The sequence below is a fragment of the Rhizobium sullae genome (genome assembly GCF_900169785.1).
Lineage (GTDB): Bacteria > Pseudomonadota > Alphaproteobacteria > Rhizobiales > Rhizobiaceae > Rhizobium > Rhizobium sullae.
Genome location: NZ_FWER01000027.1, coordinates 1 through 55,179, shown reverse-complemented (window position 1 = coordinate 55,179; position 55,179 = coordinate 1). Strand labels below are relative to the sequence as shown.

Sequence of the window (55,179 nt, the reverse complement as noted above, 5' to 3'; positions counted from 1 at the left end):
CAGCGGCGTCGCCACATTCCTGCTGCTTAAGGATGGTCCCGTAGCCGAGTTGCCGATGGCCGGCGAGCGGCTGAACCTCAACGACAAGGACAAGGCCGATCCCGTCATGGCAAAGATCGGCGAAGCCTTGAAGGGCAAGACGGTCGGCGTCGTGCAATCGACCAGTCAGGAACAATTAATCAACGCCTATTACGGCAGTGACGTCACCGTGCGTGCTTACAAGAATTCCGGCGAACGCGATCTGGATCTGAAGGCCGGGCGCATCGACGCAGGATTCGACAGCGGCGTCTATGCGACATCCGTCCTCGCCAAACCCGGCAATGACGATCTGATGATGTCCGGCCCGCTCGTCAAAGGCGCCATGCTGGCGACCGAAGTGGCACTCGGCATGCGCAAGGGCGAAACGGATCTGAAGGCAAAGTTCGACGATGCGATCAAGGCCGCTGCCAAGGACGGCGTGATCAAGTCGCTCTCCGAGAAGTGGAGCAAGCTCGACCTCACGCCGAACTTCGAAACGAACTGATCGCGCCTGCCTTCCCGGATGCTGCACCCGACCGCAACGCCCGCTCCGAATGAGCTGGCTGGTCGGAACGCTTCACCGGCAGGCACCTTCCTGAAGACAGGATGACGGATATGCCATTCGATTTTCTAGACACCCAGCAGAGCGCGGCCCGGCCATGAACCAACCCGGAATCCTGGAGCTCGTCAGCTTTGGTCCCGGCGGATGGGGCCACGCGCTCCTTGCCGGTGCATGGATGACGATCCTGATCGCGCTGGCAGGCTACGCGATCGGGGCAGTGATCGGCACCTTCGGCGCTTGGGCAAAGATCTCCGGCGGCACTGCCGTCAGAACGGCGGCGGATGCTTATACGACGATATTGCGCGGCATTCCCGATCTTCTCGTCATCTATCTCCTCTATTTTGGCGGCAGCGCCATGGTGACGACGGTCGGCAGGCTGTTCGGCGCGGAAGGTTTCATCGGCTTTCCGGGCTTTCTCGCCGGCGCGCTGGCCGTCGGGATCACCTCCGGCGCGCAGCACACCGAAGTCTTTCGTGGCGCCTTCAAAGCCGTGCATCCCGGCGAGATCGAAGCGGCGATTGCCTGCGGAATGCCGCGCCTCATGCGCTTCAGGCGGATTGTCGCGCCACTCACCCTGCGGCACGCCCTGCCCGGCCTCGGCAATGTCTGGCAGGTCGTTCTGAAGGAATCGGCGTTGGTCTCGATCACGGGCGTCGCCGAACTGCTGCGTCAGGCGCAGGTGGGTGCCGGATCGACCGGCCTTCCCTTCGATTTCTACCTGATCGCCGCGGCGATCTACCTGCTGATTTCGACGATCTCCGGCGTCTTCATGCGCCAGGCCGAGCGGCATTTCTCCCGCGGCGTCAGGAGGGGCTGATGGATTGGGCTTTCACCACCGAGACTTTCCTCAGCCTCGTCTCCGCAATCCCGCTGACGCTGCAGCTTGCCGCCACATCGATCGCGCTCGGCGCGATCCTGGCGCTCGGGCTGGCCCTCGCCCGCCTTTCCGGCATTCTCGTCCTCGACTGGTTTGCTCGTTTCTACGTCTTCGTCTTCCGCGGTACGCCTCTCCTGGTGCAGATCTTCCTGATCTATTACGGCCTCGGCCAGTTTCCGGCCGTCCGCCACAGTCTGCTCTGGCCACTGCTGCGCGAGCCGTATTGGTGCGCCGTCCTGGCGTTGACCTTGAACACGGCCGCCTATGCCAGCGAAATCATCCGCGGCGGACTGCTCTCCGTGCCGCACGGGCAGGTCGAAGCGGCCAAAGCCTGCGGCATGCCGCAGCTGATGCTCTTTCGGCGCATCGTCATGCCGCTTGCAATCCGCCAGGCGTTACCCGCCTACGGCAACGAGATGATCTCCATGGTCAAGGCGACGTCGCTCGCCTCGATCATCACTTTGATGGAAGTCACCGGTGTCGCCGCGAAGATCATCTCGGAGACCTACCGGGCAATCGAAGTCTTCATCGTCGCGGGCACCATCTATCTCGCCATCAATTTCCTGCTGACGCGCCTCATCCAGCTCTTGGAATACCGGCTGAGCCCGCATCTGCGCGCGCCTCCGCCATCTGTCCCGGCCGCCTCCGCAGCGACGGCTATCGAAGGAGATGCCTCATGATCGTCACCGTGTCCAAAACCGCGCCGCTGGCATTGAGCGTCAGGAACCTGCACAAGAGCTTTGGGCCGGTCGAAGTGCTGAAGGGCATCTCGCTCGATGCTCGCGAAGGCGAAGTCGTCTCCATTCTCGGCTCTTCCGGCTCGGGCAAGTCGACGCTTCTGCGCTGCATCAACCTTCTGGAAACGCCGGGCTCCGGCGAAATCACCGTTGCCGGAGAAACGATCCGCATGCGGACCAATGCCAGGGGCCATGCCCATCCCGAGGATCGGAAGCAGGTCGACCGGATCCGCTCGCGCCTGGGCATGGTCTTCCAGAGCTTCAATCTCTGGTCCCACAAGACGGTGCTCGAAAACATCATCGAGGCTCCGGTTCACGTGCAGCGCCGGTCCCGCGCCGAATGCATCGCGGAGGCGGAGATGTTGCTTGCCAAGGTCGGCATATCAGACAAGCGCAACCACTATCCCGTCCATCTCTCCGGCGGCCAGCAGCAGCGCGCCGCGATCGCCCGCGCGCTCGCCATGCAGCCGAAGGTCATGCTCTTCGACGAGCCGACTTCGGCGCTTGATCCGGAGTTGGTCGGCGAGGTGCTGCGCGTGATGCGGGCGCTGGCCGAGGAAGGACGAACCATGCTCGTCGTCACCCACGAGATGGGCTTTGCCCGAGATGTCTCCAGTCGGGTCGTCTTCCTGCACAAGGGCGTCGTCGAAGAAGACGGCCATCCGCAGGAGGTGTTTGCCAACTCGAAATCCGAACGTTTCCGCCAGTTCATCAGCAAATGACAGCGGTCCGAAACCCAAACAACGAAAAAGGGGAACTGCAATGAAATATCTGACTGGAATTCTGAAGGCGCTTTGCGTCCTGCCGCTCATGTTCGCCTCGCCGGCCGCCCATGCAGAAGGCAAGACATGGACGCATATGACGATCGCCACCGAAGGCGAGTTCCGCCCGTGGAACTTCACCAATGCCGACGGCACTCTGGACGGCTATGAAATCGAGCTCAGCAAATATCTGTGCGCCCACATGAAGGTGGAATGCACGACTGTCATTCAATCCTTCGACGGCATGATCCCGGCGCTCAATGCCGGCAAGTTCGATGCCATCATCTCCGGCATGTCGGCAACGGCAAAACGCGAGGAAGTGATCGATTTCAGCGACTCTTACGGCACGACGGGCCAGACATTCGCGACCCTCAAGTCGAGCCCGCTCGCCACGCTTCCGCTGAAGGGAGAGGTATTTTCGCTCGCCACCAACGAAGCCGGTGCAGCCGATGCTGTAAAACAGCTGACGCCTCTCCTTCAGGGCAAGACGATCGGTGTCCAGGGTTCCTCCATTGGCGCGGCCTTTCTTGACAAATACCTCAGGGACGTCGTCGAGATCAGGGAATATAAGACTACCGAACAGCACGATCTCGACCTGAAGGCCGGGCGCGTCGATCTCATCATCGCGTCCATGGCCTACCTTTCGACTGCGGCGGCAAAGCCCGGAAACGAGGACATGGTCGTGACCGGCCCGCGCTTCCAGGGCGGACTTCTCGGACGCGGCAGCTCGGTGGGCCTGCGCAAGACCGATCCGGAACTGAAGGCGCTGTTCAACGATGCCATCGCCGCGGCAAAAGCCGACGGCACGGTCACCAGACTGTCTCAGAAGTGGTTCGGCTTCGACGTCACGCCGCGATAGCCAGAACGGTGGTTATCCGAATTGGCCCGGCCGGCTTTGGACGCGATCGGCGGCCGGGCCACCGGGCGACTGCCGGATGGGCTGGATTCCGCGCCGCGAATGAAGGCGGCGTGCGCGCGAAGCGCATGCACACCATTAGAATTAAGATGGCGACAAGTTCATCACCCGCCGCTATCGGAAACGCCACTCCCCGAGCCGCCGGAAGAGAAAATGACTCCTAAAGGGCGGAGGCTGCGGAGGATTGTGACTTCGAGTGGCTGATCTTTCTCGGCAGTATCATTCGCGAATGATAGACCCCAAATGCGACCGGAACATCGAACGTCAACCGGCGTTAAGTCTCTCGAATATTTTTCAACGCCCAAGATCGGAGACAACGCCATGGGTCGCGGCATTCTTCTCTGGCTTCTCGGCATTCCACTGCCGATCGTCATTCTCCTTGTTCTTTTCATGCGATAGGAGGCGTCTGCCATGTCCATGACAGACACGGGCGTCGTGGCCACTCCGGTTGAATCGTCCAAATCCGCGATGTCGTGGGGACCGATCTTCGGCGGCGCTTTTGCCGCCACCGGCGTTACACTGATCCTTCTGCTTCTTGGCTCGGGCGTCGGGCTGACGGCTGTTTCCCCGTGGACGGGACAGAGCGCTTCGGCAGGGTCAATTGGCGTCACCGCTGCAATTTGGCTTGTGGTCGTGCAGTGGCTGTCAGCGGCGCTGGGCGGCTACCTCACGGGCCGGCTCCGCACGAAATGGACCGCTGTCCACAGCGACGAGGTCTTCTTCCGCGACACCGCTCACGGTCTGATTAGCTGGGCAGTCGCCACGGTTTTTGTCGCCGGTTTCCTAGCGTCGTCTTTGACCGCGCTGGCGGGCGCCGGAGCTCAGGGTGTCAGCCAGGCCGTGACAACCGCAAGCCTTGCCGGCACTCTTGCAGCAGCAGAATCGCGCACGACCGATCTCTCGACGTCCTATTTCACCGATGCCTTGCTTCGACCCGATCGAAGCGGCGCGCAGGCCACGACCGACGACGGGGCGGCCGCAGCGGAGGTGTCGAGAATTCTTCTTCAAGGTGCTGCTCAAGGCGGGATCCCAGACGAGGACAAAAACTACCTCGCAACGATTGTGGCATCGCGCACCGCCCTGCCGGAGGCCGACGCCAAGGCCCGAGTCGACGCAATCTTAAAGCGTGTGGAAGACGCGAAGGTCGCTGCGCAAAAAACAGCAGACGAGGCACGTAAGGCAGCGGCAACAACGGCGATGCTCGGTGCCCTGTCTCTCATTGTTGGTGCTTTTATCTCCTCTGCTGCCGCAGCACTCGGAGGTCGGCAAAGGGATGAGGAAGAGGACCTTTTTCTTACTCGCACGTAAACACCGATCGCAGAACTGCGGCCGGCCAAGATGATGGCTTCGTCAAGCATGCCGCAGCGATCACAAGGAAGCGCATGACGATGCCGTCGACCGTCATCATCCATCATTCCGGTAGTAACCCTGCCAGGTCCCCGGCATCTCAGCTGCGTTTTCCGGTCGAGTGAACCGCCTAACGGGCCAGCGCTCCTCGTGGTCTCGGAATTGTCTAATGAGTCTTTCGCGCCCAACGGACTTGTTGGGCCGCTAATCGGAACAACCCGCGATGCCCCACGTTCAGAGTCCACAAATCATCCCACCACAGGAGGATAGAATGGCAGAGAAGACTTTGAACGACCTGTTCGTAGAGACCCTCAAGGACATTTACTTCGCAGAGAGGCAAATCCTGAAAGCATTGCCGAAGATGGCTCGCGCCACGCAATCGGAGGAAGGTAAAACGGGCTTTCTGCAGCATCGTGACGAGACCGAAAGCCAAGTCGAGCGTCTCATGCAAGTGTTCGAGATCGTAGGCAAGCCCGCTCGCGGCAAGACCTGCGAGGCCATCCAAGGCATTATCGCCGAAGGGGAGGAGATCATGGAAGAATTCAAGGGGTCTCCCGCGCTTGACGCAGGATTGATCTCCGCAGCCCAGGCCGTCGAACATTATGAGATCGCCCGCTACGGCACACTTATCGCTTGGGCCAAGCAGCTTGGCTTGAAGGACGCGGTCCCACTCCTTCAGGCGAGCCTCGCGGAAGAGGAAGCCACCGATAAGAAGCTGACGAAGCTTGCACAGGCGTCGGCGAATTTGAAGGCAACGAAAGCCGCCTGAGCCATTTCCGATAGCGAGGAGGCCGTGTTCGCGGCCTTCTCGCATGCTTCGATGGGGGCATCCAAGCAATGCGAAGAGCTCTGCACCGGAAGGACCCTTAGCGTTTACTGGCTTGGCGGAGGTAGAGCGGATCCGGCTGCAGGCTTCCCAATACGCGCACCAGAGTGTCGCCAACGCGACAGCAGAATCCGGCGACCGGGAAGAGCCGATCGCCGATCACACTCGAAACATCACTCATCAACTGCCGTGCGGGAGGTTCAATGCCAAGTCTGGCGCGCATACCAGTCATCGATATCGCGACGCACGCGATCCTTTTCGAGGCCGTAGCGTTCCTGGATCTTGCCTTCAAGCTGCTCGCGTTTACCGGCGATCTGATCAAGGTCGTCGTCAGTCAGCTTGCCCCATTGCTCTTTGATCTTCCCTTTGGCCTGTTTCCAGTTGCCTTCGACGCGGTTCCAATCCATGTTCTTTTCCTTTCTTGAATATTGGGGCGTCGAGGAAACGTTGCCCGCGTCGTTTTGTTCATCGCAAACCACGCAAATCGCAGCCGTTAATGAATCCAAAAATCCGGCTGACCCTATTCTCATCGCCGGCTCGTGAGGCGAGTTCGCAGACTGCCACGAAGTTTGGAGCAAATAGAGCACGGAAGAAGCACCCGCGTTCCTCGAAGTGGAAAGCCGGTAGCGGAGGCTTGCGGAAGACCATGCAACAAAGGACACATGCCAGTTTGCGGCTCGAGTCGGTGATCTCACGGCGTTTCTTATTAGGCGCCTGAAGAGATGCCGCCGCGCGAACGACAAAAACCGAACGGAAAAATCGCACCGGGACTTAATCCCGCGACCTGTCTCTTCGCCGCACGCGCTCTGCGCGACTTCGGCGACGGCTTTGTGGCGATCTTACTGCCGGTTTATCTGCTCGAACTCGGATTTTCGCCCCTGCAAGTCGGCATCATCGCGACGGCATCGCTGTTCGGTTCTGCACTCTTGACGATTGCGATCGGATTCCTCGGTGCGCATCGCGATCTCCACCAACTGCTATTTGCTGCCACCGGACTTATGGTGGCCACGGGCGTGGCCATGGCCATGGTTCACGACTATGCACCGCTGCTGGTGATTGCCTTCGCCGGTACGATTAATCCTTCAGCCGGCAGCGTGAGCGTGTTCGTGCCGCTGGAGCACGCGGCGCTCACTCGCGAGGTGACCGCAGTCGATCGGACGAAGATGTTCGCTCGTTATAGCCTCACTGGTGCGCTTGCAAGCGCCGTCGGCGCGCTCGCGGCAGCGATACCGGACTCCTCCGCGCTGGTGGGTCTCGAAAGATTGACCGCCGTCAAGCTGATGTTCGTGCTCTATGCTCTGGTCGGAATAGCTGGCGGTCTTTTCTATGCCCGCATACCGCGACGCCCTACAATGGGGCCCGCCGAAGCGTCGGCACTCGGGCCTTCGCGTGCCGTTGTCTTCAAACTTGCGGGCCTGTTCAGCCTCGATGCCTTTGCCGGCGGTTTCGTGGTCCAGTCTCTGCTAGCCCTGTGGCTGTTTGAACGGTTCGATCTATCGCTTGCGGCGGCGGGCATGTTTTTCTTCTGGTCCGGCGTACTTTCGGCGTTTTCCTTCCCGGTCGCCGCTTGGCTCTCGCGGCGTATCGGGCTGATCAACACCATGGTGTTCACCCACATTCCGTCGAGCGTCATGCTGATCTTGGCGGCCTTCGCCCCCAACTTGCCCCTGGCGCTCGCCTTGTTGCTCCTCCGGGCCGCTCTCTCGCAAATGGACGTACCGACGCGCTCGTCCTACGTGATGGCCGTCGTGACCGAGGCGGAGCGCGCCGCGGCGGCGAGCTTCACATCGGTACCGCGCAGTCTTGCCGCGGCGGCCAGTCCTGCCCTGGCGGGTGCTCTCGTTGCTGCCTCCTATCGCGCTTGGCCGCTCGTCATCTGCGGCATGCTGAAGATCGTCTACGACCTGTTGTTGCTGCTGCAGTTCCGCCACCTCAAGCCACCTGAAGAGCGTTAAAAGACCCCGGATGTCGTCACAGCCCCCCGCATTGACTGTCAGTCCGTCGATTGTCGAGCCGTGAATCTGCGTTGGTTGTGCTATGGACGCGCATAAGAAACCAACTTGACGCATCCTCTCCGGGGGGATAGGAGGAAAACACGTCTGATCAGAGGTCTCCCATGTTTGCCAGCATCAAGGAATGGTTTGGTTTCGGCCACGCCGGTCACGCCTACGGGCATGGCCACGGCTCGCACACGCACTCACATAGCAACGCCGGAGGCCATGGCCATACACACGGTGTTGTCGATCCGAGCATCGCATCTTCCGCGCGTGGTATCTGGGCGATCAAATGGTCGTTCGTGATCCTGGCGATCACTGCCGCACTTCAGCTCGTCGTCGTCTTCATTTCGGGAAGCGTCGCCCTGTTGGCCGACACGATCCATAACATTGGCGACGCCGCCACGGCCATCCCGCTCTGGATCGCCTTCACGCTGGTCCGCCGCAAGCCGACCAGAATTTTTAACTACGGTCTCGGCCGGGTCGAAGACTTCGCAGGCATGCTGATCGTCCTCATCATCCTCTTCAGCGCTATCGTTGCGGGCTACGAGGCCATCGACCGCCTGATGAACCCGCAGCCGATCACGCAGCTTCTCGCCGTGGGCGCCGCGGGCATCATCGGCTTCATCGGCAACGAGGCGGTCGCCATCTTCCGCATCAAGGTCGGCCGCGAGATGAACAGCGCGGCCCTCATCGCCGACGGCTACCATGCCCGAACCGATGGCCTAACCAGCCTTGCCGTCGTCCTCGGCGCGTTCGGCGTCTGGATGGGCTTCCCGCTCGCCGATCCGATCGTCGGCCTGCTGATCACCATCGCGATCTTCGGTATCGTCTGGCAGTCGGCGCGTTCGGTCATCACCCGTAGCCTCGACGGCGTCGAACCTGGGATCACCGACGAGATCCATCATGCCGCCGGACACGTTGCCGGTATCGAGCGCCTCATCGACGTCAAGGCCCGCTGGCTTGGTCACAAGCTTCACGCCGATGTGACGATCGCCGTCGATAGTTCGAAGTCGGTTGTCCAGGCCAATGCGGTCGTGCTCGCTCTCCGTAAGGAGCTGAACGTCCATCTACCGGCCCTCGGAACCGCGACGATCCAGCTCGACACCGCAGGAACGGCGACGCCCGTTGAAAATCAGGGCAACGGACATCACCACGCCCCCGCGCCGTTCACCGTCAGTTCCCCATTGGCGATCGGTTTGCTGGAGATTGTCGACACTCCTGATGGCGAACGTTTCCGGCTTTCGGTTGGAAAGCATATCCATGGCCTGCAGGCAGTGGTGGAGATCGATCGCGGTAACGGCGCAATCGAACGTCTGCCGTTGCTTCCCTCCCCGACTGATCATCATGTGATGATCAGTGCGGTCGCTCCTGCCGAGCCGCACGAGTTCGAAGCCGTGTTAAAACTGATGGCTGGGATCGAGGTGGATGACCTTTCCTTTCGGATGGAAGAGCCGGAAGGACATCAACACTGACCTTGCCGATCACGGGACCGGCGGCGTATCGTCCCGTCGGTCCCGTCGCGACGGAGGCATTTGGAAATGGACACGATGACCGAACACCACACGCATGCCACCCACCCCGAGATCGTCAAGCGTCTCAAGCGCGCGGAGGGCCATCTGAAGAGCGTCATCGCCATGATCGAGGCTGGCCGACCCTGCGTCGACATTGCCCAGCAGCTCTCCGCCGTCGAGAAAGCGATCATCAACGCCAAGCGCACGCTCATCCAGGACCATCTCGACCACTGCTTGGAGGAGACCGTCGGCGCGCTGCCCCGCGACCAGCGGCAGTCCATCGACGAGTTCAAGACGATCACCAAGTATCTTTGAGCCGATGGGTGATGAACGGCATGCGGCCGTACTCGCGATGGCAACGATCATTTCGATGCCGGAAGCTGTTCTCGTCACCTTGCCGCAGCCGGCACACCGTCATTGATCAATCGAGTTCTCGTTTGGTTGCCCGATGAGCACCGGCTCAGTACGAAAATACCCGTAGATCGGTCGCGCGCCGCGCTTGCACTTGATCTCTTCCTTGTACTCGTCGCCATCCCATTTCCGCTCGATCTTGCAGCCACCGCGACGATACTCTTCTTTGTATGCTCGTTGCTCATATCGGGGTCCATCGTAGTAGCCGCCCTCACGCCAACGCCCATGACCGCTTTCGTCCTTCCGGGGATCGGACAATGCGTTCCCGGCACACACGGAAAGTGCCATGCCAACCGCGGCAGATATGGTCAAAAGCTTCATGGCTCGGTGCTCCTTCTTCCGCATGCTAGATCAACACATCTTTCACGTTTTAGTTTCGGATCGGATATGAACGACCGATGAAGGGCATTCGCTCCGATGCATTGAGGGAAGAGGTCCACGGCAGGCCGACTGGACGCCTACGCTGGCCGGCGATCCGATCACGGTCATGGCAGGTGTCCTCCGCCAGCCGCTTCCCGGCCTTCGTCCTGCTGGTGGCGATCGCCAAGTTCGGACGCTATATCATCCTGGCAGCGCCAACCACGGGACTGACCTGATGCCCTGGCAGCAGATCATCGAATTCCAGCGCGACATCTATCTGGCCTTCGCCGACCACATCAAAGCTTTCGCGACCGGTGGCGGCTGGTTCGCCTTTCTGGCATTTCTTCCGATGGGGATTGCCTTTGGCGCGGTCCATGCCCTGACGCCGGGGCACAGCAAGTCGATCCTCGCCACCTACCTCATGGGTTCGTCGATGAAGGCGCACAAGGCGTTGCTGGTGTCGATGGCGCTGTCGTTCACGCATGTGTCCATGGCGGTACTGATCGCGCTGCTTGCCCTGCCGCTGGTTTCGCACTCCTTCATCAACGCCGGAACTGCCCCCGCCCTCCAGGCGCTCAGCCGCGGACTGCTTGGCGTGATCGGCCTGTGGATGCTGGGGAGCGCGCTGTTCCGGCACTCCCATATCCATTCGAGCGGCGAAGGCGTCATCGTGGGTTTCATGGCGGGACTGATCCCCTGTCCACTCACGCTCTTCGTCATGACGTTCGCGATGATCCACCAGGTTGTCGTAACGGGACTGCTTTTCGCGGTTTCGATGATGATCGGCGTCTGCCTAACCCTGTCGGCGGTCGCACTCCTGGCGGTCATCTTCAGGGAGCAGCTCGGACGACTGACGCGCAGCAGACCGGAGCTGCTCGCGACCGTCTCGAAATCGGTCGAGGCCATCGCCGGAGCGATCCTTCTAACCGTCGCCGGGTTCGAGCTTTCGAGGTGGGCAGGTCTCGGATAAGGCCTGGCGATGTTCTCGGGCGAAGTGAGATGAAACGTAGCTTGGCCGCCATCCTGATGGTTCTCGGCATCTGCGATCCGTCTTCGCCGTGGAGGCTGCCGCCCCATTCGACATTTCCTACGGGCGCTGCCCGTCGTCGGGACCCGCCTTCGCCAGGAGCGTCTTCACAAGCTCTATACGGCCCTCGCCGGGAACCCTGCAACCCGAACCTTTTTCTTCTGAGTACTTTTCATCGGTAGCGGCGGTCAGGAGCTTCACCACATCAAGGTCAGCCTCTAAGGAAGCTGCTCCTCGAAATTGTTAGTGCCGGCTAACAATATCACGGCAAATTGGCCCCCGACATTGAAAGGGTTGCTGTGCGTAGGCAAACTCAACAAACCGCCTGTGCTTTAACCACACTAGGAGGTATAATTAGACTGGGCGCCAAGGAATTCCATGTCCGGGGATCGCTCGGCGATCCGAGCGATATAACACAATGGTACGCTCCCGAACGATACTGCAGGCCGCCATCCTTTGCGTCGCGTCAACGGCCGAAGCCGAGGATAGCAACACATCTTTCGACTTTTTCCGTCGCCACTGCCTTTCGAGCGGACCCGACTTCGACAGGACAGTCAGGGCCGCGCAGGCCCACGGCTGGACGCCGCTCGGCGACGAGGTGGTCATCGGCTTGGCACCCGTGGACGATCCGGAGAGCATCGAAGGCTGGGTGGCGCAAGGCAATGGCATAGGCCAACCTCTCTTCGTCGGCGTCGCTAAAAACAACCTCGGCGGCAAGTCGGTCCAAGCCTGCACGGTGGCGACATCCGGCGTCGACAGCAGGGGCTTTGAAAGGCAGCTCTTCGACGTATTCGACGCCGAAGCGATAGATGAAAACCGTAGCCCGACGCATGTGCACAAGCTTTACAGCGTGATCGTCAAGGGCCGCAATGAACTTGTCACGTTGACGGTGCCCGCCGCACCTGATGGTAGAGACCAGCTCATGGCCAGTTCGATCGCCGAAACGCAATGGGAAAATTGACGGCTAACGGAATTGCTGAGGATCAGCTTCGTCCGTCTCGACACGGGCGCCGACGCCGTTCAGCGCCAGCTGCTGGAACAACTCATCGACCTCGGACGGCGACAGGTCAGCATTTCCGTTGATCCACCAGGCAAGGAGGGCGACAAAGGCTCCGGAGATGAATTGCATGGCAACCTCGACAGGGACGTCGGTATTGCCGATCCGCTTTTCGGCAAGCTCATGCCGGACAGCGCGGCGGATCCGCTCGCGCAATTCATCGTGAATCGCGTCGCTGCTGCTCGAGAGCAGCGCGTGATGGAGTTCGCGGGCCGCCTGCGCATGCTCAAGCATCGGCAGGCTGAACCGGAATAGGCGTCGGCCGGACGCCGGAAGCGTCGCCAGGCGCTGTTGATCGAGCGATCTCAGATGTGCCTCGATCGTTGCGCTGCGTAGTTCATCTTTGCTCGTGTAATGAGCGTAAAAGGTCGATCGTCCGACATTGGCCTTGCGGCAAATGTCTTCGACAGTAATTGCCGCATATCCCCGCTCCGTGATCAGTGCGATGAGCGCGTCCTGCAGCAGAGCGCGCGTTCGCGCGACGCGACGATCGATCGAGCCGTTCTTTGCTGACCGCTCGATTTTCATGGCCACTGCCTCCTGGATTGTGCCGTTCCGAACATCTGACCGTCGGGTGTCCTGTAACACTATTTCCGGACATTGTGTCCAGCATGATACGACGTGTCCCGAAAGTTTACGGCGCCTTTACGGCGCGCTTTTGTCACCACGGAGGCTGCATCTCATGCACGGATTTGGTCGCAACGCCGGAGTGGGTTCGCCTTCCCGCAGAAGCCTGATCATCATGGTCGTCGCAGCGAAGCTGTCGTTGATCGCAGGGTTGATGGCGTTGCTGTGGCTTGGAGCCGGATATCTAAGCGCTGGTGCCTCGGTGTTCGTGTTCCACGGCGTCGTTCTGACCGCCCTGTTGGCCCTGGTAATCTGGGGACGCAGCCGACGGCAAAGCCTTATCGGAGGCCGCAGCGACGACGAACACGGCAACGCGATTGGAATCGTCTTACACGGAGCCGCCACCTACGATTTGCTCGCCCGCATGCTGACGCTCGGGCGCGAGGGTCGGTTTCGCACTTCAATGCTGCGCCTAGCGGGGCTCCGTCCGGGAGAAATCGTGCTCGATGTCGCCTGCGGGACCGGGACGCTGGCGATCGCGGCGAAACGTCAGGTTGGACTAACCGGCCGCGTGACCGGGCTCGACGCCTCGGCGGAGATGGTCGCGCGAGCGAAGGCGAAGGCGCAAAGAGTGCAGCTTGATGTCAACTTCGTGCACGGAGCGGCCCAGAGGTTGCCGTTCGATGATGCCCGGTTTGACGTCGTCACCGGCACGCTCATGCTCCACCATTTGCCAAAGCGTGCTCGAGCAGCCTTCGCCCGCGAAGCGCGCCGCGTCCTCAGGCCGGAAGGCCGTTTGTTGCTGATTGACTTCGGCAAGCCGGCGCGGAGGTCGAGATTGCCGAGCTTCCACCGACACGGACATGTCGACATGCAGGCGATCGGTGCGCTTCTCACTGAGGCCGGGTTTGAGATCGTCGCGATCGGTGACGTCGGGACCAAGGGCCTCCGTTACATTCGGGCAATGCCGGCGCATACGGACGACGAAGGGCCATCCTGCGGAACGTGACGACTGACGGTTTCCAGCCGGCAGCCGAAAAGCCTTACGTACCGATTGTTCCGGCCCTCACTCCCCGTCGAAGGAACTCTGATCAACGACTTCGTCGTCCAAAGTGGTCGCCTGTTCGACCATGTGCCGATCTAACCAGCCCCGCGTCTTCCAGCATTTCAACGTCCGGGAGATCGCGCAGTGTTTCGAAGCCAAAGCGGAGAGGAAATGCTTCGTCGTCACATAGGTGTACGCCGCCCCGGGCGACGGACTGCGGGGACCAGAGGCGAGGAAGCCCGCAGCTCGGAGACCGATAGTCGTATCGCGGCTCCAGGCTGCTGCCTATCGTTCCCACTGCATACCAATGCGGTGTAAGTTCCAATATGCAGATAGGAAGATATCGTATGCATAGTTGAAGACTAAGGCCCGACCTGCAGGCTGGGGCTTACATAGGTTTGCGCGCGGTAGCGCTGCTCGGCGCATTGGGGATCGACCGTCCCCAGAGCCAAATCATGGAAGGTTTAGCCGGCCGCACGCTCCGTCAGTCTTCTAAGCGCTCTTGAAGGGATCTGAACCTCCGACCCCTCACTGAAACCAGCTACGGCATCGTCCGCAAACGCGCCTGTCAGGAAGCTTTGCTTAGGATCAGATTATTACGTCATTGATATCGCTGATCCAACGTGTTTGCCGGGTCGATTCTAGCGCCCCCTGCGAATCGAAGGGAATTCGTTTACAAAGTGGGTGACCCTGCAGCTCCTGCGTGGCTGGTGCTTGCAGGTTCGATGGATGTCTTTCGACATGAAGGCCTGTCGCATGAAGCGCCGATCACCACGCATGGCGTCGGCCAACTGTCAGGCGAGGTCAACCAACTGTCCGGCCGCCCGACACTCGCTGGTGCGCGCGCCGGCCCCGACGGTTGCACGGCGATCGCGTTCGACGCAGCGCATCTGCGGGCTTTGGTGATCGGCTCCGCCGATGTCGGTGAAATCATCATGCGCTCCTTTATCCTGCGTCGTGTCGGCCTGATCGACGCCGGGGCAGGCTCCGTGCTGATCGGCGCTGCTGGCAGTGCCGCGCTGTCTCGCCTGCAGGGATTTCTGGCCCGCAATGCCTTCCCCTATATCGTCCTCGATTCCGCAAGAGAGGGTGAAGGCCGCGCCCTGATCGAACGCTTGGGCATCCTCACCACCGAGCTGCCGCTGATGGTCTGCCCCAATGGCACTGTGCTGAAGAACCCGACCGACATAGAGGCGGCTGGCTGCCTTGGCATGACACCGGCGCTCATACCGGGCAAGCTATACGATGTCGCAGTCGTCGGAGCGGGTCCGGCGGGACTTGCCACCGCCGTCTATGCCGCATCGGAGGGCTTGGAGGTTATCGTCATCGATGAGCGCTCGGTCGGCGGACAGGCAGGCGCCTCGTCGCGAATCGAGAACTATCTCGGCTTTCCCACCGGCATATCCGGCCGGGCGCTCGCCGGGCGCGCCTATAACCAGGCCGTGAAATTCGGCGCAGAGCTCGTCCTGCCCGTTGGAGTCGAGAGCCTCGTGCCGGCCAACGACGATGTTGCTACGTTGACGCTCGATCTTGCCGGCGGCAAGTCCGTCACAGCCCGCAGTGTCGTCATCGCATCCGGGGCCCGCTACCGGCGCCCCGACGTCGCCAATATCAAAACCTATGAGGGAAACGGTATTTCCTACTGGGCCTCGCCGATCGAGGCGAAACTCTGCGCCGGCGAAGAGGTGGCACTGGTCGGCGGCGGCAATTCGGCCGGCCAAGCCATCGTCTTTCTTGCACCGCAGGTCAGAACGCTGCATCTCGTCGTCCGGCGTGCGCTCGAAGAGACAATGTCTCAATATCTCATCGATCGCATCAAAGCCCTCCCCAATGTCGAGCTTCACATGCATTGCGAAGTCGACGCGATCGAGGGCGATCCGGCGACCGGTATTTCCTCGGCAACCCTTCGCAACCGGCTGGATGGAAGCGAACAAAAACTGCCGCTTCACCACCTGTTCCTCTTCATTGGTGCCGATCCCAATTCAAGCTGGATCAGCGACCGCGTGCAGACCGACGGCAAGGGCTTCATAGTCACCGGCCAGTCCTTCGATGCGCTTTGCAATTTTACCCGCAAGCCCTTGGCCCTGGAAACCAGCCTGCCGAACGTCTTTGCCATCGGCGATGTCCGTGCCGGATCGACCAAACGGGTCGCCGCCGCAGTCGGCGAAGGTGCTGCCGTCGTTTCCCAAATTCATGCCGCGCTGAGCCTGACCAACAATTCTCGTTAGCAACGAGCACTCACCCAAAATAAAGGACCGCCAGTTGCGCTGACGGGTCCAATGTCATCTTTGAGGGTCGCCCTACTTCGAGTAGAGTCTGCTCGGCGCTCAGAGCGCCGAACCTCCAAGCTGCCGCCCATATGCTGCGATTTCCCTTCCTGTGCCGATGCGATCGGCCTCATACCCGCGCAAAGCCGTGAACATGTCACCCTCGCCCGACAGGCAATTTACCAACGCCATCACATCGCCCGCCGCTTTCGACACGCCCATTGCGATGTGCGGGCGCGCGACATAGGCGGGATCGCCGATCAGAGCAATTAACCGACCGATCATGCGCGGCGCTTCGTAGTCGAAAATACCTTGGATCGACGGGCTGGCCCCGATACCGCTGCGAAATGCCTCGCCTTGATAGGAATCGAACCTAGCCATCATGATAAACCGCCTTCGTTACCCCAGCGAGGATATGGAGACCGCCAGTGAGGGCTTCGATTTAAGCTCGAAACCCTCACGCTCATGTCCCTAGCGTGTCAGACTTGTGCCAGGCCCCCATCGACGAAGACCTCGCCGCCGGTCATGAAGCTGCTGTCCGCGGATGCCAGGAAGGCAGCCACCGCCCCCGTCTCCGCCGGGTCACCCATGCGTCCGAACACCGTCGTCGCCCCAATCGCTTCCATCCCTTCCTCGCCCAAAACCTCCAGCGCCAGCTCCGTCGTGATCGGCCCCGGCGACATCACATTGACGCGGATGCCCGTGCCACGCAGGTCCAGCGCCCAACTGCGTGCAAGGTTTCGGACGGCCGCCTTGGTTGCGCTGTAGATGCTGAACGCCGGCGTCCCCATCACCCCCGTGCTTGAACCGGTCAAGATGATCGACGCCCCCACCCTCATCAGCGGCAGGGCCTTCTGTACCGTGAACACCAAACCCTTTACATTGAGGTCGAAGATCTGGTCGTAGTGCTCGGGCGTAATCTCGCCGAGCGGTGCGAACGACCCAGTCCCGGCGTTGGCGAGTAGAATGTCGAGCCCACCGCGTTCGGTTTTGATCGTCGCATACAGTCGGTCGAGGTCGGACAGATCGGTCACCGAGCCCTGGACGGCGCGCGCCGAGGACCCCAACTGCGCCACGCCAGCATCGAGCGTCTCCTGCCGACGGCCGAAGATGTAGACAAACGCGCCTTCCTCGATGAACCGCTTGGCGGCCCCGAGGCCGATGCCGCTTCCGCCTCCCGTCACTACTGCCGTCTTACCCTGTAGCCTGCTCATGATGTGCTCCTTCATTGAGATTGCACTAAGCTGGCGACATACCTACCCATTGACAAGTATGCACCTTTTGGTAAGTACCTAGAAATGTCATCAGATAATTCAGACCCGACCTCACCGCTGGTGCCGGTTCCACCGCTGGCAACTTGTACCCCCACCCTACCTGGCTTCACCTGCGGTCTCGACGCGACTTTGCGGGTCATCGCCGGCAAGTGGAAACCGCTGATCCTGTATTTCGTTGCCCAAGGCGGCCCGACCCGATACGGCGCGCTGCGGCGAGCCGTGCGCGATGTCAGTGATAAGATGCTGATCCAGCAGCTCAAGGAGTTGGAGCGCGACGGTCTTGTGAAGCGGACCGACTACAAAGAGATCCCACCGCGGGTAGACTACAGCCTCACTCCGATGGGCCGTAGCTTGGCCGAAGCCCTCGTACCCCTCTGCTCTTGGGGCACAGAAAACATGGCCGAAGTCACTCGCCTATTCGCCGAGCGCGACGCCTTGAACAGCCGAAGGACGGAGCCCACGCGGCAATCGGCGCGAATTGAGTAGCAATCTCGCAGGGTATTGCGCCACGTCGGACAACGGCGGGGCTGGTGGCCTTGACGGGATTGGAACCTGCGACCACTCCGCGCCAACTACCTGAAATCCCGCGTCTTCACCTTGATCGCGTCAAGATGCAGATAGGGATCGATGCCGGGACGCAGTTGCGGAACTTCCGCACAAGTTGGGGCCATTTTCATTGGAATGGTATCTGCCAGCGGTGATGTCAGGTGATCGCCACGACTACGCGGCCGCGGATGCGACCCGCAACGATATCGTCTGCTATTTGCGGCAATGCGGACATCGGCTCGATCCGCGTTAATCTCTCTAGATGTATCGGATTCAGGTGCTGGCTAAGCGTCTGCCAGGCACGTTGGCGCTTTGTGATGGGCGCCATGACAGAATCGATGCCAAGCAGAGCAACACCGCGCAGGATATGCGGCAGCACTGTTGCAGGCAGATCGGCACCTCCCGCCAAACCGCAGGCCGCGACGGCCCCGCCATAGACTGTTTGAGACAGAACATTCGCAAGCGTCGTCGACCCTACGCTGTCGACGGCTCCGGCCCAGCGTTCCTTCTGAAGCGGGCCGCCTTTCTCGCTCAGCGTTGCACGGTCGATAAAATCCTTGGCGCCGAGTGACGCGAGATAGTCATGGGTCTCCGGCCGACCGGTCGACGCCGTCACCCGGTACCCCTTATTGGCAAGCAGGCTCACGGCCACGGATCCCACGCCGCCTGCGGCTCCAGTGACCAGCACTTCTCGATCGTCCGCGCCGATCACTCCCCAATCCTCCAGGGCATCGACGCAAATCGCGGCCGTATAGCCGGCCGTTCCGATTGCCATCGCCTGCTCCAGAGAGAACGCCTGCGGCAGCGCGATCAACCATTCCGCCTTGACCCGCTGGTATCGGGAATAACCACCCCACTCGGTTTCGGAGAGCCCCCAGCCATTCAGAACGACCTTGTCGCCCGCGACCCATTTGTCCGAACGCGACTCGACGACAACGCCTGCAAGATCGATTCCGCCAACCATCGGCGTGCGACGTGCAATCCTTCCCTTGCCGGAAAGAGCCAGGCCGTCCTTGTAGTTGACCGTGGAAAACGCGACTTCGACCAGAACGTCATGGTCGGGCAGATCGGCTAAGGTCAACTGCCGGAAGCCAGCCTGCGGCTTGTCATCAACTGTATCGATCACCATTGCCCTGAAAGAATCTGCCATGGAATTCCCTTGAACTTCAGTACTTCGAGGATGTGAGTCGACCGGGTTCAGGACTGCGCCTGCTCGCTCGCCCGGCGGCCGCGCGCATCGAGCGCGGCGCTATAGCTGTCACGCATATAAGCGAGGAGATTTGTGAGCGCCGCCGTTGCTTCGCTGACATCGCGATTGCTCAGCGCCTGATGGAGCTGCTGGTGGAAAGCAACCACCTGACGGCGCTCCCGTACCCTGAAGACGATCATGTTCGTGATCGGAATGAAAGATTCGATCACGATGTACATCATCAGCTTCAAGGGGCCGTTGCCGGTCGAGTCGACCAAGGCTCGATGGAAGCGCACATCGGAAGCGCAGAAATCTTCATCACTGATATCCTGATCCCGCTGCAAGGCGATTTCGGCCGCCATGGCCTGCAATCCCTCTTCACTGCGGTTTTCGCAGGCAAGCCGGCAGCAGATCGTTTCCGTCTCAAGCCTTGCGGTAATGATTTCGTCGATATCGAAAGCACCGATGCCGACGAGAAGCGTCGCGGCACCAGTAATCGCTTTCGACAGCCCTTCCGGATCCGGCCGCATCACGAAATTGCCGCCAAGGGGGCCGCGACGCGAATGAATGAGATTCTGCGCCGCCAGACGCTTCAGCGCCTCGCGCACTGTCGGGCGCGAAATTCCGAAGCTCCGGGCAAGATCCTCTTCCGTCGGCAAGCGCTCGTCGATCTTCAGGCGCCCGTCCAGGATCGCGGACTTGATATTCTCGGCGACCTGCTTGGCGATGCCAGATCTTACGACTTCGTCATATCTAAGATTCATAGAGCTCCATCCTTCGCTCGAAGGCATTGATGCCATGCCTTCATCGGAAAGGCTATAGGTATTTAAATATAGGTTTGACAAATATTCGATAGGCGATAACCTGCCCTCGATCCAGATAACCAGGGGAACAGAATGGGCGGATCGATCGACCGGGCGCTCGCCGCTCATCCCTTATCTGCGCCGTCTTTGCGGCTGTGGGAATTGCTGGCCCGCCTCCACGACAGGCTGGACAAGAATGCTGTGGTCGTAGGCCCGGATGTCGGGGACGCCTATTGCGCGGACGCGACAGACGAGCTCGGCGTGCGGCCGGCCGTCCTGTTTCGCCCCAGGGATACCGCATCGGTGTCGGCCATTCTTTCCGCATGCGATGCCCTCCGCCAGCCTGTCGTCGTGCAAGGCGGACGGACCGGCCTTGCAGGCGCCGCGCGACCCATGGCTGGCGAGGTTGCGCTGTCCCTGGAGCGTATGAGCGCAATCGAACCCGTCAACGAGGATGCCGTCACTGTGATCGCCCACGCCGGCGCGACCCTGCAGGCCGTCCACGAGGCCGCAGCCAGTCACGACTTGATGTTCGGCGTGGATATCGGTGCGCGCGGCACCTCCACCATCGGCGGCAACGTCGCCACCAATGCCGGCGGCGTTCGCGTGCTGCGCTACGGCATGTATCGCGCTCAGATTCTTGGCCTGGAGGCCGTAATGGCGGACGGCTCGGTGCTGACCAGCCTAAAAGGCCTTTCGAAGGATAATTCGGGTTTCGATCTCAACCAGGTATTCATCGGCAGCGAGGGCACGCTCGGGGTCGTAACCCGTGCCTGCCTGCGTCTTCATCCCAAGCCGCAGTCACTGGCAAATGCATTTTGCGCACTCCCCTCGCTCGGTGCGGCAATTGCGCTTCTGCGGCGTCTGCGTCGGAGGCTGGGACCTTCCCTCTCCGCTTTCGAAGTCATCTTCCCGACCGTTTACGCCGGCGTTCTCAATCGCACTGACGCGCCGCCGCCCGTGCCGCCGGGTGCCGGAATGTATGCGCTCATCGAGATGCAGGGACAGGACGAAGCGGGTGACGAGGATCGCTTCGCGGCCGCGCTGATGGAATGCTATGAGGAAGGCATCGTCAGCGATGTCGCGGTTTCCCGCTCGCTGCGCGATTATCATGCCATCTGGGCTTTGCGCGATGCGGCGAGCGAGTTCATCTTCAGCATGGACCATGTCGCGGGCTTCGACGTCAGCCTGCCCATTTCCGCGATGCAACGGTTTTTGGACAGGGCCACGGCCGAAATCGCGAATGTCGATCCCGCCGCTTCCATCTACATTTTCGGTCATCTCGGTGATGGCAATCTGCATTTCCTCGTTCGTACGCACCACTATGAGCGCGTCGCGGACGCGACCTTCACCTGTGTCGCCAGCGAAGGCGGATCGATATCGGCCGAACATGGCATTGGCCTTGAAAAGAAGAAGTGGCTGCCGCTGGTTCGCAGCCCGGCTGAGATGGCCGCCATGCGCCGTCTCAAATCGGCGTTCGATCCCAATAACATCCTCAATCCCGGCCGCGTTTTCGACATGGAACCGACAGCACCGGGGGAGCGCGCATAAATGTCCACCCTCCCCGTCGCCCCCGAAGATCGGCCCCCAGCCTCTGCCGCGACGACACTCAGCCTTGATGACCGCTACACGCTCGATCGAGGAAGCATCCTCGTTTCCGGCACGCAGGCGCTCGTTCGCCTGCCGACGATCCAGCGTCAGCGTGACCGCGCGCGCGGCCTGAATACCGCCGGCTATGTCTCCGGATATCGCGGCTCGCCACTTGCCAACTTCGACCGCGAAATGGCGCGCGCGAAGAAATATCTCGACGACCATCACATCCGCTTCCAGCCCGGCCTCAATGAAGACATGGCCGCCACCGCTGTCTGGGGCACGCAGCAGACAGCGATGTTTCCCGGCGCCCGATATGATGGCGTCTTCGCCATGTGGTACGGCAAGGGACCTGGCGTTGATCGCAGCATGGACGTGATCCGCCACGCCAACGCCGTCGGCACCAATCCGAATGGCGGCGTTCTGCTGCTCGTCGGAGACGATCACGGTGCCGTTTCGTCGACCCTGCCGCACCAGAGCGAGCACAATCTGATCTCCGCAATGGTGCCGTTGCTGTCGCCGGCTGGCGTTGGGGAATATATCGACTATGGATTGCTTGGCTGGGCACTCAGCCGCTATTCCGGCGCCTGGGTCGGTTTCAAATGCCAGACGGAAATCGTCGAGTGCACCGCAACGGTCGAGCTCGATCCCGATCGGCCCGCCATCGTCTATCCCGATGGTCATGGCGACCTCTCATTGCGATGGCCGGATGGCCCACATGCGATGGAGCGGCGGCTGGAAAACAAGATGGAGGCGATACACACTTTCGCCCGTCAAAACAGCATCGACAAAACGAGCTGGGGCAGCACTGCCGGCAGGGCGAGGCTCGGCATCGTTGCGACCGGGAAATCGTGGCTCGACCTCATGGGAGCACTGGCAAGCCTTGGCATCGACGAGCGCCGGGCCGGCGAACTCGGCATCCGGCTTTACAAGATCGGCATGGTCTGGCCGATCGAACCGGAGGGCCTTCAACGCTTCGCATCCGGCGTCGAAACCTTGTTGGTGGTCGAGGAAAAGCGCGCGGTCGTCGAAGACCAGATCAAGGCTCAGCTTTTCAACATGGCCTCCGACCGGCGCCCGAGAGTCTATGGAAAATTCGGCGCGAATGGCAGACCGCTCTTGGCTGCGGCCGGCGAGCTCAACGCCGTTGCCGTCGCGAAGGCGATTATCTCGGTCCTCGGTGAGTATCAGACCGATCTGCAGGCCCGATCGCGCGATATCGAGACACTCCTCGCAGCAACTGCTGCGGAAACGCCGGCACTGAAGCGCGATCCCTATTTCTGCTCAGGCTGTCCGCACAGTATTTCCACCCGACTGCCGGCGGGAAGCCGCGCGTCGACCGGCATCGGCTGTCATATGATGGTGATCGGGTTGGAAGAGCGGAATACCTCGACCTTCACCCAGATGGGCGGCGAAGGCGGCTCGTGGATCGGCCTTTCCCAGTTCACCGACGAGAAGCATATCTTCGTCAACATGGGCGACGGCACCTATTTCCACTCCGGGCTGCTTGCGATCCGCGCCGCAATTGCCGCCAAGGTCAACGCCACCTATAAGATCCTCTACAACGACGCGGTTGCCATGACCGGCGGCCAAAAGCATGACGGCGACGTCTCCGTTCCCGGCATTGTCGGGCAGATGCTGGCCGAAGGAGCCGCCCGGGTCGCGGTGGTCGCCGAGCGCCCCGAGGGTTGGCAAGGCAATCTGCCGCGCGGCGTTACCATCAACCACCGTGACGAACTGGATGCGGTGCAACGCGAACTGCGTGAGGTGCCGGGCGTTACCGTCCTCGTCTACGATCAGGTTTGCGCTGCCGAAAAACGGCGCCGGCGCAAGCGAGGCGCTTTGACTGTCTCCGACAAGCGCGCCTTCATCAACGAACTCGTCTGCGAGGGCTGCGGCGACTGCTCCGCGGTTTCCAATTGCATCTCCATCGAACCGCAGGAAACGGAGTTCGGCCGCAAGCGGCGGATCAACCAGTCGAGCTGCAACACCGATCTTTCCTGCGTAAAAGGCTTCTGTCCGAGCTTCGTCACCGTCGAGGGCGGGACCATCCGCAAGCCAGACGCAAAAGCAAGCAAGGCAAGCTTCGACGACCTCCCCCTTCCGACCATCCCACCGATCACCGACCGATCCTACAACATGTTGCTCGCCGGCATCGGCGGGACGGGCGTCATCACCGTCAGCGCCATAATGTCGATGGCCGCGCACATCGACGGCCTTGCCGTGCAGACACTCGACCAGACCGGCCTTGCCCAGAAGAATGGGGCCGTCATCTCGCATCTGCGGGTCGCAAGGACGCGAGAGCAGATCACCTCCGTACGCATCGGACCGGGGGAAAGCGATCTGGTCCTCGGCTTCGATATCGTCGTGTCCGCGGCGCAGAACGCCCTGTCCACCTTCGCTACCGGCCGCACCAAGGCCGTTCTCGACGATCATTTCGCGCCGACCGCCTCATTTGTGCAGAACACCGCGATCGATTTTCGTCAGGAAGCGACGTTGAAGGCGTTGCGCAAAGCGGCTGGCGACAACGCCATTAGCCTTATCGCAGCGACGAAACTGGGAGCGGCCCTGATGGGTGACGCGATCGCGGCCAACATGTTCCTGCTTGGCCACGCCTGGCAGCGCGGACTTGTCCCAATCAGCCTCGAGGCAATCGATGCGGCAATCGACCTCAACGGCACAGGCATTGCGATGAACCGCGCAGCCTTTGGCTGGGGCCGTCGCTCGGTGGTCGATCCGGAAGCTGTCAAACAAGCCGCCGCAATCGACCTGGACGAGGTGCCTGCCAAGCAGACGCTGGACGACCTCGTCGCCAAGCGCATCGAGTTCCTGACGCGCTATCAGAGCACCGCCTATGCCGACAAATACCGCAAGCTGGTGACGACTGCCCGCAATGCCGAGGCCCGACTGAAGCTCGGAGAGGATTTTTCCGAAGCCGTCGCGCGCAATGCCTTCAAGCTGATGGCCTATAAGGACGAATATGAAGTGGCCCGTCTCCACAACGACCGGAGCTTCAAGGACAAGATCACCGCGCAGTTCGAAGGTGATTTTGAGATCAAGCACCATCTCGCGCCGCCGCTCTTTTCCCGAAAGATCGACAAGCGCACCGGCAACCCTGCAAAGATTGCGATCGGCCGCAAGCTCATTTCGCCGGCATTCTCCGTGCTGGAGAAAATGCGTGTCCTTCGCGGCACGCCGCTTGATCCGTTCGGCTATACGCACGAGCGTCGCATCGAGCGCAAACTGATCGCCGATTACACGGCATTGATCACGGACCTCTCAGCAAACCTGTCCCCGGAAAACCAGCAGCGCGCCATCGCGCTCGCCCAACTCCCCGATCAGATCAGGGGGTTTGGTCCCGTCAAATCAGCATCGATAGAACGTTTCGAGAAGAACAAGGCGGCCCTGCTAATGCAGGCATCGAGCACTGCATCGGAACCGGCTGACCCCAGCGTAAAGAGGAAAAGCATATGAGCATGGCCGAGAGCTTCGAAACCATTCTCTACGACAAGGACGAACAGGACAAGTTCGCGACGATCACCATCAATCGGCCGGACAAGCTCAATGCGATGAACAAGACGACAGTGCGCGAGATCGACCGCGCCGTTGCGCTTGCCGTCGCCGACAAGGACGTCAACGCGCTGGTGATTACGGGTGCCGGTCGCGCGTTTTCGGCCGGCTATGACCTGCAAGGCGCAGACTATGACGTCAGTATCGAGGACTGGCATGCCGACATGTCGGAAAATGCCCAGGCGCTTCTGAATATCTGGAAAGCTCCAATTCCCGTCATCGCCTCGGTGAACGGCTATGCGCTTGCCGGGGCGCTCGAACTCGTCATGTCATGCGATCTTGCGATCGCCGCCGACAACGCCAAGTTTGGCGAGCCGGAAGTCCGGCACAATTCCGGTCCGCCTGCCCTGTTCATGCCGTGGCTGCTGGCCACCCGCGACGTCCGTTGGCTGATGTATACCGGTGATCTGGTGGATGCTGAAGAGGCCCTGCGCATGCATCTGATCAACAAGATCGTGCCCGCCGATCAGCTCAAGCAAAAGACCGAGAACCTCGCACGCAAACTGGCGCGCATGCCGGTTCCGGCCATCAAGTTCGCCAAGTCCTCCATCAACAACCAGCAGATCGCCGCCGGCCTGATGACATCCTTCGACTACAACGTGCACGCTATTGCCGCCCTCCATGTCAGCAAGGACGGGCAGGAATGGATGCGCAATCTTCAGAAGATGTCGCTGAAGGAATACCTCGAATTTCGCGACGCACCCTTCAAGGGGCTCGACTGACATCATCTCCCACGCAGGTGTGGCGTCGAAGCGCCACGACAACATGGCTGTGTTCACTCCGGAAAGGATCAGACAATGCAGATGGCCCCATCCTCAAGGCAGGATATGGACAGCATTCCGGTCATAGATATCTCGCCTTTCATCCATCAGACCGCCGGTAGCGATGCCGTCGTCAAGGCGATCGAAGCCGCCTGCCGCGAAACCGGCTTCTTCCTGATCACCGGACATGGCGTCTCCACCGAGGCGACCGCACAGCTTTACAATCTTGCCCGAGATTTCTTCGACGAACCGCAGGACTGGAAGAAGCAACAAGGCCGGGGAACTTCGCTAAAGGGGGGTGTCGCCTTCTCCCCCATCGCGGACGAGGCGCTGAGCGCCACGCTTGGGATCAAGACGCCGGGTGACTACAAGGAAAGCCTGAATTTCGGGCCGCGCCTTCCGGGTGATGTCTGGCCCACGGTTCCACAAGGATTGCATGCGGCCTTCAACGCCTATTTTGCCGAGATGGAGATGCTCGCCGGGCATCTGCGGCGCGCATTCTGCCAGGCGATCGGGCTTGCGCCCGACTACTTCGAGCCGGCGTTTGCCGACCACCTTTCAGCACTCCGTGTCATCAACTATCCGGAACAACAGGAAAGCCCGCTGCCCGGACAGTTGCGTGCTGGCGTCCATACCGATTACGGCTTCATGACCATTCTGCGCTCGGAAGCATCTCCAGGAGGGCTTCAGGTCCGCAGGCGCGATGGCGAATGGCTGGATGCGCCGAATGTCGAAGGCGCCTATGTCGTCAATATTGCCGATGCCTTCATGCGCTGGACCAATGACGAATGGCTGTCGACGCCGCATCGGGTTGCCAATCCGCCCGGCAACTTCAAGGGAATGACACGGCGTCAATCCATTCCCTTCTTTGTCAATCCGTCGAAAGAGACGCTCATCGAATGCCTGCCGCCCTTTGCGGCAAAGGCGCCGGCGAAATACACGCCGATTACCTACGGAGACTATATCGCGCTGAAGACAAGTCAGGCCTTCAGCAAGTCCTGAGCGCAAGCAGACCTAGCGCGCAGCAGCCACCGACACGCAGCCATGACAAGGGGAACCGAGATGATGAACATGAACAGGCGGCAGCTTCTTGCCGGAATGGGCGGCCTTGCCGCAGCAAGCATGATCAGCCTTCCTGCGCGCGCGCAAAATAAGACGCTTGTGGTGCCAACGCTCGGCGGCGCCTGGGAACAGTTCTGGCGCTCGACGCTCGCACCGGCATTTACGGCAAAGAGCGGTGCCGCGGTGACACTCGATGCCGGCAACGGTCGTGTCTGGAGTGCCAACCTGCGGGCGGCGGGCGCTGAAAACCCGCCCTATTCGATCCTGATGACCAACGAGGCCTTCGCCTCCAGCCTGCGCAAGGAAGGGTTCTTCGAGAAGCTCGATTTGACGAAACTGTCGCACTACAACGATCTCTACCCTCTTGCGAAGAAGACGGATGGTTGGGGCGCCGTGGCGATGGTCTCGCCGATCGGCATCGCCTACCGCACCGATATGGTCAAAACCCCGCCAAAGGGGTGGAAGGACCTTTGGGAGAATCCGGAATTCAAGGGGCGCATCGGCCTCTACAACTTCGCCAATACAGCCGGCAAGATGGAGCTGATGCTGGCATCGAAGATCTTCGGCAAGGATCAATATGACATCGATGCCGGCTTCAAGGCGCTGGAAAAGCTCGGCCCGGTCATACAGGCGGATTTCAATCTGTCGACGGGCATTGCAGCGGGCGAATTCGTGGTTGCGCCCTTTGACTTCGGCGAGGTGGCGCGCTTGCGATCCCAGGGGCTGCCGATCGATGTCGTCGTTCCCGAAGAGGGCATGCTGATGTTCGACCAGACGCTGAATATTCTTGCCCACGCCCCGGAAAAGGAACTCGCCTATCAATATGCCGGCTTCCTGCTCTCCCCGGAGGGGCAGATACCGCTCATGAAGCAGTTTTTCGTTTCACCCACCAATTCCAAGGTGGTGGTCCCGGCCGACCTGCAAAAGGATGTGCCGATCTCGGGCGAGGCAATGGACAAGATCCTGACATGGGATTGGAATTTCATGAACCAAAAGCAGGCCGAATTCTCGGAGACCTGGGCAAAGGTCATGCGCTAGGCGCGCCTTGATCATCCCCTCGCTATATGCCGGCCCGCCATCATGCGGTCCGGCTCTTTTCCCGGCATGGTGGCATGGACGCGATCGCCGCCGACAGAATTTGGAAGATCGATCATGACAGAGGTGAGCATCGAAGCGCTGAGCAAGCACTATGGGGCATCTCTTGCGGTAAACGGCATTTCCGTGAAAATCGCGAAGGGGGAGTTTATCTCCCTTCTTGGCCCTTCCGGCTGCGGTAAGACAACCACGCTGAAAATGATAGCCGGTTTTGAGGACGCTACATCAGGCGCGATCCGTTTCGATGGGCAGGACGTCGTGCATGTGCCTGCCGAAAAACGCGACATCGGCATGGTCTTCCAGAACTACGCCCTGTTCCCGCATATGACCGTTGCTCAAAACCTGGCGTTCGGACTGGAGATGCGTCGCAGACCGAAACGCGAGATCGCCGAGCGCACGGCCCGTGTGCTGGATATGGTGCAGCTCTCCGGATATGCGGATCGCTATCCGCGCCAGCTTTCCGGTGGACAGCAACAACGCGTCGCCCTTGCTCGAGCGCTGGTGATCGAGCCCCGAATTCTCCTTCTCGACGAGCCGCTTGCCAACCTCGACGCCAAGCTGCGCGAGGAGATGCGCGTCTTCATCCGCGATCTTCAGAAGCGTGTTGGCATCACCACCGTTTACGTGACCCACGATCAGGCCGAGGCAATGACCATGTCGGATCGTGTCGTCGTCATGTTTGGTGGGCAGATCGCCCAGTATGGCGCGCCAGCCGATATCTATGATCGGCCGGCGAGCCTGGAAGTCGCGCAGTTCGTGGGGCAGGTCAACATTCTGTCCGGTCGGCTGCTATGCACCGAAGCGAACGGTGTTTCGGTCATCGATACCGCGCTCGGCACGGTCAGGATCGGCAATATGCCCCGGTCGCCCGATGGAGCCGTGACGCTGGTGCTGCGGCCCGAGGCCGTCGAGCTGTTTCCGGAAAGCGCCGGGCAGGCAGGCGCCACGGCCACCATCACTGCGAGCTACTATTCGGGCAGCCTGATCGACTATCGGCTGGCACTCGCCGGCGGCGACACGATCAGCGTTCAGACCTTTCCCCGCAACCGCTTCTCTACGGGCGACCGTGTCACCATCAAGGTCGATGGCGATCGCTTCTGGGCGCTCGGAGCTGCCGCATGAGCCTTCGAGCGAAATCTCTGAAGCCCTTTGTTTTGATAGCCCCGGCTGTGCTGCTACTCGGCGTCTTCCTGGTATTGCCATACATCAACATCGTGATCATGAGCCTGCGCAATCCGGGGAACGGGACGCCCTTTGCGCCTGGCTTCACCCTGGGGAACTATCTCAGGCTCTTCGCCGACAGCTTTTATTTGGAGCAGACCGCAAACACGTTGATGATCGGTTTCATCACCACTTCTGTCTGCCTTGTTCTCGGCTTCCCTGTCGCATGGCAGCTTGCGAAGACCCAGATGCGTTTTCGTGGCCTGGCCTATGGCCTCGTGCTCTCACCGCTTCTCGTGGGCATCGTCATCCGCAGCTATGGCTGGACGATCCTGCTGGGCAATAACGGCATGATAAACCGCACTCTGATCAGCCTCGGCCTGATCGATCGCCCCCTTGCCCTGATGTATAACTCCCTTGGGATCGTGATTGCCCTGATGCATGTCTTCCTGCCCTTCATGATCCTTCCGCTTATGAGCGCGCTGCAGGGGATAGATCCGTCGATCGAAGCGGCTGCCCGGTCGCTCGGAGCCGGACGCATCACCGCCTTTCGAAGAATTGTTCTGCCGCTGGCGATGCCAGGCATACAGGCCGGCTGCATACTGGTCTTTATCCTATCGCTCAGCGCCTACGTCACGCCGTCCTTGATCGGCGGCCTGCGCGTAAAGACGATGGCGGTCAGCGTGGTCGACGCACTTATCGACACGTTTCAATGGCCTTTCGGCTCGGCCATGGCGCTGATGCTGTCTCTGACCGGCGCGATCATGGTGATGCTGTTTGCAAGGCTGACCGGCATGAAATGGAAGGCAAACTGATGTCCAGGCATCTCCTCACCGGCTACTGCCTGATGATCTACGCTTTTCTGCTGCTGCCGATCCTCGTGGTCGTCGGCGCGTCTTTCAATGCCGGCGCCTTCCTGACATTTCCGCCACAGGGACTTTCATTTCGCTGGTATGTCGTGTTCTTTCACAATGAGGTCTTCCTTAGCGCGATCAAGACATCGCTCTGGGTGGCCGCGGTCTCGACCGTGATCTCCTCGATCATCGGCACGATGGCGGCAATCTTCTATGTCCAGCATGCCGGACGCTGGAAGGAAAGCATCCGGCTCGCCATGCTTCTGCCGCTGCTGCTGCCGGAAGTGCTAACGGCCATCTCGCTGTTGTTCTTCGTCTACTCGATCGGCATGGGCACACGAACGATCGCGGCGATGGTCATCGGCCATTGCCTCATCACCCTTCCCTTCGTCTTCATCAACGTTTCGGCGGCGATGGAGTCCTACGAACCGTCCTGGAGCCTGGCGGCCAAGAGCCTCGGCGCCCGACCATTGACGCGGTTTCGCCGTATCATGCTGCCGCTGATCAAGCCCGGCGTGATTGGCGGATGCCTGTTCGCCTTCATCATATCCTTCGACACGTTCACCATATCCTTCATGCTGAAGAACGTGGGAACCGCCACGCTTCCAATCCAGCTCTACGACTATCTGCGCACGAATTTCACCCCCGAGGCTGCCGCCGTGTCGACGGTATCAATCGTGCTGACCTTGTTCGTCGTCATATTGTCGGAGAAAGTGCTGGGCCTTCGCATTCATCGTTTCTGAATTTCTACGTTGACCGAAGCGCATCCAGAAGTTGCAACTCCTGACATCGATAAAGATGCTTCTGCAAGCAATGAATGCACTGTTGTCTTCGTCGAGTTTGGATCTGTTCCGAACAGCCTTCTCAGTGCTCGGGAGAATGATAAGCCTTCTTGGTCTTGAAAGGAAACGAACCGCGGCGCCGGTATCCTCTAATGCTGCTAGCGGTAATTACTTTGCGAAGCCAACGACCAACATCTATGCCGGCCCGAGGTAACGATCCACGAGCGTCCGTCATCGCCTCACAGTATCTGACGACGGCGGAAGACAGACGGGTGACGCGGATGCCATCCGCGTTACCCGAAAGCTGATGGCGCGGCCCGCATTGACGCCGCATAAGCCGGAAGAGCTTCCTCCGGGCAGAGCCGTCGGAGACGACGAGGCATCGCTGGCAAAGACCGCCGGCGATATCGGTACCACGACCTTCCATCCGGTCGGGATCGAGAAGATGGGACGCGGACGACCCGCTGTCCGTCGCGCGCCTGCGGCTTCACAGGGTAACGGGTCTGCGCGTGATTGATGCGTCGATCATGCCGACGATCACCTCGGGCAACACCAATACGCCAACGGCGATGATCGCGATGATCGCGATGAATGGCGCTGCGATGCGTCTCGAGGATGCAGACAGATAACGATGCATCGCCTCCGGCTCTTCGTTTCGACGCGGATGTTCCGAAAACCGTGCAAACTTTTCAGCGTGCCGCTCTATTGTCACCGGACTGACAAACTGACATCATGGATAGGTAGGCTCCTATGGGCCGCTGATAGTCCATGAGCAGGGTAGCTCTCGACCGGAAACGGGCGGGAGCTTTTTTATTTTTTGGTGGGCGATGATACAATCAGAAAATTGGCGGGTCGGCGTGCTGTTCTCCGAAACGGGTGTGACCGGAGCCGTGGAAAAAACCCAAAGGGCGGCAACCTTGCTGGCGATCGACGAAATCAACGCAGCGGGAGGCGTTCTCGGGCGGGCGATCGAGCCGGTCGTCTACGATCCGCAATCGACGCCCAATCTCTACAAGGAGCTCGCGGTCAGGCTGTGTGACGAAGACCGGATCCGGGTCGTTTTCGGTTGCCATATGTCGAGCACCCGCAAAGCCGTTCTGCCCGTCATTGAGGCCCGTGACGCGCTGCTGTTCTACCCGACGCTCTATGAGGGGTTCGAATACTCCCGTCACTGCATCTATACGGGTGCAGCCCCCAATCAGAACTCCGTTCAGCTCGTCGACTTCCTGACCAAGCACTACGGAAAGCGGGTTTTTCTGGTCGGCTCGAACTATGTCTACCCTTATGAATCCAACCGGACGATCAGCGACCTCTTTCTTCAGGTGGGCGGACAGGTGCTGGACGAGATGTACGTTCCCCTGAACCTCAAACCAGACGACGTCGCCAAAATCATCCGGCATATCCGCGCGGCCCGGCCGGACGTTATCTATTCGACCGTAGTCGGCGACGGCATCATTCCCTTCTACACCGCGTTCAAGGAAGCCGGTTTCGATGCGGCGACGATGCCGATCTCGAGCCAGTCGACCAGCGAGGCCGACGTGATCCGCATGCGGCCGGAGGTGGCGGAGGGGCACATCACCGCCGCCCCCTTCTTTGCGTCCCTGGATACGCCGCGAGCCCGCGCCTTCGTTTCCGCTTACGAACGGCGCTATGGCCTGCAGATGCCGCCCACCGCGCCGGCCGAAGCCGCCTACTTTCAGGTTTATCTCTATGCGGCGGCTTTGCAGCACGCCGGTGGTGATCGGCTCGAGGAGCTTCTGCCGGCTCTTTACGACGTCGAGTACGATGCACCGCAGGGGGCAGTTAAGATAGACCGGCTGACGAACCACACGCATCTGTGGCCAAGAGTGGCCAGGGTGAATGCTCAGGGCGGGTATGACATCGTCTACGATCCCTCTCTCAGGGTCGCGCCCGATCCGTTCATGCGTGAATATCGCCCGGACTTCACACAGCCCTCCCCGCACCACGTCCAGATTTGAGAGGGAGCGAAGATGTCGTTCGCCCTTCTCAGAGATTTACGGGATCTCAAGGTTCTAGTCATCCACCCTCGGACATCCGAGGGAGATTTTCTCGTGGATCATCTGCGCCGTATCGGTTGCATGGTCAATTGCCTCTGGCCGGTGCCAGCCGAATTGCCACACGGCACGGATGTCGTCTTCCTTGCCATCGAGGATGAGGCGAGACCGGAAATCGAGCGCCTCCTGAAGTCCTTTCCCAACCCGGCCCCGACCATGCTTGCCATCGTCGGTTACGAAAACCCCTCGACGTTGCAGATCGTGCTGGAAAGCGGGGCGCTCGCCATCGTCGAGAGACCAATCAAACCCTTCGGCCTCCTGACCAATCTGGCCATCGCCCGCAACCTTTGGCTCGAACGCCAGAAGCTTGTCAAGGAAGCACGCAAGTACAAGCGCAAGGTTCTGGGTGACCAGAAATTGGCACGGGCAAAAGCCATTCTGATGGCCAACCGCGGCACCAGTGAGAATGAGGCGTACCGCGAAATGCGCGAGCAGGCGATGACCCGGCGCGTGCCGATCGACGAAATCGCCAATTCGATTATCAACGCCGAACAGCTCTTGCGCCCGCCCCGAAAACATGATTAGTTTTTTAGGTGTTTCGGATGAAAACACCTTCGGCACATCCCTTCGTTTAATGAAGCCATGTGCCGCTGTTGCACGCGGCGCAGCCGTGATGCGGTGATGGCAAGGATGCCCGCAGGCTGTGACAAGCCTCGCGGGTTTTTTGTTGTCTGCTGACAGTGACGTCAGTTCTCTACTTATTTCCGGCATGAAAGCCTCGCCGTTCGGCGGGCCGTGCCGCCGTGCGCGCCACTCAAAAAAAGGGGAACCAAGATGGTGTTCAACAGACGTGAATTTCTGAAAACCGCAGCCACCGCTTCCGCCGCATTCGCCCTGCCGGCATTGGGTAGCCGCGCCTTCGCAGCCGATGCCATCAAGATCGGCGCGCTCTATTCTCAGACCGGCGGGCTTTCCGTTGCCGAAAAGCTTCTGGCAAACGGCGTGATGATGGCCGTGGCAGAAATCAACGCCGCCGGCGGCGTGCTCGGCCGTCCGGTCGAGGTGGTCGTCGAAGATGGGGCCTCCGATCCGAAGACCTTCAGTGAGAAAGCCTCGAAACTGATCCTCAAGGACAAGATTTCCACCGTGTTCGGCTGCCATACCTCGGCCAGCCGCAAGGCCGTGCTGCCGATCTTCGAGCGGCGCGGCGCGATGTTGTTCTACCAGACGCATTACGAAGGCTTCGAGTGCTCACGCAACGTCGTCTATTCCGGCGCCGTTCCGAACCAGCAACTCTCCAACTACATTCCCTGGATCGTCGAGAAACTGGGCAAGAAGAAATTCTTTATCGTCGGTTCGAATTATGTCTATCCGCGCGAAATGGCGAAGGTTTCCAAGAAGCTGATCGAGGCGGCCGGTGCCGAATGGGTGGCGGACGAATATCTGGAGCTTGGCCATTCGGAATGGGCCGTTATGGTCAGCAAGATCAAGGAGTCCGGCGCCGACGTGGTTCTGTCCAACGTTGTCGGCGACTCCATCATCGCCTTCTACCGCGAGTTCAAGAACCAGGGGCTCTCGCAGGAGGTTCTGCCTATCTGCGCGACCGTTACCTCCGAAATCGAGATCGCGGCGATGGGTGCCGAATATGCCGCCGGCAGCTACACCTCTTTCCCCTATTTCATGTCGATCGACACGCCGGCAAACAAGAGCTTCATCGACCGCTTCAGGACGTTCGTCAACGATCCGAAGGCTGTTACATACCATTCGCTCGAAGCAGCCTATTTCGAGGTCTTTTTGTGGAAACAGGCCGTCGAAAAATCCGGCGATCTTTCGGCTGATGCGATCAGGGCCGGCATTCGCGGCCAAACCTATGAAGCGCCAGGCGGCAAGGTGACCACCGACCCCGACAACCTGCATTGCTGGCTGACGCCGCGCATCGGGCAATGGCAGGCGGACGGCCAGAGCAAGGTTGTGAACGCCTACCCGGCACCGATCAAGCCTCTGCCCTATTCGGCCTATGGCGAGACGGAGAGCAATCTCTTCTGCACCAGCAACGGTCTCGACACCACAAAGCTCAAGGGCTGACCGTCGTCCCGCCATCAATGGATGGCGGGATCATGTCTCGGCAAGGCCGGCCTCCCCTTTCTTCCGCAAGCTGCCATCCTGCGTTCAGGACGGGCAACGGGCAGGAAGTCCCGGCCCGCCCTTCTCACGAACGGTGGCGTTATGCTCGACATTCTCTTTATCGGCCTCAGTCTCGGCTCGATCCTCCTTTTGGTGGCGCTCGGCCTTGCCATCACCTACGGCGCCATGGGCGTCATCAATATGGCCCATGGAGAGATGGTGATGATCGGCGCCTACGTCGCCGTCCTATCCGGCATCTGGCTGAAAGCAAGCCTTCTGCTCGCCATCCCTCTGGCCTTCGTCGTGACGGCCCTGCTCGGCCTGCTGATCGAGCGGGTGGTCGTCCGCCGGCTCTACGGTCGTCTCCTGGACACGCTTCTCGCCACCTGGGGCATTGCCATCCTTTTGCAGCAGGCCGTGCGGCTCGAATTCGGCCTGTCCTTTTTTGGCTTTCATGTCGAAGGTCTGGGGGCCGGCCTGCAGAACGTCGCGGTGCCTGCCTACCTTCAGGGCACGTTCAGGCTCGCCGGCGCGGACATCAACGCCTACCGCACCTTCATCATCGCTGTTACCGCCGCGCTGACGCTGGCAACATGGTTCATTCTCTACCGGACGGCGGCGGGCATGCAGGTTCGCGCCATCATCCGAAATCCGAAAATGGCTGGAGCCTGCGGTATCGACGTGAAACGCGTCAACGCCATGACTTTTGCTTTCGGTTCCGGCCTTGCCGGCGTCGCCGGCGTGATGATGTCCGGCTTCAAGACCGTCTTTCCCGATATGGGCACGACGATGGTCGTCGACGGCTTCATGGTCGTAGTGACCGGCGGGGTCGGCAGCCTTTTCGGCACCATCCTGTCCTCGGGCCTGCTTGGAGAGATCAACGCGCTGGTGGCCATCGGCACGAACGACATTCTGGCGCGTGCCGTTGTGTTCGGCGTCGTCATCCTCGTCATTCTCGTCAAGCCCAGCGGGCTGTTCTCGTTTAAGGGACGTTGACATGAGCATCGAACGGAAATTCCAGATCGCCGCCTACGTGCTTTTCATCGCGGTGATCTTTGCAGCGCCTGTTTTCGGCGACGAATTCTGGCTGAATCGCATTTCGAAGTACCTGGTCTACGGCATGCTGGGCGTCGCCATCGGGCTCACCTGGGGATATGCCGGCATTCTCAATCTCGGCCAGGGACTGTTTTTCGGTCTTGGCGCATACATGCTCGCTATGTCGCTCAAGCTGTCGAGCCCGACCAGTCTCCAACAGGGCTCTGACAGGCCGGTTCCGGATTTCATGCTCTGGAATGCCGAACCCGGCGCTCCGACGGAGCTTTGCTGCATCAACAAGGGCTCCTTCCTCTGGCTTCCCTTTCAAAGCCAGTCCGTTGGTCTCGTGCTCGGCATTGTGCTTCCGGTGGTGATTGCCGGCGCACTCGGCATGCTTGTTTTCCGCAAGCGCATTTCCGGCGTTTTCGTCTCGATCATCACGCTGGCGCTCGTTCTTCTCGTCCGTCTCGTCATGGTCGATGCGCAACCGATCACAAACGGCTTCAACGGCCTGACGGATCTTGGCTGGCTGACGATCGGCGGCATCGAATTCGATCCCTACAGCAGGGCGACCTATTATCTGTGTGCCGTATGCCTGTCGCTGACCCTCATCGGTGCCCGTCTTATCGTCGAAACCCGCGCGGGCATGATCCTGCAGGCGATCCGCGACGATCATGTTCGCGCCCGGTATCTCGGCTTCGACGTCTCGCTCTACCAGGTGTTCTTCTTTGTCATTTCGGCGGGGATCGCCGGCGTTGCCGGAATGCTCTATGTGGTCGTCGCGGAGTTTGCCTCGCCGACATTCATGGATCTGTCCTTCTCCGTGACGATGGTCGTCTGGGCTGCCGTCGGCGGCCGCTCGTCCCTGCTTGGCGCCTGCATCGGTGCGATCCTGATCAACATGATCGAAGCGGAGGTCAGCGAAACAGAAGCGCTGGTCGAGGCATGGAAGGCGATCATCGGTCTCATCTTCGTGCTGGTCGTGCTGTTCATGCCGCGCGGCCTTGGCGGTCTTGCGCACGATGTGCTGCGGTGGTTCGTCCGGAGGCGCAAACCAAGCGAGGACTTTCCGGCCTTACAGCAGCAAAGCGAGGCATTGTGATATGAGCGCCATCGCATTGACCATCGACGGTCTTAGCGTCGATTTCGGCGGCTTCCGCGCCGTCAACAATGTCAGCATCACCGTCTTTGACGGCGAATTGCGGGTGCTGCTCGGCGCAAACGGGGCCGGCAAGACAACCTTGATGGATCTGGTCAGCGGCAAGACCCAAAGCACGCAGGGCAAGGTCTTCGTCTACGACACCGAGATCACAAACTGGCCCGAGCACCGTATCGCACGCGCGGGAATTGGCCGGAAATTCCAGATCCCCAGCGTCTTTCGCGACCTTACCGTGCGGCAGAATCTGCAGGTCGCCAATTGCCGCAATCCGTCGGTGTTCGCCAATCTTCGCTTCGGCTTTTCGCGTGCGGAGGCAACCCGCGTCGACGACGTCCTTGCGCTCATCGGCCTCGAGGCCGAGCAGGACGTGATGGCCGCCTATCTCAGCCATGGCCAGACGCAGTGGCTGGAGCTCGGCATGCTCATCGTCCAAGATCCCAAGGTGGTTCTGCTCGACGAGCCGACGGCCGGCATGACCCAGGCGGAAACCCGCAAGACGGCCCAGATCATCAACAATCTCAAAGGTCGCCATACGATCCTCGTCGTCGAACACGACATGGGGTTCGTCCGCGAAATCGCCGAGCGCATCACCGTTCTCCATCTCGGAGAGGTTCTGGCGGAAGGAAGTGTCAAGGATATCGAGCGCAACCTGAAAGTCCGTGAAGCCTATCTCGGTTCGAAAGGAATATCCTGATGCTGTCGTTGAAAGACGTGCACAGCTATTACGGCCGCAGCCATATCCTGCACGGCGTCACGCTCGATGTTCCGGCCGGGAAGGTGACGAGCATTCTCGGCCGCAACGGCACCGGCAAGACGACGCTGTTGAAAACCCTGATGGCATTGACCGACCGCATGACGGGCGAGATGCGTCTTCAGGAAAGGGACATGGCCGCATCCCCGACGCATGAAAGGGCAAGGGCCGGCATCGCCTACGTCCCGCAAGGCAGGGAGATCATTCCCGATTTCACCATCCGCGAGAACATCCTGATGGGCGCCTTTGCGCGAACCGATGGCAAACGCGAAATTCCAGCGCTGGTGCCGGAGCTTTTTCCGTACCTGATGGCCAACCTCGATCGACCGGGCGGCGTGCTTTCGGGCGGTCAGCAACAGCAGCTTGCCATCGCCCGCGCGCTTGCCGCCGACCCCAAGGTGCTTCTTCTCGATGAACCCAACGAAGGTATTCAGCCATCCATCGTCGAGGAGATCGAAAAGATCATCATCCGGCTCAATCGCGAGATCGGCATGACGATCGTCCTTGTCGAGCAAAACGTCGCCTTTGCGCGGCACGCGTCCCACCAGTTCGCGATGCTGGAGAAAGGACGTGTGGTCGCGGCTGGCGCGATCGACGCGCTCTCCGACGCGCTTGTTCATCGGCATATGGCTGTCTGAAACAGCCGGGCATCCTTTCATAGAGACAATGGGAACAACAATGACATCGACACAAAACTACACCGCCGCCACCATTCAGTTCGAACCGACCATGTTCGAAAAAGCGCGAAATATCAGCCGGCTGGCGGCTCTTTGCGAGGAGGCGGCGGAGGCAGGCGCACGCCTGATTGTCACCCCCGAAATGGGCACGACCGGCTATTGCTGGTTCGACAGGGCCGAAGTGAAACCTTTCGTCGAGGCAATCCCCGGACCGACCACGGATGTTTTCCAGGCCATTGCCAGCAAACACCGCTGCTATATCGTCGTCGGCATGCCGGAAGTCGATCCTTCGAGCGAACTCTATTATAATACCGCTGTCCTGATCGGCCCTGAGGGTATCGTTGGCCGGCACCGCAAGTCGCATCCCTATATCGCGGAGCCGAAATGGGCTGCCAATGGCGACATCGTCCACGAGGTTTTCGAAACGGAAATCGGCCGGATCTCCATGCTGGTCTGCATGGATCTGCACTTCTTCGAGACGGCGCGACTGGAAGCTCTGGCGGGTGCCGACATCATTTGCCACATCTCCAACTGGCTGCAGGAGCGCACGCCTGCACCCTACTGGATCAACCGCGCTTTCGAAAACGCCTGCTACGTCATCGAAAGCAACCGTTGGGGATTGGAGAGAACCGTGCAGTTTTCCGGTGGAAGCTGCGTGATCGAACCCGATGGCAGGGTGGCCGCATCTATCGATACGGGCGACGGGATAGCCTATGGCACGGTCGATCTCGCCCGTGCCCGCCGCCGCGAGGTGCTGTCGGAACCGGTGTTCAAGTCCCGCCGGCCCGAACTCTATATGAACATGATGACCAACAGCTTCACCTGGAATCCGGGCGACTACTTCCGTCTCTATGGCTACCAGCCGATCCCGCGCGGACGCGCATCGCGCGCCGCGGTCGCCCAGTTCGCCCCGTCCTGCGTCATCGCCGACAATCTTGCCCGAATTGCCGATCTAGCAGCCGAGGCGAAGACGACGACAGCGCCGGACATTCTGGTTTTCCCGGAACTGTCGCTGACCGGACTGGAGGCACCTCAAACCCGAGCGGAGCCACTCTCGGGCCCGACGGTATCCGCCTTCGTTCGTCTGGCAATGAAGCTCGGCTTCTATCTTGTCGCCGGATTTGCCGAAGCGGATGGAGACAAGGTCTATAACAGCGCGGTTCTCGCTGGCCCCGAGGGACTTGTGGGAAGCTACCGCAAGACGCACCTCGGCATTGCCGACGCCTGGGCGACGGCTGGCGACGAATGGAAGGTCTACGATCTCGCCATCGGCCGCGTCGGGCTCGCGGTCGGCCATGACGCGCTGTACCCGGAAGCTATCCGTTCGCTCTCGCTGATGGGATGCGACGTGGTGGTCTGCCCATCGGCCATTGCCGGCACCTTCACCGGCAGCCATGGCGGCACGAAAATCCCCCACAACTATCCGATCCCCAAGGGTTCCGACCCCTATCACTGGCATGCGTTGCGCGTGCGCGGCGGCGAGAACAACGTCTATTTCGCCTTCGCCAATGTGCTGGATACGGCCCGGGGATACCAAGGCAAGAGTGCGGTGTTCGGGCCGGATTCCTTTGCCTTTCCGCGCCAGGAATCTGCGATTCTCGACGAGGACGGGATTGCTGCGGCAACCGTCGACACCACCAATCTCGATACTCCGTATCCGACGAATATCGTCCGGCGCAAGGACCTGGTCGTTATGCGCCAGCCGCATCACTATCAGCCGCTCGTCAAATGGCATCAGTGAGAGACCGGTACATGTCCACATTCACATTTGCGACCGTCCCGCAGATCATTGCAGGGCCGGGCTGCATCGCCAGGCTTTCGGAGCTGAAAAACCGGCTCGGGTCGCGTGTTCTGCTGATTTCAGATGATGGGGGAGTCAAGGCGGGACTGGTGCAGCCGGCCCTGGCGAGCCTTTCGGCAGGTGGCGCTGGAACATCGCTCTTTACAGGCGTTGTCGCCGATCCGCCGGAAGCCATCATTCATGCGGCTGTGGCGCAGGCGATCGAGTTTGGCGCAACCGGTGTATTGGGCATCGGCGGTGGCTCGTCGCTCGATGTCGCAAAACTTGTAGCTCTGCTCTGCAGAAGCGGCGAAGCACTCGATGATATCTATGGAGTGGGCAAGGTTAGTGGGCAGCGTCTGCCGCTGGTGCTTGTGCCGACAACGGCGGGCACCGGATCAGAAGTCACACCGATTTCCATCGTCACCACGGGCGCATACCAGAAAAAGGGCGTCGTATCGCCGGTGCTGCTACCGGATGCTGCCGTTCTCGACGCCGAACTGACGCTCGGCCTTCCACCAACCGTGACCGCTGCAACAGGGATTGACGCCATGGTGCACGCCATCGAGGCGTTCACCTCCGCAAGTGCAAATAACAATCCGGTTTCCCGTACCCTTGCCAAGGAGGCTCTTCGGCTTCTCGGGGCGAATATCGAGATCGCCGTGATGAACGGAACTGATCTGGCCGCCAGACAGGCGATGCTGCTCGGCGCGATGTTGGCCGGCCAGGCCTTTGCCAATTCGCCGGTCGCTGCCGTCCATGCGCTCGCCTATCCGGTCGGTGGCCGCTATCACGTCCCGCACGGCCTTTCCAACAGTCTTGTCTTACCGCATGTCCTGCGCTTCAACGCGACCGTGTGTGGCGATGCCTATGCTGAGCTGGCGCCTTGCCTGTATCCTCACCTTGAGCCTGCAGGTCAGGCCGAGCGGATTTCCGGCTTTATCGAAGGATTGGCGATGCTGCCTGTGCGCCTGAACCTGCCCGTACGCCTGAGAGATGTTGGAATTCCCAAGGACGGACTTCCTCTGCTAGCGGAAAGTGCGATGGAACAGACCCGTCTCCTGGTCAACAATCCGCGCACGGTGTCGCTGCCGGATGCTGTCAGGATCTACGAAGTCGCTTGGTAAAAAGGTGCAGGACGCCAAGGTCGCGCCATATGTGACAACACCGACAGAATTTTGGTCGCTCTTGAAGGGAATCGAACCGTCGCCCCGTCGCTTGCTTTAGCTAAGTCTTTGATCCATTGGCTATTACGTGGGATGGGCGCTAATGTCGCTTGGGCGAGGGCCGCAGAAACTTCACTGAAATCGCCAATTTCACTGAAATAGGCTATTTCACTGTCCGATGAAAACCCATGAACGAATGAAAGAGATCGAACATGAGCTTGCTGACGCGCTGCGCCAGCAGCTGGAACGGATTCCGTCGCTTGAGATCGAGTCAATGAGCAAGGACTGGGAAGTGAGCATCAGCCGCAATATGGCGCTGGCGCGCCCTGATATTCTCGCCCGTGTCAAAATGGCAGACCGAAAAGTGACGCTGGTCTGCGAGGTGAAAGAGCCAGCATACCCGCGCCAGGTCCGGAGCGCGATTGATCAGCTTTATGCTTATATGACGCGATATCGGCTCCACGATGATGCCGATGTCGTCGTGCCCGTTGTCGGGGCCTCGTGGCTGTCTCCCGAGTCCCGCGATATCTGCGCGGAGGCGGGAATGGGCTGGCTGGATCTTGCCGGCAACTGCCGGATAGCCTTCGACGGCGTCTATATCGAGCGGGAAACAGCCGACAAACCGAAGCCGGCGGCGCGCAACTACCGTGCCGTGTTCTCGCCAAAGGCGGGACAGGTACTGCGCACACTTTTGCTCGATCCAAAACGGGCCTGGAAGGTCAATGATCTTGCCGAGGCCTCGGACGTCAGCCTCGGCCATGTGAGCAATGTCCGATCGGCACTGCGCGACAGGGAGTGGGCAAAGGTCGATGACGAGGGCCTTCACCTGACCGCTCCGGACGCGTTGCTAGATGCCTGGTGCGACTCCTACGAGCCGGTCCGTGGCAAGCGGTCGTTCTGGTACAGTATCCTCCATGGGCGCCAGTGGGAGGAAACGCTTCGCGCAGCGTTGGACCGGCCCCACGCGGCAGGGCACGCGATGCTTGGCGGTCTTTCGGCAGCGCAGTGGCTCGCTCCCTATCTGCGCGGCAACATGACGACCCTTTATGCGGACCCGGCGGTCATGCCGGAACTGATCGAGGCGCTGAAGCTGAAGCCATCGAAGAGCGGCGCCAATGTCGAAGTTATTGAACCGGATGATCCGGCCATTCTGAAGGAGCGTGTCGAGATTCCCGGGGCGCCACCCGTGTCCTCACCGGTCCTCACCTATCTTGACCTTTCGCGCCTCGATGACCGAGGGCGCGAGGCCGCTGAACATTTGCGAGAACAGTTGCTAAAATGGCATTAGAGCCTGATCCACAATCCGCCGCCGACTACACCAACCGCGTCAGCGACGCGGTCAAATCCGCGCTCATGGAGATCGGGCAGATCCTTGGGAGCTTCGAGGGCAAATTCGCCGTTGTCGGCGGAGCGGTGCCGTGGCTGCTTCTGGAAGCCGATGACATGCAGCACGTCGGCACTATCGACATTGACCTGACGCTGACCGCGGAGGCGCTTGGTGACGGCGAGTATGTGCGGTTGGTCGAAGCCCTCATGGGCCATGGTTACGCGCAGAGCGCGGAGCACCGGCGGTTCCAGCTGGTTCGCACGATTAACGTGGCCGACGGGGGGCCGCCCGTCGACGTCATCGTTGACTTCCTGATGCCGCGTGATGCTGAAATTGAGAAGAACATCCCGCCTCTTCTGTCGGAATTCGCGGTGCAGCGCGCTTCAGGTGCGGAGCTCGCCGTGCGTTTTCATCAACTGACGGCGATTGAAGGCGAGATGCCTGGTGGTGGGCATAATCGCGTGCAGATCGCCGTTGCCTCGATCCCGGCGCTGCTCGCCATGAAAGGCCATGCTGTATCCGTCCACTCCATGGCTGGAGCCCTCGCGCCGCAGACCGGAACATCTTCGTCTCGCCTGTTGCCGGATTACGGATCGTCGTTGCTTGACGACCTTCGGCTTCTATCCAGCGGTGACGCCTTGACGGAACAGTGAAGGATCGTTGAGCGTCGTGGGAAAACCTTCAGCAGAATACGTGAGCGGCACCAGGATCGAAGTCGAGATGCACGTGATCGCCACGGCTAAGCCCGCTGATCGCCTCGTGGCCAAACGGCAGGCGCACCGCCAGTGCCTCGCCCGCAACCGTTTTGGTGGATACATGAATATTGTTGCCGAGGAAGGTGATGTCGCTGACGGTTGCGGCAAGACTGCTTGCTGTTCCCTGACTGCGCGACAGCCTGATACGCTCGGGCCTCAGCATGAGGGCTGCTTTGGCGCCAGAGGCCGCGTTGCCATGCACGGGGATCTGGTTGAACACCGCATCACCACCAAGGGAGATCGTCGCTTGTCCGTTGAACGACGACAGCAGATCGCAGGAAATGAAGTCGCTATCGCCAATGAATTCAGCGACAAAGCGCGTCCGAGGACTGGCGTAAAGTTCAGGGCCGGTCCCGATCTGATCGATAGCGCCCTTCGAGAAGACGGCGATGCGATCGGAGAGCCTGAGCGCCTCCTCCTGGTCGTGCGTCACGTAAAGGATCGTCACTTCAGTTTGCTGGTGGATCCGGCGTATCTCATGCTGGATTTCCTCACGCAGCTTCTTGTCGAGCGCGGAGAGCGGCTCATCCATCAGAAGCACGGGCGGATCGTAGGCGAGTGCTCTGGCAAGCGCGACGCGCTGCTGCTGGCCACCGGACATTTGCACCGGCTTGCGATCCTCGAACCCTTCGAGCCTGACAAGGCGCAGCATCTCCTTCACCTTGGCATCGATCTCCGCCTTGGACTTGCGCCTGACCTTCAGCGGAAAGGCGATATTCTCTCCCACCGTGAGATGTGGAAACAGGGTGTAGCGTTGGAACACCATGCCGATGTTGCGCTTGTGCGATGGCATGGCGAGCAGGGTCTGCCCCTCCAGGGCAATGTCCCCCTTCGTCGGATTTTCAAAGCCGGCCAGGATGTAAAGGGTCGTGCTCTTGCCCGATCCGGACGGGCCGAGAAAGGTCAGGAACTCGCCGCGACGTACGTCAAGGTTGACATCGTGTACCGCGACGACCGGGCCGTATTCCTTGCGGATGCCTCTGATCTGAAGAAAAGAATCATTCATTGTTTCAGCACCTTGCGTACGACAGCGACAAAGGCCATCAAGATGATCGTCAAGAGTATGAGGAGGGTCGATGCGGCCGCGACGACGGGCGTTAGGTCTTGCCGCAGCGTGGCCCAGACCTTCACGGGCAGTGTCTGAAGCGTTGGGCTGGACATGAAAATCGCCACCACCACTTCATCCCAAGACGTTAGGAACGAGAAGACAGCCGCTGAGAACAGTCCATGGCTAATCGCCGGCAGGGTAACCCTGATCTTCGCTTCAAGGGGAGATGCACCGCAAAGCACGGCGGCATCCTCGATGGATTTGTCGAAGCCTTCCAGCGCACTGGAAATGGCGAGGATCGAGAATGGCAACGCCAGAACGAGATGGGATATCACGAAACCAACCAGCGTGCCGCCAAGGCCGATCCTCAGAAAGAAGGCATAAAGAGCAACCGCAAGAACGACGACGGGAAGTATCATCGGTGTCAGGAACAGCGCCTTCAAGGCATCGCGAAACATGAACGTTCCGCGGACCAGTCCGAAGGACGTCATAAGCCCGAGCAGCACCGACAGGATCGTCACGATGACCGCGATCTTGAAACTCGTCCAGGCCGATTCCAGCCATCGGGGATCGGCCAGAAGGTCCTGGTACCATTGCAGCGTCCAGCCAGGAGGCGGAAAGATCAGCCATTGCGAGGAGCCGAAGGATAGCGCTGCGATAAAGACGATGGGCAGCAACAGAAAGGCTGCGGTCAAAACCGTAATCACAACAAGGATGTATTTCCACCAGCCGAGGCGATCGAAATTGAGCAGCATATCAACGCCCTCCCGGGTTCTGGTTACCGACGAAACGCAGTTGCACGGCGTAAAGCGACAGAGTTACCACAAGGAGAACCAACGCGGCTGCGCCTCCCATGCCCCAATTGACCAGCGACTGCACGAACTGCGCGATCAGTTCTGCGAGCATCATGTTCGCCGTGCCGCCGAGAAGCGACGGCGTCACGAAGTAACCCAGCGACATGACGAAGACCATCAGCGCACCGGCCGCCATTCCCGGCACGGCCAACGGCAGGAGAATGCGTGTGAGACATTGCCACCGGTTCGCCCCGCAAAGGGCAGCCGCCTGCAGGATCGACGGGTCGATCTTCCTGATCACACCGTAGAGCGGCAGGATGATGAAGGGCAGCATTATATAAGTCATGCCGATCGTGACACCTGTCAGATTGTTGACGAGCGGCAGCGGTTGGTCGATCAGCCCCATGCCCATCAGCATCTTGTTGATCAGACCCGTCCGTTGTAAAAGCACCATCCAGGCATAGGTGCGCGCCAGCAGATTGGTCCACATCGACAGGAGCAGGATTGCAAACATCACCGATGCCAGTCTTCCAGGCATGATTGCCAAGGCCCAGGCGACGGGAAAGCCGATCAGGAGCGAAATCCCAGTCACGAAAGCTGAGACGATGAAGGTGTTGGCAAATATCTTGAGATAGGTCGCCGATCCAAGCAGTTCGGCATAGTTACCTAAACCCGGGACGGGTTCCAAAACGCTTCGCAGCAAAAGTGCCGCAACGGGCACGATGAAGAAGATGGCCACGACGATGAGCGCCGGGACAACCCCACCGAAACCTGTCGGCTTCCGTGCCTTTGGTACAGCTATTGCTACGGCTACGGTGGGGGCATCACTAAACGTCGACATGACAATCCTTCCCGACGGCGAATTCCGGACTGGCGCCTAAGAGCCTGGAAGCGGCACAGACGCTGCGTTCTCGGCACGGCGGGCATTGCGCCGCCGTGCCTGGTGATCTGCTCTTCAGCCTACTTGGCTTGCCAGGCGTACCAGCGTTCGCCGATCGCATCGCGGTTGTCTGCCCAGTAGGCCATATCGGCATTGACCTGGCTGGCCGTCTGCTGATCGGGTAGTGTTTTCGCCGTCTCCGGATCCATCAGTTTGGCCGATTCAATATTGGTCGGAGCGTAGCCCGTTTCCTTTGCAAACGCTGCCTGCGCCTCTGCGGATGTGGCCAGCGCGATGAACTTCATAGCCGCTTTGAGGTTCGGCGCTCCCTTCGGCACGACAAGCGAATCCGCAGCGGTAATGTTCTGTTCCCAGGAGGTCTCAGCCTTGACGCCGCTTTTGGCGAGCGCCGTCATGCGGCCATTCCAAAGGCTGCCGAAGGGCGCTTCGGCTGAGGCGAGCAACTGCTGCGACTGGGCGCCGCCCGACCACCAGATGATGTCGGATTTAATCGTATCCAGCTTCTTGAAGGCGCGGTCGAGGTCAAGTGGATAAAGCTTGTCGGCCGCAACGCCGTCGGCCAGCAGCGCAGCCTCGATCACACCGGGAGCCGACCACTTGTAGAAGGTGCGCTTTCCCGGAAATTTTGCCGTGTCGAACAGGTCCGCCCATGTTTTCGGGCAAGCGCTGACGGCATCGGCATTGCAGCCAACCACGAAGGAATAGTAGAAGCTGCCAACGGAATAATCAGTGACGAACCGCGGGTCAAGCTTTGACTTGTCGATGACGGAGAAGTCAAGCTTCTCAAGCTGGCCGTTCTTGCCGGCCTGAGCGGCATAATCCCCTTCGACGTCGACGACATCCCAGGAGACCTGTCCTGCCTCGACCATGGCCTTCAACTTGCCATAGTCCGTCGGGCCATCCTGTACGACGGGGGTGCCGGTGTCGGTGGTGAATTTACTTGCCCATGCGGCCTTCTGCGCGTCCTGCGTGGTTCCCCCCCAACTGGAGAAGACGAGGCTTTCGGCTTTGGCCGGTGCGGATGCTGCGATGAGCGCGGCAACTGCTGCGACAGCGAATGTGGTTTTCATGTTCCCTTATCCTTGTTTTGGTTCGTCTCGCTTTTGGATTATGCCGTCAGCGCGCGTCTTTCCTTGGGGGAGAAGTTTGCTGGCTTCATAATCTTGTTTTCCGCCACCTCGATGAGGTCACGAATCTTTGGCAGGAAGGCTTGCCAGCGCGGATCGGCCATCAGCCTCTGTCGTCTTGCGTCCCGATCGTCCAGGCTGGCAAAAGCCCAGATGTGGACGATCTCGTTGATGGTTCCAATCTCCGAAAAGAAGTAGCCAACCAGTGCGCCGAGATGGCTCTTCTGGATTTCTATGCCCTCTTCTTCCACGACCTTGAGATATTGCGGAATCGTGCCGTTCTTCAGCCTGTAGGTCCGGATCTCGTAAAACATCGGCGTCACCTCATCACGAACGGATCGGGGATCGGATCGTCAGACGTCCGGAGCCAGATCGTCTTGGTGCGGGTATAATCGAGAGCCGCAGCCATGCCGCCTTCCCTGCCATGACCGGACAGGCCGAAACCGCCGAACGGCGCGATCGGTGATACCGCGCGATAGGTATTGACCCAGACAATCCCGGCCCGCAGGCCCTTCATCAGGCGGTGGGCGCGGGTGAGGTTCTGAGTGAAGACGCCGGACGCCAGGCCGTAGCGCGTATCATTTGCAAGCCTCAGCGCTTCGGCCTCGGTCTCGAACGAGACGACTGAAAGAACCGGTCCAAAGAACTCGTCGACTAGCGAGGGCGACGCGACATTGTCGCAGTCGAGTATCGTCGGCGGGAAGTAATAGCCCTTCCCATCAGCCTTGCGTCCGCCTGTGACGAGACGGGCTCCGCATGCCACCGACTTCTCGACGAGGGCCGCGATATTGTCCTGCTGGCGCTTAGTCGCAAGTGGTCCAACTTCGGTTGCCATATCGAGCGGAGGGCCAATCCGGATCGCTTCGGCCTTCTGCTGCAGCAGTGCCATGAACTCATCCTTGACGCTGCGCTCCACGATCAGCCGCGATCCGGCGACACAGCTCTGTCCCGTGGCGGCGAAGATACCTGCGACCTGGGCGTTGGCAGCACTTTCGAGGTCAGCGTCCGCAAAGACGATGAAGGGCGACTTGCCGCCAAGCTCAAGTGAGGTGGATGCAAGGTTTTCAGCCGAGTTGCGAACGATGTGCCGTGCGGTTTCTGGCCCACCTGTGAAGGCGACATGGGCGACCTTGGGATGCCTGCCGAGCGCTGCGCCGCAAGATGCGCCGAACCCCGTAATGATGTTGACCACACCTGGGGGAAAGCCTGCCTCATGCGCGAGGCGCGCAAATTCGAGAAGCGGCGCCGGACCGTCTTCGGAGGCTTTCACGACCATGGTGCAGCCGGCCGCGAGCGCCGGTCCGATTTTTACGGCGGACAGGAAGAGCTGACTGTTCCAAGGCACGACCATCGCGACAACGCCAATGGGCTCCCGGCGAAACCAGACATCCATGTCGGGCTTGTCGATCGGGAGGTAGGAGCCCTCGATCTTGTCGGCCATGCCGGCATAGTAACGATAATAGTCGGCGACATAGGCAATCTGAGCGGATGTCTCGCGGATGATCTTGCCGGTATCCCGCGTCTCAAGTTCGGCAAGCGTCTGAGCGTTTGCCGCAACGAGGTCAGCGAGTTTATAGAGCAGCCTGCCACGTTGCGTCGCCGTCATCTTCGACCAGGGGCCTTCATAAAGCGCCCTGTCGGCGGCGCTCACGGCCCGATCGACATCCGCTTCGCGCGCTTCCGGCATCTCCGCCCAGACCTTGCCGGTCGCGGGATCGATGCTCGGAAAGCGAGCTTCGCCATCTAAGAATTCGCCATCGATATAATACCGGAAACGCTGCATATACTTACTCCGAAAATGCCGGCATGACGTCGGCGATGAAGCGCTCAAGCGACGCCTTCTTGCGCTCGAAGCTCATACCGGTGTCGATCCAGAAGGAATATTCGTCGTAGCCGAGTGCTTCGTAGGACTTGAGGCGATCAATGACGGTCTGCGCGGTTCCCACGACATTGTTCGTGCGCATGACCTCATCCGAGAGCATCGCGTTCGATCGGATATCTTCGTCCGGAATGCGTTCAATCAGGCCTTGCGTGATCGGCTTTTCGTTTTTGAACCAGGCAAAGAAATAATTGTAGTAGACGCTCAGCTCATGCGCGGCCTGGGCGATGTCCTCCTCGGTGGAGCTGACATAGGTGTGACGAAGCAGCATGATCTTCGGCCGGTCTCTATCCGGGTTCTTGGCGCAGGCATCGTTGAAGCGCCCCATCAGTGTCTGGACTTCGTCATCGCCCTGCCACAGCGGCGTCACCTGAACATTGCAGCCGTTGGCCACGGCGAACTCATGCGAGTTCGGATCGCGCGCCGCAACCCATATAGGTGGGTGGGGGTGCTGCAGCGGCTTTGGCGCCGAGGTGGTCGATGGGAAGTTGAAGAATTCACCCTCATGGGTGTAGTCACCCTTCCACAAACCTTTGACGGCGGGGATGAGTTCGCGCATTCGCTGCCCAGCGCCCCAGGCATCAAGACCGGGCAGCAGACGCTCATATTCGAAAGAATAAGCACCACGGGCAATTCCGATGTCGAGCCTGCCGTCGCAAATGATGTCGGTCATCGCAGCTTCGCCAGCGAGTTTGATCGGGTGCCAGAAGGGTGCGATGACAGTCCCGGTTCCAAGCCTTGCCCGCGTCGTGCGCCGGGCCAGATCGGCAATGGTAACAAACGGATTGGGCGCGATCGTAAAGTCCATCCCGTGGTGTTCGCCGGTCCAGATCGCGTGCATGCCGCCTTTGTCGGCGATCTCGCAGAGAGCCACGAATTCCTCGTAGAGGTCCTTGTGGGTTTGGTCGGCGTCGAGCCGCTCCATATGAACAAAGAGGGAGAATTTCATGATCGTATGCCCTTGGATGGAATGGGACGAATAGTGCCGGCAGTCTCATCGCCAAAATAGATGCCGAAATTGCCGATCGAGCTTTCCATAGCGAAACGAGCGACGATGTCTGCGGTCGAGCTGGTCCTGAAACACGCCTGGGACAGAGCGTCCGGCTTCAGGAACCTGCCGTTTGCGGGCTCCCCTGACGAAATAGAAGCGCGATAGACGATATGTTGCTTTCCGTCGCTTTTCCCCTCGTAAACCGAATAGAGGAAGCCGATGCTGACCGTCAGTCCCGTAAGTGTCTCGAGGTATTCCTGGAGCTTTTCAGTCGGGTTGCCGTCATCGACATCGCAGGTCGGCAGCGAGAGGATATCGTCGCCGAGAAGCAGGACCTCTCCACGGCGTTCGACCACGGCACCGAGCTCGATATTGCCTTCCGTTGCCGCCGAAACAGCCTTGCTTGCCAGGATCGGCGTAAAATAGCCGCCGCGCGCATAACCGAGACCGTTGCGGCCGCTATTGTCGAAAGACTCCACGCGCCCCATCAAGATGACGTGGTCGCCGGCCTCGATGACCTGTTCCATGGCACATTCGAACCAGGCCGCCACATTCGAGAATATCGGGCAACCTACAGATCCCTTGCCCCACTCGACCGCAGCAAATCTGTCCTCGACAGGCCGTGCGAATGTATTCGACACATCCTTTTGCGTTTCGGAGAGCACGTTGATTGCAAAATGTCGTGCGCCCGTCATCGTCGCGTAGTTGCGCGACGTCTTTGCCAGGCAGACAAGCAGGAGCGGTGGATCAAGGGATACGGAGGTGAAGGAGTTTGCCGTAAAGCCGATCGGGTTTCCGGCCTTGTCGTTGGCGGTCACGACAGTCACGCCGGTCGGGAACGCGCCGAATGCGTCGCGCAGGGCCCTTGGGTCGACAGTCTGGATTGTCATCGTACGTCCTCCCCGAACGACAGCCACTCCGCGAGCAGCGAGTTTACGATATCCGGCGCTGTCAGGTTGACCATGTGACGATGGCCTTCGACGATGCGGACCGAGCCTTGCGGCGCAAGCGCCGCCATTTGTACCGCCATCAGCGGCGTCGAGTTCGGATCATCCGATCCTGTCAAGAACAGCGCGGGTCCTGCCACGTCTTTCCAGCGATCAGCAAAGGTCGCGTCTCCTCCGGCGAAGGCCGAATAGGCGATGGCATATCCCTCCGGATCGACAAGATTCAGCCACTTCCGCGTCAGCTCGCGTGCAATCGCACTGTCGGGATCATCACCGAACCAACGGACCAGAGGCCCCTCTTTGTCCACGCCCGACTGAGAAATGGCCGCGGCGCGCGCAAGCACGGCAGCCTTTGCTTCCGGATCTCGCCTGTATACGCCGTTGAGGTAGGCAACACGCTTGATCCGGTCGCCGAACGTCGCCGCCGCGCCCCCGGACACTAAGGCCCCCATGGAGTGCCCGGCCACGTTCACCGCGTCCAATCCCATCTCGTCCAGAAAGCGCCCGAACCAGGCCACGAAAGCCTCAAGCGGGCTGCCCACCGGCAGCTTCCTGCTTCCACCGTGCCCAGGCATGTCGACCGCGATCACGCGATGACTTGCAGACAGGCATGCTATCTGTGGCCCCCAGGCTTCGAGCCGCATACCGACACCGTGGATGAGCACAAGCGGTTCACCCGTGCCGGCTTCGTGATAGGCCACGCCACTTGCCGTCGCGTCCCTGGCAAAGGCACCGTAGGCCTTTGCGCAAGCGCCTTGCGTGGTTGATCCAGCGATCTGCATTTCAGCGCCCAGCCTTCTCAAACACCGGCGGGATTGGCGACGTCTTGGCCAAGATCCTTCAGATCCTGATAGCGGTCGCCGATGCGGTGATGCGGGCGCCCACCTACCGACGCGCCAAGCGCCACCACAATCTCGTCGGCTGCCGGCGCATCGGGAATGGCGGTCTGAATGGTCAGGTAATGCGAACGGCGACCTTCATCATTCTTGTCCATCAAGGGGATCATGATCGGCGCGTTGGCCGGACCGCGCGTATTGCAGAAGGCAAGATAAGACTTGGCGCCGACGGCGTTGCGGTAGTGATTGCCAAAACGCAGTGTGTGGATCAGCGCAGAGGCATGCTCGATTTCGCCATCGAGACCGACGAGCGCGGCCTTACCATAACCTTCGACGGCTTCGCCCGAACCAACGGCTTCGATGATCATGCGCGTCAGCAATTCTCCCAGCACAGGCGCGCCCGCGTGGATTTCCGGCTTGAGGTCCTCGACAAAGCCTTTGCCTGCCCATGGATTCTTAACCACCGCGAAAGCCGAATACAGTTTCAGCGGTAGCGGCGCGGCCTTTCCGCCTTCGATCAAGGTGGTTTCAATTTGCAACAGCGTCTTGCGGATCTGGATGCTCATGCGACGTCCTCAGCTACATATGGTGTTATGGTATGCCATAATATTAATTCGTCAATAGCCTTTATCCGGATGGAATAATTGGGGCGTCATTCTCAGATATTGTGTATTTTTATCAGTTACTTAGATAATGCGCGCTCGAATCGCACCCTTCACATGCAAGTTCATAGAGGCAAGCCATCTCCGCTCATTGGGGGAAGCCGCAGGCTTCGCACATCGTTTCTGGCAACAACTCGAGGCAATGGGTTCGGTCCGCCCCGAAGTCTTTGAGCGTCGGAACCCTCAGCCCATACGAAGTGCGACGAAGACATCGATGATGCCTTCTCCTGCAACAGGACTGTTGTCATCTGAGCCTTGCGGCGGGGGAAACGCGTTCCCATAGTCCCATAGAGCGGTACATTGCGACTACTTTGGAGGATTGGAGTGATCGCAGGGTTTCGGAATGGGTGGTTACGGGCCTTCTTCGTGGAGGATATAAGTTCTCGCAATATTCCGTTCGATCTCGAAAGCCGCTTGTTTCGCAAACTCCAGATGATTGACGATGCGACTCCCGATCAAGACTTGAGGGTACCGCCGAGCAATCATTTCGAGAAGTTAAAAGGCAATCTCGACGGCTTCCATTCCATCCGCGTCAACAAGCAATGGAGGCTGGTGTTCCGATGGACGGAAGCGAAGCGTCTGACCTATATCTTGACGACCATAGCTATCGATGAGGTGACAAAAATGTTGATGACCGCGCGTAAGCCGGCGACAGTCGGGGAAATTCTGGTGGAAGAGTTCATGCAGCCGTTTGGCCTGACGCAGTTGGCTTTGTCCGAGGCGATGGGAGTTCCGCGCAAACATGTGAACGAGCTTTGCAACGCTCGCCGCACCGTGACAGCTCCGACCGCGCTCATTCTGGCGCGTGTTTTCGGCAATAGTCCCGACTTTTGGCTCAACGCGCAGCGCCGCACCGATTTGTGGGAAGCGATGCACTCTCCGCGTGAGATTGAGCGAGTCGGACGTGCCAAACCTCTTGCTTCCGCAGCGTGAGTAAGCAGCGACCGCCAGGGAAGGGACCGCCGCTTCACATCAACGGCAAAGATGTCAGGCAGCCGGCGACTGGGCCGAGATCACGGCCTCGGCAATGGCTGCCGCACTTGTGACATGGTCCATCGCCGCGCGATAGGCACCCTCGCCATCCCCCCGCCTGATCGCCTCGATGATCCGCTCCATCTGTGCGGGACCCTCGATATTGCGGTTATCCGTCTTGATTGTCATCGAGCGGAGATGATTGATCCTGACAGTCAGCAGGTTGACAATGCCCCAGGCAACGCGGCGATCGACCTTGCTGAAAAGCACTTGGTAAAAAGCCGAGGTACTGGCAAGCACGCCCGGCATATCTTTTTTGCTGTAGCATTGGCGAATATCGTTCAGCGCGGCCTCGAGTGCCTCAACTATTGCAGGATCGCGACGCTCGGCGCAGAGACGCGCCGCCATGCCCTCCAGAGCTCCGCGTATTTCATAGATTTGCCGCGCTTCATCGGCATCGAGCTGGGCCACGATCGGGCCCTTGTTCGGAAGATTCGCAACAAGGCCTTCCGACTCAAGATGGCGCAGCACCTCGCGAACAATCGTCCGGCTCACACCAAGCTGGGCGCAGAGATCTCGCTCCACCAGACGATCACCTGGCTTGAAATGACCGCTATCGATGGCCTCGCGAACCTTGTCCAGCGCCAGTTCGCGCAAGGTTTTCGCGGGCCGCTCCACTTTGATCGTCGAATCTTTCAAACCTACGGTCATTGTCCGCCCCTGTCTTGATATGACATGCTCGCGGTGTCGCACGGGATGCAACACGGCCACACCATATTATGGCGTACCAAATACTTATCGACAGGGTCGGACGATTGCAACTGGTGGCGCAGTTATTCGCCACGCTGCTTTTTACCCCATACGCTCGGATGCGTAGCTGCCCGGGCTTGGCGGAAACACGATGGTGCGGTTGCCATTGATGAAGGTGCGGCGATGGATATGGGCGTGGATGGCCCGCGCCAGAACCTGCGCTTCGACGTCGCGGCCGAGCGAGACATAGTCTTCAGGGCTCTGTGCGTGGGTGACGCGCACCGTGTCCTGTTCGATGATAGGGCCTTCATCCAGGTCGGCGGTGACATAATGAGCCGTCGCGCCGATCAGCTTTACGCCCCGACCGTAGGCCTGTTTGTACGGATTGGCGCCCTTGAAGCTCGGCAGGAAGGAGTGGTGGATATTGATGATCTTGCCGGACATCTCGGTGCACATGCGGTCAGACAGGATCTGCATGTAGCGTGCAAGCACGATGAGTTCGGTGCCGGT

The 55,179-nt window shown here is 60.1% G+C and carries 57 protein-coding genes and 2 pseudogenes (1 of these 59 only partly in view); 39 read left to right on the top strand and 20 right to left on the bottom strand.

Going from position 1 to position 55,179, the window contains the following annotated elements:
• The 7 genes from BN1800_RS22855 to BN1800_RS22825 all read left to right on the top strand — a co-directional run.
• A protein-coding gene (locus BN1800_RS22855; RefSeq protein ID WP_244564604.1) for a transporter substrate-binding domain-containing protein crosses the window boundary here: on the top strand, positions 1–523 show its 3' portion. The gene continues 335 nt to the left of window position 1, outside the view; 523 of the gene's 858 nt are visible here — the last part of the coding sequence; its start codon lies off the left edge, out of view; its stop codon occupies positions 521–523.
• A gap of 154 nt (positions 524–677) precedes the next feature.
• Positions 678–1,397: an ABC transporter permease gene (locus BN1800_RS22850; RefSeq protein WP_087001327.1), complete on the top strand. Its 720-nt coding sequence runs from the start codon at positions 678–680 to the stop codon at positions 1,395–1,397.
• The gene (locus tag BN1800_RS22845; protein ID WP_087001326.1) at positions 1,397–2,137 is read left to right on the top strand and encodes an ABC transporter permease; all 741 of its coding nucleotides are present in this window, start codon (positions 1,397–1,399) and stop codon (positions 2,135–2,137) included. Before BN1800_RS22850 ends, BN1800_RS22845 begins: the two co-directional genes overlap by 1 nt.
• On the top strand, positions 2,134–2,916 hold the full coding sequence (locus tag BN1800_RS22840; RefSeq protein WP_027512717.1) for an ABC transporter ATP-binding protein: 783 nt from the start codon (positions 2,134–2,136) through the stop codon (positions 2,914–2,916). Before BN1800_RS22845 ends, BN1800_RS22840 begins: the two co-directional genes overlap by 4 nt.
• A gap of 40 nt (positions 2,917–2,956) precedes the next feature.
• Positions 2,957–3,814, top strand: a complete 858-nt coding sequence (locus BN1800_RS22835) for a transporter substrate-binding domain-containing protein (protein ID WP_087001325.1) — start codon at positions 2,957–2,959, stop codon at positions 3,812–3,814.
• Between the two features lie 474 nt (positions 3,815–4,288).
• Positions 4,289–5,179: a hypothetical protein gene (locus BN1800_RS22830; protein ID WP_087001338.1), complete on the top strand. Its 891-nt coding sequence runs from the start codon at positions 4,289–4,291 to the stop codon at positions 5,177–5,179.
• Between the two features lie 310 nt (positions 5,180–5,489).
• Positions 5,490–5,987, top strand: a complete 498-nt coding sequence (locus BN1800_RS22825) for a YciE/YciF ferroxidase family protein (protein WP_087001324.1) — start codon at positions 5,490–5,492, stop codon at positions 5,985–5,987.
• 257 nt (positions 5,988–6,244) lie between these two features.
• Here BN1800_RS22825 and BN1800_RS22820 read toward each other — a convergent pair whose 3' ends face one another.
• Positions 6,245–6,451, bottom strand: a complete 207-nt coding sequence (locus BN1800_RS22820) for a CsbD family protein (protein ID WP_087001323.1) — start codon at positions 6,449–6,451, stop codon at positions 6,245–6,247.
• 315 nt (positions 6,452–6,766) lie between these two features.
• Here BN1800_RS22820 and BN1800_RS22815 point away from each other — a divergent pair, with 315 nt between their 5' ends.
• The 3 genes from BN1800_RS22815 (at position 6,767) to BN1800_RS22805 (ending at position 9,867) form a co-directional block, all read left to right on the top strand.
• Entirely contained in the window at positions 6,767–7,999 is a 1,233-nt protein-coding gene (locus BN1800_RS22815; protein WP_087001322.1) for an MFS transporter, read from the top strand.
• A 161-nt stretch (positions 8,000–8,160) separates the two neighbouring features.
• Positions 8,161–9,513: a cation diffusion facilitator family transporter gene (locus BN1800_RS22810; RefSeq protein ID WP_087001321.1), complete on the top strand. Its 1,353-nt coding sequence runs from the start codon at positions 8,161–8,163 to the stop codon at positions 9,511–9,513.
• 75 nt (positions 9,514–9,588) lie between these two features.
• Positions 9,589–9,867 (top strand): metal-sensing transcriptional repressor, encoded by a 279-nt coding sequence (locus BN1800_RS22805; RefSeq protein ID WP_027512710.1) that lies wholly within the window; start codon positions 9,589–9,591, stop codon positions 9,865–9,867.
• Positions 9,868–9,966: 99 nt separating this feature from the next.
• On the opposite strand, the gene BN1800_RS22800 is transcribed toward BN1800_RS22805, so the two are convergent.
• Positions 9,967–10,284 carry a hypothetical protein gene (locus BN1800_RS22800; protein ID WP_087001337.1) on the bottom strand — a complete coding sequence of 106 codons (318 nt, stop codon included), beginning with the start codon at positions 10,282–10,284 and terminating at the stop codon, positions 9,967–9,969.
• Positions 10,285–10,361: 77 nt separating this feature from the next.
• Between BN1800_RS22800 and BN1800_RS22795 the strand changes: the two genes are divergently transcribed.
• The 3 genes from BN1800_RS22795 (at position 10,362) to BN1800_RS22785 (ending at position 12,311) form a co-directional block, all read left to right on the top strand.
• A complete protein-coding gene (locus tag BN1800_RS22795; RefSeq protein WP_087001320.1) occupies positions 10,362–10,559 on the top strand; it encodes a hypothetical protein in 198 nt (65 codons plus the stop codon).
• Positions 10,559–11,293: an urease accessory protein UreH domain-containing protein gene (locus tag BN1800_RS22790; RefSeq protein ID WP_087001319.1), complete on the top strand. Its 735-nt coding sequence runs from the start codon at positions 10,559–10,561 to the stop codon at positions 11,291–11,293. The genes BN1800_RS22795 and BN1800_RS22790 overlap by 1 nt, the downstream gene beginning before the upstream one ends.
• A gap of 475 nt (positions 11,294–11,768) precedes the next feature.
• Positions 11,769–12,311: a hypothetical protein gene (locus BN1800_RS22785; protein ID WP_087001318.1), complete on the top strand. Its 543-nt coding sequence runs from the start codon at positions 11,769–11,771 to the stop codon at positions 12,309–12,311.
• A gap of 3 nt (positions 12,312–12,314) precedes the next feature.
• On the opposite strand, the gene BN1800_RS22780 is transcribed toward BN1800_RS22785, so the two are convergent.
• Positions 12,315–12,935, bottom strand: a complete 621-nt coding sequence (locus tag BN1800_RS22780; protein WP_087001317.1) for a TetR/AcrR family transcriptional regulator — start codon at positions 12,933–12,935, stop codon at positions 12,315–12,317.
• 154 nt (positions 12,936–13,089) lie between these two features.
• Here BN1800_RS22780 and BN1800_RS22775 point away from each other — a divergent pair, with 154 nt between their 5' ends.
• Entirely contained in the window at positions 13,090–13,983 is an 894-nt protein-coding gene (locus tag BN1800_RS22775) for a methyltransferase domain-containing protein (RefSeq protein WP_179213867.1), read from the top strand.
• 82 nt (positions 13,984–14,065) lie between these two features.
• On the opposite strand, the pseudogene BN1800_RS42640 reads toward BN1800_RS22775, so the two are convergent.
• A pseudogene (locus tag BN1800_RS42640) lies at positions 14,066–14,292 on the bottom strand (SMC-Scp complex subunit ScpB); the annotation flags it as partial.
• A gap of 452 nt (positions 14,293–14,744) precedes the next feature.
• Between BN1800_RS42640 and BN1800_RS22765 the strand changes: the two are divergent.
• Positions 14,745–16,247, top strand: a complete 1,503-nt coding sequence (locus tag BN1800_RS22765; protein WP_087001316.1) for an NAD(P)/FAD-dependent oxidoreductase — start codon at positions 14,745–14,747, stop codon at positions 16,245–16,247.
• A 99-nt stretch (positions 16,248–16,346) separates the two neighbouring features.
• On the opposite strand, the gene BN1800_RS22760 is transcribed toward BN1800_RS22765, so the two are convergent.
• Together BN1800_RS22760 and BN1800_RS22755 are read right to left on the bottom strand one after the other, a co-directional pair.
• Positions 16,347–16,670: a Rossmann-fold NAD(P)-binding domain-containing protein gene (locus BN1800_RS22760; protein ID WP_244564603.1), complete on the bottom strand. Its 324-nt coding sequence runs from the start codon at positions 16,668–16,670 to the stop codon at positions 16,347–16,349.
• Between the two features lie 95 nt (positions 16,671–16,765).
• Entirely contained in the window at positions 16,766–17,500 is a 735-nt protein-coding gene (locus BN1800_RS22755) for an SDR family NAD(P)-dependent oxidoreductase (RefSeq protein ID WP_087001335.1), read from the bottom strand.
• Positions 17,501–17,584: 84 nt separating this feature from the next.
• Here BN1800_RS22755 and BN1800_RS22750 point away from each other — a divergent pair, with 84 nt between their 5' ends.
• Positions 17,585–18,046 (top strand): winged helix-turn-helix transcriptional regulator, encoded by a 462-nt coding sequence (locus BN1800_RS22750; protein ID WP_087001315.1) that lies wholly within the window; start codon positions 17,585–17,587, stop codon positions 18,044–18,046.
• 217 nt (positions 18,047–18,263) lie between these two features.
• Here the strand turns inward: BN1800_RS22750 and BN1800_RS22745 are convergent, their stop codons facing one another.
• Both BN1800_RS22745 and BN1800_RS22740 read right to left on the bottom strand, forming a co-directional pair.
• A complete protein-coding gene (locus tag BN1800_RS22745; RefSeq protein WP_087001314.1) occupies positions 18,264–19,256 on the bottom strand; it encodes an MDR family oxidoreductase in 993 nt (330 codons plus the stop codon).
• 47 nt (positions 19,257–19,303) lie between these two features.
• The gene (locus BN1800_RS22740) at positions 19,304–20,059 is read right to left on the bottom strand and encodes a FadR/GntR family transcriptional regulator (RefSeq protein ID WP_087001313.1); all 756 of its coding nucleotides are present in this window, start codon (positions 20,057–20,059) and stop codon (positions 19,304–19,306) included.
• Between the two features lie 132 nt (positions 20,060–20,191).
• On the opposite strand from BN1800_RS22740, the gene BN1800_RS22735 reads away from it, so the two are divergent.
• From BN1800_RS22735 to BN1800_RS22640, 21 genes are all read left to right on the top strand, one after another.
• Positions 20,192–21,649, top strand: a complete 1,458-nt coding sequence (locus BN1800_RS22735; protein ID WP_087001312.1) for an FAD-binding oxidoreductase — start codon at positions 20,192–20,194, stop codon at positions 21,647–21,649.
• Entirely contained in the window at positions 21,650–25,162 is a 3,513-nt protein-coding gene (locus BN1800_RS22730; RefSeq protein ID WP_087001311.1) for an indolepyruvate ferredoxin oxidoreductase family protein, read from the top strand.
• Positions 25,159–25,980 (top strand): enoyl-CoA hydratase/isomerase family protein, encoded by an 822-nt coding sequence (locus BN1800_RS22725; RefSeq protein WP_087001310.1) that lies wholly within the window; start codon positions 25,159–25,161, stop codon positions 25,978–25,980. Before BN1800_RS22730 ends, BN1800_RS22725 begins: the two co-directional genes overlap by 4 nt.
• A 75-nt stretch (positions 25,981–26,055) precedes the next feature.
• The gene (locus BN1800_RS22720; RefSeq protein ID WP_087001308.1) at positions 26,056–27,021 is read left to right on the top strand and encodes an isopenicillin N synthase family dioxygenase; all 966 of its coding nucleotides are present in this window, start codon (positions 26,056–26,058) and stop codon (positions 27,019–27,021) included.
• A 60-nt stretch (positions 27,022–27,081) separates the two neighbouring features.
• Positions 27,082–28,119 (top strand): ABC transporter substrate-binding protein, encoded by a 1,038-nt coding sequence (locus BN1800_RS22715; protein ID WP_087001306.1) that lies wholly within the window; start codon positions 27,082–27,084, stop codon positions 28,117–28,119.
• Positions 28,120–28,233: 114 nt separating this feature from the next.
• A complete protein-coding gene (locus tag BN1800_RS22710) occupies positions 28,234–29,298 on the top strand; it encodes an ABC transporter ATP-binding protein (protein WP_087001304.1) in 1,065 nt (354 codons plus the stop codon).
• Positions 29,295–30,152, top strand: coding sequence for an ABC transporter permease (locus tag BN1800_RS22705; RefSeq protein ID WP_087001302.1), 858 nt, complete (start codon positions 29,295–29,297; stop codon positions 30,150–30,152). The genes BN1800_RS22710 and BN1800_RS22705 overlap by 4 nt, the downstream gene beginning before the upstream one ends.
• The gene (locus BN1800_RS22700; RefSeq protein ID WP_087001300.1) at positions 30,152–30,934 is read left to right on the top strand and encodes an ABC transporter permease; all 783 of its coding nucleotides are present in this window, start codon (positions 30,152–30,154) and stop codon (positions 30,932–30,934) included. Before BN1800_RS22705 ends, BN1800_RS22700 begins: the two co-directional genes overlap by 1 nt.
• Positions 30,935–31,280: 346 nt before the next feature.
• On the top strand, positions 31,281–31,490 hold the full coding sequence (locus BN1800_RS43995) for a hypothetical protein (RefSeq protein WP_425299057.1): 210 nt from the start codon (positions 31,281–31,283) through the stop codon (positions 31,488–31,490).
• Positions 31,483–31,602, top strand: a complete 120-nt coding sequence (locus BN1800_RS43990) for a hypothetical protein (protein ID WP_425299056.1) — start codon at positions 31,483–31,485, stop codon at positions 31,600–31,602. The genes BN1800_RS43995 and BN1800_RS43990 overlap by 8 nt, the downstream gene beginning before the upstream one ends.
• A 198-nt stretch (positions 31,603–31,800) precedes the next feature.
• Positions 31,801–32,952, top strand: coding sequence for a transporter substrate-binding domain-containing protein (locus BN1800_RS22690; protein WP_087001298.1), 1,152 nt, complete (start codon positions 31,801–31,803; stop codon positions 32,950–32,952).
• 12 nt (positions 32,953–32,964) lie between these two features.
• Positions 32,965–33,573: an ANTAR domain-containing response regulator gene (locus BN1800_RS22685; RefSeq protein WP_087001296.1), complete on the top strand. Its 609-nt coding sequence runs from the start codon at positions 32,965–32,967 to the stop codon at positions 33,571–33,573.
• Between the two features lie 249 nt (positions 33,574–33,822).
• Complete coding sequence (locus BN1800_RS22680; protein ID WP_087001294.1) at positions 33,823–35,073, top strand: transporter substrate-binding domain-containing protein; 1,251 nt, start codon at positions 33,823–33,825, stop codon at positions 35,071–35,073.
• A 141-nt stretch (positions 35,074–35,214) separates the two neighbouring features.
• Positions 35,215–36,108, top strand: coding sequence for an urea ABC transporter permease subunit UrtB (gene urtB, locus BN1800_RS22675; protein ID WP_087001292.1), 894 nt, complete (start codon positions 35,215–35,217; stop codon positions 36,106–36,108).
• Position 36,109: 1 nt separating this feature from the next.
• On the top strand, positions 36,110–37,249 hold the full coding sequence (gene urtC / locus BN1800_RS22670) for an urea ABC transporter permease subunit UrtC (protein WP_087001290.1): 1,140 nt from the start codon (positions 36,110–36,112) through the stop codon (positions 37,247–37,249).
• A gap of 1 nt (position 37,250) precedes the next feature.
• A complete protein-coding gene (gene urtD / locus BN1800_RS22665) occupies positions 37,251–38,000 on the top strand; it encodes an urea ABC transporter ATP-binding protein UrtD (RefSeq protein WP_087001288.1) in 750 nt (249 codons plus the stop codon).
• Positions 38,000–38,695: an urea ABC transporter ATP-binding subunit UrtE gene (urtE, locus tag BN1800_RS22660; protein WP_087001286.1), complete on the top strand. Its 696-nt coding sequence runs from the start codon at positions 38,000–38,002 to the stop codon at positions 38,693–38,695. Before urtD ends, urtE begins: the two co-directional genes overlap by 1 nt.
• 28 nt (positions 38,696–38,723) lie before the next feature.
• Positions 38,724–40,475 (top strand): nitrilase-related carbon-nitrogen hydrolase, encoded by a 1,752-nt coding sequence (locus BN1800_RS22655; protein ID WP_179213866.1) that lies wholly within the window; start codon positions 38,724–38,726, stop codon positions 40,473–40,475.
• 11 nt (positions 40,476–40,486) lie between these two features.
• Positions 40,487–41,641 carry an iron-containing alcohol dehydrogenase gene (locus BN1800_RS22650; protein ID WP_087001282.1) on the top strand — a complete coding sequence of 385 codons (1,155 nt, stop codon included), beginning with the start codon at positions 40,487–40,489 and terminating at the stop codon, positions 41,639–41,641.
• 235 nt (positions 41,642–41,876) lie between these two features.
• Positions 41,877–42,968 carry a type IV toxin-antitoxin system AbiEi family antitoxin gene (locus BN1800_RS22645; protein ID WP_210191289.1) on the top strand — a complete coding sequence of 364 codons (1,092 nt, stop codon included), beginning with the start codon at positions 41,877–41,879 and terminating at the stop codon, positions 42,966–42,968.
• Positions 42,969–43,033: 65 nt separating this feature from the next.
• Complete coding sequence (locus BN1800_RS22640; RefSeq protein ID WP_244564605.1) at positions 43,034–43,660, top strand: hypothetical protein; 627 nt, start codon at positions 43,034–43,036, stop codon at positions 43,658–43,660.
• Between the two features lie 28 nt (positions 43,661–43,688).
• On the opposite strand, the gene BN1800_RS22635 is transcribed toward BN1800_RS22640, so the two are convergent.
• The 10 genes from BN1800_RS22635 to BN1800_RS22590 form a co-directional block, all read right to left on the bottom strand.
• Positions 43,689–44,768 carry an ABC transporter ATP-binding protein gene (locus BN1800_RS22635; protein ID WP_087001279.1) on the bottom strand — a complete coding sequence of 360 codons (1,080 nt, stop codon included), beginning with the start codon at positions 44,766–44,768 and terminating at the stop codon, positions 43,689–43,691.
• The gene (locus BN1800_RS22630) at positions 44,765–45,565 is read right to left on the bottom strand and encodes an ABC transporter permease (RefSeq protein ID WP_087001277.1); all 801 of its coding nucleotides are present in this window, start codon (positions 45,563–45,565) and stop codon (positions 44,765–44,767) included. Before BN1800_RS22630 ends, BN1800_RS22635 begins: the two co-directional genes overlap by 4 nt.
• A 1-nt stretch (position 45,566) precedes the next feature.
• Positions 45,567–46,445 carry an ABC transporter permease gene (locus tag BN1800_RS22625; protein WP_087001275.1) on the bottom strand — a complete coding sequence of 293 codons (879 nt, stop codon included), beginning with the start codon at positions 46,443–46,445 and terminating at the stop codon, positions 45,567–45,569.
• A 119-nt stretch (positions 46,446–46,564) separates the two neighbouring features.
• Positions 46,565–47,575 (bottom strand): ABC transporter substrate-binding protein, encoded by a 1,011-nt coding sequence (locus BN1800_RS22620; RefSeq protein WP_087001273.1) that lies wholly within the window; start codon positions 47,573–47,575, stop codon positions 46,565–46,567.
• 38 nt (positions 47,576–47,613) lie between these two features.
• Positions 47,614–47,946 carry an NIPSNAP family protein gene (locus tag BN1800_RS22615; protein ID WP_087001271.1) on the bottom strand — a complete coding sequence of 111 codons (333 nt, stop codon included), beginning with the start codon at positions 47,944–47,946 and terminating at the stop codon, positions 47,614–47,616.
• 5 nt (positions 47,947–47,951) lie between these two features.
• Complete coding sequence (locus BN1800_RS22610; protein WP_087001269.1) at positions 47,952–49,415, bottom strand: aldehyde dehydrogenase; 1,464 nt, start codon at positions 49,413–49,415, stop codon at positions 47,952–47,954.
• Positions 49,416–49,419: 4 nt separating this feature from the next.
• Entirely contained in the window at positions 49,420–50,460 is a 1,041-nt protein-coding gene (locus tag BN1800_RS22605) for an LLM class flavin-dependent oxidoreductase (RefSeq protein WP_087001267.1), read from the bottom strand.
• Positions 50,457–51,392: a flavin reductase family protein gene (locus tag BN1800_RS22600; RefSeq protein WP_087001265.1), complete on the bottom strand. Its 936-nt coding sequence runs from the start codon at positions 51,390–51,392 to the stop codon at positions 50,457–50,459. The genes BN1800_RS22605 and BN1800_RS22600 overlap by 4 nt, the downstream gene beginning before the upstream one ends.
• Entirely contained in the window at positions 51,389–52,231 is an 843-nt protein-coding gene (locus BN1800_RS22595; RefSeq protein ID WP_087001263.1) for an alpha/beta fold hydrolase, read from the bottom strand. The genes BN1800_RS22600 and BN1800_RS22595 overlap by 4 nt, the downstream gene beginning before the upstream one ends.
• A gap of 17 nt (positions 52,232–52,248) precedes the next feature.
• Entirely contained in the window at positions 52,249–52,851 is a 603-nt protein-coding gene (locus BN1800_RS22590; protein WP_087001261.1) for an amino acid synthesis family protein, read from the bottom strand.
• A gap of 420 nt (positions 52,852–53,271) precedes the next feature.
• Here BN1800_RS22590 and BN1800_RS22585 point away from each other — a divergent pair.
• Together BN1800_RS22585 and BN1800_RS22580 are read left to right on the top strand one after the other, a co-directional pair.
• Positions 53,272–53,561: pseudogene (locus BN1800_RS22585) on the top strand (type II toxin-antitoxin system RelE/ParE family toxin).
• Between the two features lie 10 nt (positions 53,562–53,571).
• Positions 53,572–53,880, top strand: a complete 309-nt coding sequence (locus BN1800_RS22580) for a HigA family addiction module antitoxin (RefSeq protein ID WP_179213865.1) — start codon at positions 53,572–53,574, stop codon at positions 53,878–53,880.
• 54 nt (positions 53,881–53,934) lie between these two features.
• Here BN1800_RS22580 and BN1800_RS22575 read toward each other — a convergent pair whose 3' ends face one another.
• Entirely contained in the window at positions 53,935–54,630 is a 696-nt protein-coding gene (locus BN1800_RS22575) for a GntR family transcriptional regulator (RefSeq protein ID WP_087001258.1), read from the bottom strand.
• A 141-nt stretch (positions 54,631–54,771) separates the two neighbouring features.
• Positions 54,772–55,179 (bottom strand): formyltetrahydrofolate deformylase (locus tag BN1800_RS22570; RefSeq protein WP_143534056.1); only part of this gene is annotated, 408 nt, incomplete at its 5' end.

Excerpts from the sequence above, each read along its gene's own strand:
- BN1800_RS22700 (WP_087001300.1), top strand. The coding sequence starts at position 30,152 with ATGTCCAGGCATCTCCTCACCGGCTACTGCCTGATGATCTACGCTTTT.
- urtD (WP_087001288.1), top strand. The coding sequence starts at position 37,251 with ATGAGCGCCATCGCATTGACCATCGACGGTCTTAGCGTCGATTTCGGC.
- BN1800_RS22705 (WP_087001302.1), top strand. The coding sequence starts at position 29,295 with ATGAGCCTTCGAGCGAAATCTCTGAAGCCCTTTGTTTTGATAGCCCCG.
- BN1800_RS22795 (WP_087001320.1), top strand. The coding sequence starts at position 10,362 with ATGAAGGGCATTCGCTCCGATGCATTGAGGGAAGAGGTCCACGGCAGG.
- BN1800_RS22735 (WP_087001312.1), top strand. The coding sequence starts at position 20,192 with ATGGGCGGATCGATCGACCGGGCGCTCGCCGCTCATCCCTTATCTGCG.
- BN1800_RS22820 (WP_087001323.1), bottom strand. The coding sequence starts at position 6,451 with ATGGATTGGAACCGCGTCGAAGGCAACTGGAAACAGGCCAAAGGGAAG.
- BN1800_RS22740 (WP_087001313.1), bottom strand. The coding sequence starts at position 20,059 with ATGAATCTTAGATATGACGAAGTCGTAAGATCTGGCATCGCCAAGCAG.
- BN1800_RS22765 (WP_087001316.1), top strand. The coding sequence starts at position 14,745 with ATGGATGTCTTTCGACATGAAGGCCTGTCGCATGAAGCGCCGATCACC.
- BN1800_RS22575 (WP_087001258.1), bottom strand. The coding sequence starts at position 54,630 with ATGACCGTAGGTTTGAAAGATTCGACGATCAAAGTGGAGCGGCCCGCG.
- BN1800_RS22815 (WP_087001322.1), top strand. The coding sequence starts at position 6,767 with ATGCCGCCGCGCGAACGACAAAAACCGAACGGAAAAATCGCACCGGGA.
- BN1800_RS22730 (WP_087001311.1), top strand. The coding sequence starts at position 21,650 with ATGTCCACCCTCCCCGTCGCCCCCGAAGATCGGCCCCCAGCCTCTGCC.
- BN1800_RS22805 (WP_027512710.1), top strand. The coding sequence starts at position 9,589 with ATGACCGAACACCACACGCATGCCACCCACCCCGAGATCGTCAAGCGT.
- urtB (WP_087001292.1), top strand. The coding sequence starts at position 35,215 with ATGCTCGACATTCTCTTTATCGGCCTCAGTCTCGGCTCGATCCTCCTT.
- BN1800_RS22640 (WP_244564605.1), top strand. The coding sequence starts at position 43,034 with ATGGAGATCGGGCAGATCCTTGGGAGCTTCGAGGGCAAATTCGCCGTT.
- BN1800_RS22840 (WP_027512717.1), top strand. The coding sequence starts at position 2,134 with ATGATCGTCACCGTGTCCAAAACCGCGCCGCTGGCATTGAGCGTCAGG.
- BN1800_RS43995 (WP_425299057.1), top strand. The coding sequence starts at position 31,281 with ATGGCGCGGCCCGCATTGACGCCGCATAAGCCGGAAGAGCTTCCTCCG.
- BN1800_RS22685 (WP_087001296.1), top strand. The coding sequence starts at position 32,965 with ATGTCGTTCGCCCTTCTCAGAGATTTACGGGATCTCAAGGTTCTAGTC.
- urtE (WP_087001286.1), top strand. The coding sequence starts at position 38,000 with ATGCTGTCGTTGAAAGACGTGCACAGCTATTACGGCCGCAGCCATATC.
- BN1800_RS22785 (WP_087001318.1), top strand. The coding sequence starts at position 11,769 with ATGGTACGCTCCCGAACGATACTGCAGGCCGCCATCCTTTGCGTCGCG.
- BN1800_RS22625 (WP_087001275.1), bottom strand. The coding sequence starts at position 46,445 with ATGTCGACGTTTAGTGATGCCCCCACCGTAGCCGTAGCAATAGCTGTA.
- BN1800_RS22650 (WP_087001282.1), top strand. The coding sequence starts at position 40,487 with ATGTCCACATTCACATTTGCGACCGTCCCGCAGATCATTGCAGGGCCG.
- BN1800_RS22835 (WP_087001325.1), top strand. The coding sequence starts at position 2,957 with ATGAAATATCTGACTGGAATTCTGAAGGCGCTTTGCGTCCTGCCGCTC.
- BN1800_RS22600 (WP_087001265.1), bottom strand. The coding sequence starts at position 51,392 with ATGACAATCCAGACTGTCGACCCAAGGGCCCTGCGCGACGCATTCGGC.
- BN1800_RS22680 (WP_087001294.1), top strand. The coding sequence starts at position 33,823 with ATGGTGTTCAACAGACGTGAATTTCTGAAAACCGCAGCCACCGCTTCC.
- BN1800_RS22710 (WP_087001304.1), top strand. The coding sequence starts at position 28,234 with ATGACAGAGGTGAGCATCGAAGCGCTGAGCAAGCACTATGGGGCATCT.
- BN1800_RS22630 (WP_087001277.1), bottom strand. The coding sequence starts at position 45,565 with ATGCTGCTCAATTTCGATCGCCTCGGCTGGTGGAAATACATCCTTGTT.
- BN1800_RS22615 (WP_087001271.1), bottom strand. The coding sequence starts at position 47,946 with ATGTTTTACGAGATCCGGACCTACAGGCTGAAGAACGGCACGATTCCG.
- BN1800_RS22590 (WP_087001261.1), bottom strand. The coding sequence starts at position 52,851 with ATGAGCATCCAGATCCGCAAGACGCTGTTGCAAATTGAAACCACCTTG.
- BN1800_RS22755 (WP_087001335.1), bottom strand. The coding sequence starts at position 17,500 with ATGAGCAGGCTACAGGGTAAGACGGCAGTAGTGACGGGAGGCGGAAGC.
- urtC (WP_087001290.1), top strand. The coding sequence starts at position 36,110 with ATGAGCATCGAACGGAAATTCCAGATCGCCGCCTACGTGCTTTTCATC.
- BN1800_RS22580 (WP_179213865.1), top strand. The coding sequence starts at position 53,572 with ATGTTGATGACCGCGCGTAAGCCGGCGACAGTCGGGGAAATTCTGGTG.
- BN1800_RS22605 (WP_087001267.1), bottom strand. The coding sequence starts at position 50,460 with ATGAAATTCTCCCTCTTTGTTCATATGGAGCGGCTCGACGCCGACCAA.
- BN1800_RS22725 (WP_087001310.1), top strand. The coding sequence starts at position 25,159 with ATGAGCATGGCCGAGAGCTTCGAAACCATTCTCTACGACAAGGACGAA.
- BN1800_RS22780 (WP_087001317.1), bottom strand. The coding sequence starts at position 12,935 with ATGAAAATCGAGCGGTCAGCAAAGAACGGCTCGATCGATCGTCGCGTC.
- BN1800_RS22610 (WP_087001269.1), bottom strand. The coding sequence starts at position 49,415 with ATGCAGCGTTTCCGGTATTATATCGATGGCGAATTCTTAGATGGCGAA.
- BN1800_RS22635 (WP_087001279.1), bottom strand. The coding sequence starts at position 44,768 with ATGAATGATTCTTTTCTTCAGATCAGAGGCATCCGCAAGGAATACGGC.
- BN1800_RS22655 (WP_179213866.1), top strand. The coding sequence starts at position 38,724 with ATGGGAACAACAATGACATCGACACAAAACTACACCGCCGCCACCATT.
- BN1800_RS22825 (WP_087001324.1), top strand. The coding sequence starts at position 5,490 with ATGGCAGAGAAGACTTTGAACGACCTGTTCGTAGAGACCCTCAAGGAC.
- BN1800_RS22745 (WP_087001314.1), bottom strand. The coding sequence starts at position 19,256 with ATGGCAGATTCTTTCAGGGCAATGGTGATCGATACAGTTGATGACAAG.
- BN1800_RS22775 (WP_179213867.1), top strand. The coding sequence starts at position 13,090 with ATGCACGGATTTGGTCGCAACGCCGGAGTGGGTTCGCCTTCCCGCAGA.
- BN1800_RS22620 (WP_087001273.1), bottom strand. The coding sequence starts at position 47,575 with ATGAAAACCACATTCGCTGTCGCAGCAGTTGCCGCGCTCATCGCAGCA.
- BN1800_RS22595 (WP_087001263.1), bottom strand. The coding sequence starts at position 52,231 with ATGCAGATCGCTGGATCAACCACGCAAGGCGCTTGCGCAAAGGCCTAC.
- BN1800_RS22690 (WP_087001298.1), top strand. The coding sequence starts at position 31,801 with ATGATACAATCAGAAAATTGGCGGGTCGGCGTGCTGTTCTCCGAAACG.
- BN1800_RS22800 (WP_087001337.1), bottom strand. The coding sequence starts at position 10,284 with ATGAAGCTTTTGACCATATCTGCCGCGGTTGGCATGGCACTTTCCGTG.
- BN1800_RS22715 (WP_087001306.1), top strand. The coding sequence starts at position 27,082 with ATGATGAACATGAACAGGCGGCAGCTTCTTGCCGGAATGGGCGGCCTT.
- BN1800_RS22810 (WP_087001321.1), top strand. The coding sequence starts at position 8,161 with ATGTTTGCCAGCATCAAGGAATGGTTTGGTTTCGGCCACGCCGGTCAC.
- BN1800_RS22720 (WP_087001308.1), top strand. The coding sequence starts at position 26,056 with ATGCAGATGGCCCCATCCTCAAGGCAGGATATGGACAGCATTCCGGTC.
- BN1800_RS22760 (WP_244564603.1), bottom strand. The coding sequence starts at position 16,670 with ATGATGGCTAGGTTCGATTCCTATCAAGGCGAGGCATTTCGCAGCGGT.
- BN1800_RS22830 (WP_087001338.1), top strand. The coding sequence starts at position 4,289 with ATGACAGACACGGGCGTCGTGGCCACTCCGGTTGAATCGTCCAAATCC.
- BN1800_RS22790 (WP_087001319.1), top strand. The coding sequence starts at position 10,559 with ATGCCCTGGCAGCAGATCATCGAATTCCAGCGCGACATCTATCTGGCC.
- BN1800_RS22645 (WP_210191289.1), top strand. The coding sequence starts at position 41,877 with ATGAAAGAGATCGAACATGAGCTTGCTGACGCGCTGCGCCAGCAGCTG.
- BN1800_RS22845 (WP_087001326.1), top strand. The coding sequence starts at position 1,397 with ATGGATTGGGCTTTCACCACCGAGACTTTCCTCAGCCTCGTCTCCGCA.
- BN1800_RS22750 (WP_087001315.1), top strand. The coding sequence starts at position 17,585 with ATGTCATCAGATAATTCAGACCCGACCTCACCGCTGGTGCCGGTTCCA.
- BN1800_RS22850 (WP_087001327.1), top strand. The coding sequence starts at position 678 with ATGAACCAACCCGGAATCCTGGAGCTCGTCAGCTTTGGTCCCGGCGGA.